The organism is Ravibacter arvi (genome assembly GCF_039540405.1).
Lineage (GTDB): Bacteria > Bacteroidota > Bacteroidia > Cytophagales > Spirosomataceae > Ravibacter > Ravibacter arvi.
Genome location: NZ_BAABEY010000020.1, coordinates 57,672 through 115,342 on the forward strand (window position 1 = coordinate 57,672; position 57,671 = coordinate 115,342).

Here is a 57,671-nt window from a genome sequence, read left to right on the forward strand (position 1 = left end):
CCCAACCGGTATTCCGGGCTATATACGCGCTGTCCCATTCTACCTGTACCTTCATTATCCCTTTTCCGTCGCTGTCTTTCTCCCAACTGACAGGACTTACAGGGCCCGAATAGCCGGCATACCGGTTATCAAAATGGTACCGCCAAAACCCCTGGTCCAGGTCGGCTCTTACGCCATTGGCAGAGCTGACGAGAACTGTTCTGGCCAGAAACAGATCAAAGGTCCTCGCGATCCCCTCCTTCTTGGTCAGCAGCGATTCGAATGCCTTTTTTCCATCTTCTCCCGCAGGCTCTACCCCCGACCGGTCTAATTCCGCCAGATCAGAAAGAACGGTCAGGTACCAAAGGTCCCGGTCCGAAAAGAAGAAACGGGAACTGGCGTCCCTGATATCGTTTGAACCCACCTGCAGTCTTTTCTCTACAGAAGTAAAATAACCGGGCGTTAGCCAACGGTTCATCTGGACGGCCATCGTATTAAAAGCCTCGGCGAGAAACGTCCGCTCTGCCGCTGTCCGCTTTCGCGGAGGAATATTCTCACTAATACTGCCCGCTAGCGCACCCACCAAACCCAGGTATTGTACGCTGCAGAGCGTCACCTCCTTCCCGAGGAAACCATAGGCGGTACATATTCTTCCGCCATTACAAATCCAGCCCTTGCTATTGTCGGCGTCCGGCACGGGTTTCAGCATAGAGAAGACAGGTGTCAGCAGGGTGACGAGCTCGGCAATTTGAGCGGTATCCCTGCACCGCCGGGTCATTTCGACAAACGACTGTAATCCACCGATCTGAATGTCATAGAGCACATATACGTCGTTGTCTTCGAATAGTCTTCTTTTGATTTCGGAAGCAAAATACTCGCGGTAATGGGTATTCCACAGACGGATTACCTGGTCATGCACTTCGCCTTTTTCTGAAAAATCAACTTTATCCCGGGCAGTTAACTGGCAATTGAATAGGAGCAGGAATGCCACCAGGGTGGAAAGGAAGGCTAGGAATTTTCTCATTTTATGTTCCGGTTTCAACTTAAAAATAGCTAATCAGCTCACGGAACTACTCACAAACCGCTGCACTTCTTTCAATCCGGAGAAAGGACATGCTTCCTGCCGGGTTAAAACTTTATTGTGGAGATCAGGCACATTTTCATGCAGGCTCCGAATTCCAGCGGGCCGGACGATCTGATTTAGGTGTACAACAAATTCTTCAAGTGTTTGATTTTGCCCTGTTTGAACATCCGAAGGCTGTGAGTTTGGGGCATAAAAAGGGTTCGACGGGCTCAGGCGCCGTCCGGATGGCATCATCCGGACGGCGCCTGAGCTCGCCGAAGGCTGATCTTTGGCCATAAATTATAAATTCAATAGAAGCCGTGCGGCGCATTATCACGCATCTGTAAGTTGGTTGTACAGAATTCACGAATAAAAATAGCCCCTTCGCGAGTTCGTGACCGTAATTTTGTCTTCTATTTCGCCACTTCCCAGCTGTCGGTTCTGAAAGGTGCTACAGGCAACCCTCCTTTGCTGAAAAGATTCCCGATACCGGTATCGCTGAAAGAAAACCTGACCGCTACCGGGTTTTTCACATCTTTGCTCGAGACCACCACATGATCGCCTTCTATTTTCACATCGGCGGGCAGGAAATTCCGGTCTTCACCGGCAATGTAAAATTCAGCAGCGCGGGCTTTTTTATCGTTGTCTTTGATCATCAGGCCTTCGGCTGCGTTCTCAAAATAAACAACGGCCTTGTCCTTCTTTATTTCCAGGCTCCGGTACTGCGGACTTTTATAAGCCGGCACCGGCTTATGATAGGTTTCCGCCAAAGCCAGGTTGGCCAGGCGCTCCCCTACCCCTTTTTTCTGGCGCGGGTGAATATCTTTTACATTTTCGGTCAGGTCGGATACAATCACCATTCCGGTTTTAGAAAGCCCCAGCGTCTGCGCCTGGGCTTCTCTAAGGAGCGGGGCGTTGGTATTGCCATACTTGTATGGAGCAATTTGTACGTAATAAAACGGAAGCTCGCGTCCCCAGGCCTTGCGCCAGCTGGTGATCATGGTACGCATCAGCTTGTCATAACCTGTCGCAGTAGGCACATTGCTTTCGCCCTGGTACCAAATCGCGCCGGCAACTGCATAGCGGGTAAACGGCGCGATCATCGCGTTGTAAGTCGATCCCGGCAGGTGAGGGCGGCCAAAATTAGGCACTTGTTTCTCTGCCGCTGCCTGGAGATCGGGGGAAGCCGCAATGAGATCGGCAGGTGTCCATGCTTCTGCCGGTGTACCGCCCCAGCTGCTATTAATCAACCCGATCGGTACGTTCAGCTCACCTGCCAGCTTACTTCCAAAAAAATAGGCTAGGGCACTGAAGCCTTTTGCCTCCTCCGGCGTACATTCCTTCCAGCTTGCCGCTACATCGTCCTGTGGATAGTCGGAAGTGATATGCGGGATCTGTAAAAACCGGATATTCGGGTTAACCGCGCCCGCCACCAGTGCAGAATCGGTTTTTACCAGCCCGTTTCTATTGCTCCATTGCATATTGGACTGGCCCGAGCAAACCCAGACTTCACCGATCATCACGTTATTAAAAGTAACGGTGTTGCCTCCTTTTACAGTAAGGGTATATGGTCCGCCCGCTGCGGGGGTATTCACCGTAAGCGCCCATCGGGCGCCTCCGTCGGCGCGGGCGGAGTCAGTGGTATTATTCCACGAATTGGTGACGTAAATCTTTTGTCCGGGCGCCGACCACCCCCAGATGGTCACTGCAGTCTCCCGCTGCAACACCATGTTGTCCGAAAAAAATGAAGGCAGTCGGAGCTGTGCCCCGGCGGTATGAAGAGAAGCTGTAGCAACCAGGCAGAACAGCACGCGCAATAGATTTGTTTTCATGTATGAGAGGTTTGAGATTTGAGTTGTGAGTTGTGAGGTATGAGGTATGAGGTGGGGGGTGTGGGGTTTTGATTCGGCTATTTATTGCTTTTCTCCCAGGTAAAAATTACTGCATCTCCGGGGTCTACTTCTGTCCGGGCGGCATATGCATCCGCACGAACCAGCGTACCGTCTTTCAGCACCCGCTTTACATTCGCCCCGGCCGCGAAAGTCAGTGGCATCGGATTTTGAAAATCCCGGTTGACAACCACCAGGAACTGCCGGTCTCCTTTCTCAAGAACGGAAACAACGGCGCCGCCATCACCCGTCTCCAATACCCGTACCGGCGCGGGAAGCCCGTCGAGGCGCCGGGTACCGGCCGGTATTTGTTTGCCGGTGTGGTGCACCGAAATCAGCCTGGACCCGATGAATACGGCCGAGACATTTTGCAGCTCCCGGTTCACCGATTTTATCCGATCATACACTTCGGTCCGCTTCCCGTCCAGCCCGATCGGCCCCTGGTGGAAATCCCAACTGGAGTTGACACCCGGCGTCCAGTAAGTAAAATACTGTAGGGTCTGCGCACCATATGCGAGGTTGCTATAGAGCTGTACTTTAATTTCGCCTACAGTAGGAACAGGATAGGGCGCATGCGCTACCGCCAGGGCGAAAGCCCAGAAAGGAAGACCGCTTTTCTGTGAGGCCGATGCTACTATTTCGAGATTTTTGTACCACCCCGGCCGAAGCGATCTGCCTAAGTTTCCTTCAATAACCGGATAATGGTCAAATGAAATAAAAGGGACAGGTACCGCCTTCAGGAAAACGTCAAGGTGCTCCGCATAGACGTCTTTTCCCAGTGGTATTTCCGTTCCTTTGGCAAACAACTGTTCGGCACTTGCGTAATTAGGAAACAGGTTGATATAACAGTAATGCGCTTTATCAACGGATTGTATCCGCTTCACCCACGCCGCCAGCTCCGGGAAGTCGGTAGCATTGGGTTCGTCTCTCAGGTGGTAACCCGCCAGCGCGGGGTGCTTCATCAGCCGCGTTACTGTTTTTTCAGGGTCTGACTTGAGCTCAGGACAATACGGAAGCAGCTTTACTCCCGTTTGCTGCGCTATCTCCAACGCTTTTTCAACTGCTCCAATATCCGAATACGAGGAGAAATTGATATTGATCCCCGCTTCTTTGAGCTCCCTGAAACGTTCAACTGTCGTTTCCGCTTCCGGCACTCCTACCCAGGCCAGGATCGGAATATCGCCTTCCGGCCGTAATTTTTCCTGTGAAAAGCCCGCAAAAACGGGTAAGATCAAAAACAGGGCAAGGGTGCAGGTCTTCACGCTATCTGAGTTTTTTTATAAATGCGGATCAATCCAATTTTCCATTCACAAAGAGGTTCATAGCTTCCGGAGCGCCATACATGGTGGCGGAGTAAACTTTCCCCAGCCCGGGCCGGGAGGTAAGCGGGTGGTCCAGCAGGTTTTTGAAACGGAAATCCCAGGCCTTTTTCAACACCCGGAGCTGCTCTTTGTCCCCGTTGATGCTGACGCTATTGACAAGCGCCATAATCGTAACGCCCGGTTGATCCACTAACCCCGAAGCCGGGCACGACGTATAGCGCCATCCGCTCAGGTGGTCATGCCACGTGGAGTTATTCAGGTTGTCAACCGCTCGTTTGAGGCTGTTCGGGATCCGTTTGTCTTGCGTTAACCGGAAATACCTGCCCAAGCCGTTCAGTCGAATGGAGGTTAGAAACCCCGCTTCCCCTACATGGGGCGTCACCCCTTTTTTACGGTCCTCCAGCGAAACACAATTACAGTGTCCCCACGGAAGCTTATACATCCAGCCGCCGGACGGTAAATTTTGCTCAACCAGCGCTTCATCCGCAATAAAACGCATCGCTTTGAGTACCCGGGGAGAGAGGTTCACCCTATAAATACCGGCAAAGGCCAGCATAGTCCAGCCGTTTACTCTTCCGGAATGGTCCGTCCCCTTGAAATTTCTGTAAAGCCCGTCTTCGGTAAGACGTACCAGGTTGTTGCTGATCCGCTCCAGTGTCTCTTTGACCCAGGGATCTCCGGTAAGCAGGTAATAGTAGGCCATACCCTCCGTCCAGATATGCCCCAGGTTATAGGGATCAAGACAGAGATAGGGATTGGGGTTGCCGGCCCCTATGTTCCTGCTGACATAGAGCTCGCGTATCTTCTCTACCGGTTGAAACCCGCCTACATGGCCGATGCTGTGCTCGTGCACCATTCCCGTATGCGACGTATATTCGGGCCTTTCCCAGCGGGAAAAGTACTTTTTCAGATCGTCATTCAAAGCATGCACCACGTCTACCTCGCTGGTGTGACGGGCTGCCTGTTCACCCACGTAAAAATACTCCGGGTCACCCGTACGGGCAAACTGGGTCAAAATGGTCAGCGGCGTGTCATATTCGTTGTTCCCCCAATTGACGCCCCGCTCCCCGAACCAGTCCCCCCAGTTCATGGCGCCGTAGTCGCGCTGTTCCCTGATGGAGTTGCAATAACCCTGAAAAAGTCCCTCCGCCCATTTGTCGTAATCGCTCATCCCCTTTGTACCGGCGGCCGCAATTACCCCCCATTCACCTGTTGCAATTGCCTGCTCCGGATTGGCCGCCGGAATCAGTTGCCGGTTTGCAGATTTGACGAGCCTCTCTCCGTCGCCCGTCAAATCACACCATATCTGCCATCTGCGGGTTTGTCCTTCTCTTACCCGGTAATGATCGTCCTCAAAAAGATACTCGTGCTTGTACCACGGTCCCATATGGGCAAAGGTTCCCGCCCGGAAAGCCGGGAATAGCCCCACTGAAGCCGTATTTCCACTTATCTGAAGGCTCTTGGGCCACTGCTGCCAGAAATCCCTCAACGCAATGGCCATGGTTCCTTTCCCATCTTTTACCTCCATCCAACCGGGAGCTTTACTCCCTTTACCGGACGTACCCTCCATTCGAAAATTCTCGTCGTCTACCTGGAACAATCTCACCGGATTGCTTCCCGACCGGATCACCGGAGTAGCGGACAAACCGCCCAGACGTGCCGACTGATAACCGGCTGCCGAGTGAAGCTCGAGACTCAGATCTTTGAAACGGGTAATCATACCGGTGTCGGCATGAGCCAGAAGCTGGGGTTCAAGATAGAACTGCTGAAGTCCGTGAAATACCGACGCCCGCAACCGGAAATCGGCAACCCGTGTCCCGTTGGGCGTGAAAAAAGACCCCTTAATGAGCAGGGTTGTGCGAAGCGCCCCACTGGTCTCCACCAGGCCCGAATCCGCAACGGCCTCGCATCTCACTCCCTTGCTGTCCACCATTGAAAATTTCAGGTCAAACCGGTCCGATACCCGTAGCAAGGCGCCGGGAGCTGTTTTTAGCGTTACCGGGCCTGAACTAACCGTCAGGCCTTTTTTCGTCGTCAGTTTTTCTGGTTTAGGCTCTACCGGCTGTATTCTTTTTCCCGGTTTCCAGCCCAGACGAAATGCTTCGGTACTTCCCGGCTGCGGATCCGCCTGGAAATCGATCAGCACCCACCTGGCGCTCCCATCCCCCCAGGTGGCCAATACTTTCGACTGCGAAGGCACTACTTTCCCGCCCGGGGTTGTCACTATAAATTCACTACCGGGCTGTGCAGCCCCTTCCGGAATCGGAATACCCCCTGTCAGCGGCCGCAGGAACCTTACGCCTGCGGTTTCCTTTACGTTAATATCTACATAGTGCGGTGACTGCGCAAGCGCAATACAGGAAAGAAAACAAACCAAAAAACCGCACAAACTTCCCATTAATCTCATAACCCTCATGATTTGGCAGTACAAAAAAAACCGGCAGGCCGGCTGAATCTTCAGCCAGCCTCCGTTAAAAAAAGAAGCGGGGCGCTACTTCTACTCACCATTTCCGCTCCGGATGTTCCCGCAGGATGCGCATCCGCGCCACTGCTTCATGCGACATTTCTCCGGTCAGAACCGGCTATTTCGTAGCAAGCGAAGTTATTTCGGCGGCTTCCAATGCCCTGCGGTAAAGCCTTACGTCCCGTAGTTTCCCCTTAAAATAATCATTGGCTCCAAAGCCTATTTTGAGCGGAACCCCGACGTTAAGATCAAACTGCATTGCGCCGGGAATTTCTTTTTCAGCTTCCAGATTACCGTTCAGATACAGCTTAAGAGAGCTACCGGTCTTGACAGCCGCAACATGCTGCCAGCCAGGTTCAAGGCTTCCGGGCAACAAAACCGCTTTTCCTGATTCGTAAGAAAAAATCTTTCCGGACGGCAATGTGCTGCAGAACACCTTACCGTTGTGTTCCGACATTGTCCAGGCACGGCGGTATTTGACGTCGGGTGTACGGTCTAGCTGATCCATGCGCGTCCATAGGGTATCGCCTTCATAGGCATAGACTTCGGCCAACGGAAGTGTGCCACCCAGCATCCGGCCATTATAGGTCATCATCGCCATCACTTCCAGCTCGTTACCCAGGCGGCCGACATCCGTCCATTTGTTGATGCCGTCAAACCGGAACACCCGGCCACTCGGCCATGTAGCCGAATACAGGTTGCCTTCATAGATGTTGAAAGCGTAGTTCTGGGTATTGTCACCTACTAACCCGCAGTCCTCCCAGCTATTTCCGTCGTAACGGTATACGTTACCATGATCCCAGCTGGTAGCGTACAGGTACCCGTTGTATACCGCCATATTGACCACCCTTTTGTTCTCCGGGTTGGTTAGCTTTGTCCATTTATTGTCGCCGTCATACCGGAAAAAGCCGCTCGGCGCATACATTGAACTGGCGTAGAGTTTGCCGTTGTACACCACCAGGCCACCAACGCAGGCCACTCCCGGGAGCTGCCCGATCTCAGTCCATTGGCCCGGAGCCTCATAGCGGAACACCCGGCCGCCTGCCGTTGTGTTCTCCGATTCGGCAAGGGAGGAGCCCGCTACCCGGTAGTGTCCCGTAGCCGCATATAGCTCCCCGTCCATTACGGCAAGTGCCGTTACACTGTTGGAAGAATCGGGTGCACCACAGTCGGTCCAGTTGTCTTTCCCGGCGTATTTAAAAACTTTCCCGGTTTCTTTGGCCCCGGGCTGGCACACACCCGCATAGAGCTCACCTTTATGCTCCGCCATTGCAAAAGCCATTAGGGCTGTACCGGGCCGTCCTTCATCGGTCCAGGCGCCTTCCTTTCCGTCGTCTATCCCGAAAGTCAGCTGCCTGTAACTGGATTGGCTGGTGGGAGAAGCGTTGCTTTTCAGGCTCAGGTGAAACCCTTTTCTCTTTGACAAGTCGTATTGGCTGATAATATCGCCCGGGAAATCGTCCATCACCGGTTCGGTATGGATCCAGGACGCTATGCTGAAATCGCCATTGCCCGGAAGCGCCTCTTGCCCGTCGGACACCTCCAGCCAGGCACTCCGGCCGTCAAATATCGCAGCTTTATCCCCGCCTCCAAAGGTCACAGAGCCATGCACCTGCGTCGGCAGCTCATTGCCCGACACGTCTTCCGCATTTTCCGTGAGGGGCCAATGCCCTGACGGAGCATCTCCCTTGCTGTCTTTTTTAACAGAACAGGAAGAAAAGGCCAGGAGAGCCGTCAACAATACAGCCTGGTGAAGAGAGTTTAGCATTAAATTCATTGAATTAAATAAGGTTAAGTGTTTATCTTTTTTTGCAAAAAGTATGAATACGGGTTCTCTCCCGACCAGGTCGTTCACGCTTACCGGGCAAGGAGCAACAGGCTTTTAGTCAGACCAGACCTTGTTGGGCCGCGCCCATTTGAGCCTGACGACGTACAGGCGATTGTCCGCGCCAAAGTTCGCCGCTGTTTTCGACATCCCTTCCGAAGTGGTCACCCAGGTCTCGTTTTCACTGACATTGACTACGCCGAAATTACCCAGTTGGGCGCCTTTGTTGGGAACTAATATTTTTTCGGTGCTCCGGATCACCACGAGGCGTTCCGGGTCTACCTGGGCAATAAACAGCGGCGCCCGGTGCCTGGGCACATTTTCGCCAAGCTCCGACCTACGGGTGTAGACCAGGAAAAGCCCATCGCTGTGTGTTACCCAGTGCTGCTGCGTATTGTAGGAACCCAGGTCTTCACCGTCGTCGAATCTCCATCTCACAGGCTCCTCAAAATGAAGCCCGTCGCGGCTGACGGCCACATAGGCTGAATCATTGTTGCGGATCGTCATGAAAAAACGCTTTCCGAAACGGGTAAGCGACGGCTCAAAATACCCCCTGCCCGTCGGGTAGGTCAGGGTATTGCCCCGTCCCACATATTTTAGCTCATTACCGTCAAACCTGCATTTCAATACGGTAACGCTGTACAGGGGGCTCGATTTCCTCTTGAAATAGGTGGGCAGCAGAATATCGCCGTTCGGCAGATCATAGCGCTGCGTACTTCCGGCCCCCTCGCTATAGAAATTTGAATCCGCAGGCATTGCCAGGGTTTTCCAGTCGCTCCATTGGTCCATGACCGGGTCGTAGACGGACCAGATGGTAGACCTGGTCGCATTTACCGCCAGGTGATTGTCCTTGTAGCGCACCGTGTGCCCGGTTCCCAGGAGCTTTCCCGATCGTTCATGCCATTTTGGTGTAAAATCCGAAACACCGACTTCCATTCCCGCCTCAGGCTCTTTCCTTCGCCCTAGTGTCTGCGTATTTTCAACCGGCGCCGTCCAGGTTTTCCCCGAATCGGCCGTGCGGATGTGAGAAAGCGGGTAAAAAACATCGCTGCGTTCGACAAGCCATTTCTGCATGGTGAGTACCATCCGGGGCGTTTTGCCCCTGACAAGGCCCGCACGCGGATGAAACCAGCACATCGACCCGTCATAACCCGAGCTCACCACATCGGCTGCTATCTCGTATGCCAAAGGTACCGGCCGGGGACCGCTGTTCCTTTTTGGTGATTCCGCCCTTTTCTGCTGGGCAAAAAGCGGGGCGGCCAGGAGTTGAACTGCTATCAGGAAAACCCCGAAAACAAACTTTTTTCTCATCTTTTATTTTCCGAAAGCCTTTTTGATCGTTTCTGCATTTTTCTGAATTTTCGCAACCGCCGAAACGATGTAGTCCATGTCGGCGCGGGAGCCAAGCAGTATATTCTGTGTGAACCATACGGCCTCCTCATTGCACAAAATATCGTTCTGGGGGCAATGATTCCGTTCCAGGTATGCTTTAAAATCCAGCTGCTGAGGCGAATACATCTTCCGGAAATTTTTCGACTGGAAGGCATTCGCCAGGAATGGCTGGTTGTTCAGCGTCACATAGCCGTTTGAGCACGGGACACCTTCCGCCGCCAGCGCGCTTAAGAATGCTGCCCGCGACAATCCTTTAAAAGCTTCCTTTTGATAACGGAAGGGGAAGAGATGGAAGGAAACCCTGGTGACTTTCTGATGGACCTTGTAAGGGATAATTCCCGGGATAGTCTCCAGCCCGGCTTTAAGATAGGCCGCATTTTCGGAACGGAGGTCCGTTTGCGCTTCCAACCGCTTCAATTGAGCCAACCCGATGGCCGCCTGGTACTCGGTGAGGCGTAATTTGGTGCCGAACATGGAAAGCCCTGAACCGTGCTTAGCCACCATACTCCCCTGCGCAATGCCGAAATTATGATACGAATAGCACCGGTCTATCAATTCCTCGTCATCGCTTACAATGGCTCCGCCCTCGCCCATAGGGATGTTCTTGGAATTCTGGAAGCTAAAGCACCCCGCATCTCCGAAGGTCCCCACTTTTTTATGATTAAACTCCGAAAGCCAGGCCTGGCAGGCATCTTCCACCACGACCAGGTTGTGCTTGCGCGCTATTTTCATGATCCCTTCAATATCGCAGGGAATACCGGCAATATGCACAGGAAGTATTGCGCGGGTACGGGGTGTAATTTTCTCCTCTATCTTGCTCACGTCCATCTGGAAGGTCTCCCGGTCGGTATCCACAAAAACCGGCATCGCCCCGGTTTGCAGGATGGCCTGCGGGGTGGCAATAAAGGTATAAGGCGGCATTATTACCTCATCGCCGCCGCCTACGTCCAGGTTGGTAAGTGCACAGATCATAGCGTTGGTGCCGTTGACGGTGGTCACGCAACGTTTGGCGCCAATGGTTTTTGCCCAGGTTTCTTCAAATTCGGTCACCACTTTGGCACGCGACCAAACACCGCTTCTCAATACATCGAGTACTGGCGGCTCATCCGCCTCTGCCTTCCACATGGGCCATTTGGGCCATCGGGGCGCTTGCGGGGCACCCGTCGAGGCAGTTGTCGCCGGAACCTGCGGGGCATGAAGGCTATTGAACCGCCGGGCCTCCGAAAAAAAAGCCGATGCAGTGTGCATACCCAGCACCGTACCGGCGCCGGTCAAAAGGTTTTGCCGGATGAATTTACGCCGGCTGTCAGGGTTGGATTTTTTCATAGGTATAAGGTTTGAGTAGTGAGTGGTGAGTAGTACGCAACCGGGCGTTGGGAGTGCCGGGTGGTGTGCGACGGTTGTTTGCCGGAGAGAGGACATTTTCTTTTCCCACTTCAGCAAAGCAGCAGGAAAGGCAGCCGTTGGCTTTCTCTATTTTAAGTACGCGTCCGCACGGCCCGGCAAACCTGCTCGTCATGATCGGTCAAACATAAATATCCATAAACTTCCGGGAAATACTCCTACCCTTGCCTTTTCCTGCTATATAGCTTCGGGTTTCGGTCCGGTCTTCACTCAGTATATTTTTAAGTAATGTGTTGGCAACCGCTTCATATCGGAACCGGTGAACCCGATATCCATTCAATACACTGCTTCGGCCAGGCTGATTGTAATAAGTGCGTATAAACTTGCGGGAAGTATTCAATGACGAACAATCCACTGGCGCGATATCCCTTATGTAGTTGTTGTAACATCATGCGTTTCTGCTGCAATGTCTTGGGTATCGGCCATGTCGATAGGTTTATCCCAAAACATGACCGGGCAAAACGATATCCGCTTCTACGATCTTATTACAGAGTGGCTCAATTGTGCCGGAATGGCAGGATCAGAATTTATAAATAATGACTCAGTTTGACCGAAATATTAAAAATTAAACACCAAAAGTGATTCAATTTGCTAAGGAATACTGACTCAGTTTAGTCCGGTATATGCATCCCAAGGGGTGTTTCAGGTTATTGTTGTTTTATATATTGTGAGATGTTTGGATGATATCTGATTAATTTTTACGTTTATTGCGCAAACGAAACCCTATCATACATGCTTCAAATAAAGACTTTTCCTAATCTAAGTGATTGCCGGGTATAAACCCATTTTAGAATTCCTGTTCTACAGGTGAGATAAATTTGATAGAATTTGTTCTATTGGTCATTAATTAGTAGATTATTTAGAGCGGTGTGCTAGAAAATTTTCAATTTTTGATAAACTTCCTTTTGAATATTAAGTGATTTATTCTGGCAGATCCCGAAAAGCCATAACAGAGTAAGGACAACTATCAATATTTAATTAAATCAGATGATAAAATCTTTTCAAAAAAAGTTCGCTGTAGCTATCTTAATCCTTTCGCTGGGGGCTATGTTTAATCATTCAATCGGACAGGCAATCACATCATACGGAACTGGCGCTGGAACAACTGGTACTAATGGGTCATATTTTGGAGAAAATGCCGGACGTATAACAACTGGCGAATCAAATACCTTTTTCGGCGAAAATACGGGTTATTCCAACACAACCGGGAGATGGAATGTATACCTTGGAGCAAGGGCCGGATATCTCAGCACTGGTGAGCGAAACGTATTTGTCGGAGCACAAGCCGGTTATAACAATACATCCGGAGGATGGAATACTTTTGTCGGTCATATTGCCGGAACCTGGAATACTACAGGAATGTATAATGTTTTTTTAGGAGGATTCTCAGGATACCAGAACGCTTCAGGCATAGCCAACATTGTTATCGGCTATCAGGCTGGCTTTAACAATGTAAATGGCTCAAAAAATATATTTATAGGTACAGCAGCTGGATATAATGAACTCGGAAGTAATCGATTATATATTTCGAATAACTCAACTAGCACACCGTTAATTTATGGTGAGTTTGATTCAAATAAATTGGTATTCAATGGACAGGTTGGTGTTGCCACTTCCAACTTTCCATCTACTCTTGGCAGCACAAATCTGAATAGCTATAAGTTGTTTGTGAAAGGAGGCATTCTTGCAGAGGAGATTAGAGTCAGAACAGGATGGGCCGACTATGTATTTGAGGAGGGGTATGTATTGAAGCCGCTTAGTGAGGTGGAATTATATATAAAAGAAAACGGGCACCTTCCGAATGTACCCTCGGCCAGGGTTGTAGAAGAAGAAGGACTGGAGCTCGGCAACATAGTAAAGATCCAACAAGAAAAGATTGAAGAACTAACACTTTATATAATTGACCAGGAAAAGCGCTTCAAAAAGGAGATAGAGGACTTGAAGGCATTGGTGGTGGGTTCCGTAGAAAGAGACAGATAACGATAAAAGGAACCGATAATTGTATAAAAATGAAATCGATCGTTTTATCCGTATTCTTATTTCTTCCTTTGCTTCGCCTAAATGCTCAAAACAAGGAGGAGATTGAAGTTATCAAGTCAAAAACAAACGTGAGAGAACTCTTGCGGTTGAGTAAAGAATCCGAAGCGAGAGAAAAAGAAAACTACGCTAAGGCACTAAAATATGCAGCCCGTAATAATTGGAAACTCAAAGAGACTACTACTGAAGGAGGCATCCGGGAACTCAGAGGGATAACTGAAGATTTACAACCTATATATTACGAAACGCTGAATTTAGGGGCAGGAATCACCACGAGAACAAATTATTTATACTCAGGAGGAGGTTTGGGGCTGAATCTACACGGCGAAAGCATGACTGTCGGCGTTTGGGATGCGGGTGCTGTCGCCACCGGTCATGAGCTGTTAGAGAATCGGGCTATACAAAAAGACTCCCCTTATAGTATAGATCCTCATTCAACCCACGTTACCGGTACGCTAATCGGATCGGATCAGTTTGACAGCGGAAATTCCAGGGGGATGGCCTTTAAAGGAAACGCACATTGCTATGATTGGGGCAATCCAATATCGGAATTAAGTACTGAAGCTATGAATGGACTTCTGATATCCAACCATTCCTGGGCAGCCACTGCAGGATCCGGAGAGTATGACAGTCAAGCTGTCTCCTATGACAATATTCAATTTTTAGCTCCCTATCACCTTGCAGTCTTCGCGTGTGGAAATTCTGGCGGGCCCATTGATAAACTGTATAATGCAACTAAAAACGGTTTGGCTGTGGCAGGTACCTTCAAGTTACCGGAATACCTGGGACCTTCGTCGGTCAAAATTATGACCCTAAATGGCATTCAATTTAGTAGTGCAGGACCGTCGGATGATGGTCGCATTAAGCCAGATATTGCTGGTGTGGGGAGGGAGGTTCGTTCTTCGTATAACACCTCAGGAACTTATAAATACCGAAATTTATATGGCACTTCAATGGCATCTCCAAACGTAGCTGGGTCACTTCTCTTACTACAACAGCATTATACCAATTTATACCCGTCAACCTTTATGAAAGCTGCGACTTTAAAGGGATTGGCTATTCATACCGCGAATGAAGCAGGTCCTCACCCCGGACCTGATATTAATTTCGGCTGGGGATTATTAAATGCCAGGGAGGCAGCAGAGACTATCTCCGAAATGGGTAATACATCTATCATAGAGGAAGATACTCTATTTAATACGCAGATATTTAGTAAAAGTGTACATAGCGGAGCCGGACCGCTGGTCGCAACAATTTGCTGGACAGATCAGCCTGGCCCCGTGACTCCCAATAATGTGAGCACCCCCACGCTTGTAAGGGATTTGGATATTCGTATTACCTCTGACGGTGTGACTTATTTTCCCTGGAAATTGGACAGTAGTAATTTCTTTGGACCGGCTATCTTGGGGGATAATATCCGTGACAATGTCGAAAAAATAGAGATACCTAACCCCGTCCAAGGTCAATCATATGAAATCACCGTAACCCATAAAGGAACGCTGCCTGCAGGAGGCCAGGATTTTTCTCTAATTGTTACAGGAGTTGAATCTACACCCATTTGTGCGCTGAATGACACTATTACAGCCCCCACGGTCGTATTGGCCGATAATAATAAGCAAGCTGTACATAACATTGTGGCGCTAAACGAGGTGGTGTCCGGATCAGAAGCTGTCTACCATGCAGGGGACGAGGTAAAAATGATCGACGGGTTCTCGGCTTTAAGTGGTTCGACATTCAGAGCTTTTATCGAGGGGTGTTCCTATCACTACCCCGCAAGAATTGCTTACAATCAGCGGCCGGTCGTTACCTATGAAACAACAACCGGGCCGGCCGAATTGCCGCTCAAAGAAGCCATAGTCTTTCCTAATCCAACTGACAGGGCTGTGACAGTGGAGACTCGCACGATAAAAGACGGCATGCTAAGGGTTAAAAGTATTACAGGGGAAGAGGTATATCGGCGCGCGATAAAAGGCCAGAAACAGGTAACAGTGGAACTTGGAGAAGTGGGTTCAGGAATCTATATTATTCATTTGGAGGATATAGACGGATCTTCATTTTCCAAAACTATTGTAAAGCAGTAAATTTAAGAGATGAGCGAACGGCTGGTCTCTCTCTTCTATATACACGATCTGATGTTTTTGATTAAGCCATCTACCCCCGCATGATCAATTTTTGATTATGTGGGGTAGATGGTTGGTATTAATATTTGATACCCGTTATTGTATACGCGGCTTCCACAATAGTTAGCGAAAACCATAGTAGAAGGCGTGTATTGCATAAGATATTTTAGTGCAAAGCTACCCGGTTGCTCCGGCGAAACCGATGCAACATTACACATTAGGGTCGGCAACAAAATACGCCGATAAGAAACCCCGGGAGAGTTTCTTATCGGCGTAACCTTAGGTTGATTGACGCCATGGCGACATCAGTCCTTCGGATTGGGGGTATACCTCAGGTAAGACTTCACCGTCCTTACTCCTTTGGGAAATTGTCCGATTGCATCCTCTGTAGAGATCGCATTTGAAATAATGACATCATCGCCCGGATTCCAATCCGCCGGAGTAGCAACCTTGTAGTTATCTACCAGCTGAATCGAATCAATGACCCGGAGGATTTCGTCGAAATTACGTCCCGTAGACGCCGGATAGGTCAGTGTAAGCCTGATTTTCTTATCGGGATCGATCACAAAAACGGATCTTACCGTCATGGTACCGGAAGCCTTCGGATGAATCATACCGTAAAGGTTGGAGACCTCCCGGCCCTTGTCGGCGATCAAGGGGAAGCCGATGCGGGTCTGATGGATCTCATTGATGTCTTTGGACCAGCCATGGTGGTCCTCCACCCCGTCCACACTCACGACCAGCACTTTCACATTGCGTTTGTCGAATTCGTTCTGAAGCTGCGACGTACGCCCGATTTCAGTGGTACACACCGGTGTAAAATCAGCGGGATGCGACAGCAGCAGCCCCCAGCTATTGCCCAGGTATTGATGAAAACCAACTGTACCCAAGGTTGTTTCAGCCTGAAAATCAGGCGCGGTATCTCCCAATTGTAAGCTCATAATACTACTTTATTTTTGTGATTGTTAACCGTCACAAGTTAGCCAACCTCCGGCAACGACTATGGCACCAATTACCCTTCTCGTTGTATTAATCACCGATCAGCCTTCACCCTGTAATAGGTGCCCTCGTTTTCAAAGCAGGCAGCTAACACCTCAAAACTGACAGCTCAAGGCTAACACCTAACGACTCACACCTCACACCTATCCAAAAAAAAGCCAGGCAAATCAGTTCCGATGTGCCTGGCAATTACAGTGTGGTATAGGATTTCTTAACGAAACGGGAGGCTATTTCCCTTCTTTCTTTCTCTTCTGTGCATCTACAATTGCGCCGGTTCCGGCGCCTACGCCGGCGCCGATCAGACTACCCACAATTGCGCCCTCAGCGCGGTTCTTGTTGATAATCGCTCCGGTAACCGCACCGGTCCCGGCACCCACTACGGCGCCTTTTGCGGTATGGTTCCATTTCCTGCGCGCCGGTTGGGAAGGAGTGTTGACAACCGCTACATCTTGTCGGTTTTCTTCCCCGTTATGCCGGTCCGGCTCCTCAATATTCCGCTGCGCCTCTCTTTCTGCCATTACGGTCCGCATAGAGTCTATTACGGCCATTTTAGCCATCTCAATCTTCATTGAGTCAATTGTAGCCTGTTTTGCGCTCAATAATTCAGCCTCTTTACCCGTGTTGCTGTGACAGGCAGCCATTACGCCGCCGGCAATACACAAAGAAACTACGATCTTCATAAGACAAATATTTGGTAAATACTGTTAGCTACTCCGCCAAAATCGTGCCAGCAAAATTCCGGTAAGACCGTTCGGTAACCGTCTTTGTACTTTCCTATGATTGTATTTTCGACCCGCCTGTGAGAGATTGACAACAATAGGTTTGGCGCCGCACCAACCGGAGGGTCATCCCGACCGCAGTGGAGGGATCTCCCGCTCCCTGCACCTAGTCCCTTTCAGAGGGCTTTTTAGTACCAACAGGAGATCCTTCAGTTCCACTGCGTTCCATTCAGGATGACCATCCGGCAGATGCGCTACCATTGACAACAACAGGTTTGAGGCCGCACCAACCGGAGGGTCATCCCGACCGCAGTGGAGGGATCTCCTGCTCCCCGCATCCAATCCCTTTCAGAGGACTTTTTATAGCAACAGGAGATCCTTCAGTTCCACTGCGTTCCATTCAGGATGACCATCCGGCAGATGCGCTACCATTGACGACAACAGGTTTGGAGCCGCTCCGACCGGACGGTCATCCCGACCGCAGTGGAGGGATCTCCCGCTCCCCGTACCCAATCCCTTTCAGAGTACTTTTTATAGCAACAGGAGATCCTTCGACTCCACTGCGTTCCATTCAGGATGACCATCCGGCAGAGGCGCTACCATAGACAACACGATGGATGGCGCCGCTCCCACCGGAGGGTCATCCCGACCAGTGGAGGGATCTCCCGGTCCCAGTACCCAATCCCTTTCAGAGGGCTTTTTTATAACAGGAGATCCTTCAGTTCCACCGCGTTCCATTCAGGATGACCATCCGGAAGATGCGCTACCATTGACAACAACAGGTTTGGAGCCGCTCCAACCGGAGGGTCATCCCGACCGCAGCGGAGGGATCTCCCGCTCCCTGCACCTAATCCCTTTCAGAGGACCTTTTTTCTTGCAACAGGAGATCCTTCAGTTCCACTGCGTTCCATTCAGGATGACCGTCCGGCAGATGCGCTACCATTGACAACAACAGGTTTGGAGCCGCACCAACCGGAGGGTCATCCCGACCGCAGTGGAGGGATCTCCCGCTCCCCGGACCCAATCCCGTTTTCAATACACTTTAACTACAGGAGATCCTTCGACTCCACTGCGTTGCGCTCTGGATGACCATCCCGCCGACACCCTCCGGTCGGAGTGCCCCCAGGCTGTTATCAATGGTAATACCCACCCCCCGCAGAACCATTAAAATTTTCGGAAATCCTTTTTTAGTTAGGATAACTAACTATATTTACAACATCATAGTATTCACTCACAATTAAACCATCAGTAAAATGGCAAAATCAGTTTTCTACCATGCGGGATGCCCCGTTTGCCTCAGTGCAGAACACGACATCGTTAACCTGGTCGGCGCAGACCAGGTAGAAGTAGTCCACATTGGCCAGGACCGAAACAGGATTGAAGAAGCCGAAAAGGCCGGAGTAAAGTCTGTCCCCGCCCTGGTGACACACAATGGGAATGTGCTGCACATCAATTTCGGCGCATCCCTTGCCGACGTCAGAGGTTAAAAAAATTTGCCCTACATAATTAGGATAACTAACATTGTGGGGCATTTTATTCTTATAACAAAAACAATAGTAAGATGCAGGTAGCAGTTTGGGACACCTATGTAGCCAGGAAGGACGGAACCGTCATGCACTTTGATATCATTGCGCCCAGGGAAGTGAAAGACCCCGGAGTAATTTACGCCTACGGAGACGAATACCTGAAAACGAAAGGGCAATCAAAACAGCCGTTAACTTCGCGGGAATGCCGGTTCTGCCATATCGAAACAGTAACCCCGCAATGGCAAAACGAGATCAGCCAAAAAGGTTATGCTATCTATGAAATGGAAAATTGCAGCTAATGTTGCATAAATTTATGCCGCATGAAACCATCTGATTTTGACCTGGCACACCAGGCGACAAGCACTGAAAGCAAAATCGTAGCTTCCCTGGAGCGGATTGCCCAGGCTTTCCGTGTTTTGCTCTGGCAGGAAAGCAAAGCTTTCGCGTTGAGTCCGATTCAGGTGCAGGTGCTGATTTTTCTGCTTTACCACAGTCGTGAAAAAAGAAAAGTCAGCTACCTGGCGGAGGAGTTCAATATGACCAAAGCCACTATCAGCGAAACTGTCAAGACCCTGGAGCAAAAAAAACTGGTTGCCAAGGAACAGGAGCAGCCGGACACCAGAAGCTATACGATTAACCTGACCGAAAAAGGAAGAGAGCTTGCTGACAAAACCTCATTTTTTACGCGGGAAATCCGCACCCCGATTGACAGACTGGCTCCCGACGACAAAGAAAACCTGCTCTTGAGCTTACTCGATATCATCAGGCATCTAAACCAATCAGAAGTAATTACCATTCAAAGAATGTGCACGACCTGCGCTTACTACCAATCATCAGGGAATGGGCAGAAGCATTTTTGCAGGCTGCTCAATGAAAACCTGCACGTGACTGCGCTACGGGTCGATTGCCCGGAACACGAAATGAAGTAATACTTGAGCGGGAAGCCTGCCCGGGGAGCGTCTCTTCAAAGCTTCAGCATTTGCTTTTTGCCGCTGGCGCAGGCCGCATAAATAGCATCCAGGATTTTCAGGTCCTTCAGCCCCTCTTCGCCGTCTACCGGCACAAGGGGTTTCTTCCCGTCGAGCAAAAGCGCAGCCATTCCATCCATCTGGAGCGTCTGGTGCGTAACATGGGGAATATCAAGCTCACCTTTGTGCGTACGTGCCTTCAGCGGACCATAGCCGGTAGAAGGCTGCATTTCCGCAAAACCTTTTTCGCCGTTCAGGAAAAAACGGTCCAGGTAACTCATGTTGTAGGTAGAGAGACAAGAGGCCACTGCGCCACCGGGAAACCCCAGCTGGAATTGTATTGTTTCGTCAACTCCCTCCTTAAAACGCTCCGGGTCGGTCTTCGTTTCCTGGGCGGTAACCCATATCGGCTCCTCGCCCACCATATAGCGCGCGCCGTTAACGGCATATATACCGATATCCATCAATGCTCCGCCGCCGGCGAGCTTTTTCTGCATGCGCCACTGGCTGGGGTCGCCGATTTTGAACCCGCTTAATCCCTGGAAAAAACGGATTCTGCCAAATTCCCCCTCCTGGCGCATCCGGATAATCGCAGTCGTTTTATTTTCGAAATGCAGCCGGTAGCCCACCAGCAACTGCACACCGGCCGCTTTGCAGGCAGCAATCATTTCCTCACCCTCCTTCGCGTTCAATGCCATCGGCTTCTCGCAAATCACATGCTTTTTGGCCCTGGCAACGCGAATCGCCTGTTCTTTGTGCAGCGCATTGGGCGTGATAATATAAACAGCGTCAATATCGGGGTTGTCCCCTACGCGGTCAAAATTCTCGTAATTGTAACGACTGTTTTCCGGCACCCCGTACAAACTCCCCCAACTTTTCAGTTTATCGGGGGTGCCGCTGATCAGGCCTGTTATTTTTACTCGTTTACAGTCTTTGATCGCTTCAGCCACACGCTTCGCATAGCCGCCAAGCCCGAGCAGCGCTACCCGCAGCACCCGCTCCTGCGAACCGGCCGCCCCATACGGCGCCCCTTCAGCGGCCGACCATACAGGAAAAGCAAATGCTGAGGCAGCGATGCTTTGTAAGAAATGACGACGGGAGTTCTTCATGATTGATCGGCTACGTGAAATAAGAATTATTATGCAATATAAAAGAATTTCACAAATTTAACCCATTCAACTGCGCTCTATTTCCAAAAACCACTTTTCATAAATGCCTCAAACCACGCCCGGCCCATTTTAGACATCGCCTTGGAGTTGGGATGCACATCGTCTACCAATTCAGTTTCATCGACCACCGAATGGATGTCAACCAGCTCAATCCGGTAGTTCAGTTTTTTCAGTGCGTCTACTACCGCCGGTATCTGCTCATTGTATCGCCTGGTCTGGACAATAAAGTCCTGTTTTACCTCGCCCGAAGCAACCCTTGCGCTGCTGACCGGCAATAAATTACCCAGCAGGATTTTCACATCCGGCTTTTTATAAAACAATGCCACCAACAGATCGCGCATATCGGTGACGATTTTCTCTGCTTTATCACCCCTGAAAACGTCATTGATCCCGGCCATTACCAGCACCACATCAGGCTCGTACCGGTCCATTACCTGGTCTGTACCTAAACTTTTCAGCCCAAGGGACTTCTCTTCCCGCCCCTCGAGGATCTGATGTACGCGCCAGCCGCCGAATCCCTCGTGTTCAGGGTCTTTCATTCCATCGGAATGCCGGGTCTGGCTTCCTACGAAGTCGTACTTTATGCCCGCGCTGTCGAGCAGCTGCTGCAGCGGCAGCCGGTAGCCTCCCGGCGGCTCCGACATGGTACCCCTGGTATTGGAGTCACCCATAGGCATTATTTTTACAGGCTGTTGGGCAAAGGCTGCAACGCAGCCGCACGCGAATAAAAAGGACAATAACATGCGGGACAAATTCTGTAACATATACAAAAGGCTGGGTGGGTGGTTTTATTTTTACAACATAGGTGATACAAGCCGGACGAGTCTTTCTGCAAAGATCTTCCACCAGGGGCGTTTCCCCCAGCTTCGCTTGTGAAGCTCGCGCGAGTTCCCGAGATCCTCAAAAAATTGCCGGGCCATTTCTTCCGCAACTTTTTCATCGTAGACAATGGCGGTGACTTCAAAATTAAGGTCAAAGCTCCGGGTATCCATATTCGCGGTTCCTACTGACGCTACCACGCGATCAATGACAAAGGTCTTTGCATGTATGAAGCCCTTCTGATAGAGATAAATCCGGACCCCTGCGCTTAGAAGCTCGTCAAAATAGGAATGCGAGGCTATACTGACCGTAAAAGAATCTCCCTTTTCCGGGACAAGCAGCTTCACTTCAACTCCGCGGAGAGCAGCAATAACGAGCGCTTCCTGGAGGCTGGCATCGGGGATATAGTAGGGCGTTACGATAAAAATTTCCTTTTCGGCCTGGTTCACAGCCTGCATAATGGAGAAGAGAATCCCGGGCAATTCCGAATCCGGCCCGCTCGCCACGATCTGCACCAGGTTTCCCCCCGAAGCACTATGTTTTTCAAGGGGGAAATACTTTTGCTCTACCCGTATATTGTTTTTTGAGCAAAAATTCCAGTCCGTCAGGAAAATCTGCTGCAGTGTAAAAGTCGACAAGCCCTTGATCATCATGTGCGTGTCGCGCCAATACAGTCCGCCCTTGTCGGTATTAATGTATTTATCGGAAACATTGATCCCGCCCACAAAGGAAGTAACCCCATCAATGACCACTATTTTCCTGTGGTTCCGGTAATTAAGACGATTGGCAAGGCCTATGATCCTGATCCGGTTGAAAGGATAGGCCTCCACACCATTCTCCCGCAGCTCCCGGACAAATGAACGCCTGATACTGAGGCTGCCGAAATCATCATAAATAAAACGTACCTCGACCCCTTCTTTCGCCTTCGCAATCATCACATCCCTGATGGTCCTGCCGATCTCGTCATCCTCAAATATGTAAAACTCGATGTGGATATGATGTTGCGCCTTTTTCATTTCCTCGATCAGGCGAGGAAACAATTCCTCTCCGTTTTGAAGAATTTTTACCTCCTGGTTTTCTGACAGCAACGATCTCCCGACACGGTCGCTTGACAACAGCCTGACCAATCCGCCATGCCGTTTCAGCAGCGGGTATTTTTTCTCCCACACCTGCTCTCCGTAGCCGGCAAACTCGCGCTGAAGCTGTGCCTTTGTGGCGTCATCCATCTTCAGCTTTTTCGTGTACATCTTGCGCTTCCGGTAGTTGACCCCGAACGAAAAATAGAAGATCGCACCCAGTATGGGCACAAATACGACCAACAGCAAATACGCCAGCGTTTTGGAAACCGATCGGGTGTCATAAATTATCCTTACGACCGCCACGATCCCTATCGCGCCATAAAGCACTTCCAGCACCAGCAACCACTTCGTATCCTGAAGCATAATTCCGGCTTTTTGATCCGAAGCGAATATACGAATTGGTAATTCAGCAATTGAACCGCCGTCAAAAATTCACGTTCACAACTACCTGTTCAATCGTCAGAATACACTGGTTTACTCCATCTCTGCCCCCAACATTATGAATTTATGTATCAGATCCATTTTTATAATTAAATATTCATAACAATAGTTGTATATATAAAAATCTTATATATATTTGTTTCAGAAACATAATCCAACATGGAGAACAACGTCAGCAACAGCGAATATTTACGCGGCACCTTGAAAACCATCGTCCTCAATCTGCTTGCAGAGAAAAGGCGTATGTACGGCTATGAGATTACACAGGCCGTAAAAGACCAGACCGAAGGTGAGATCTCGCTCACATTCGGCGCACTTTACCCGGTCCTGCATAAACTCGAACAGGAAGGAATACTGCTTACCGAATCTATGGAAGTAGACGGCAGGCTCAGAAAGTACTACTCGCTTACCGAGCAGGGCACCGAAGTTGCCAGGGAAAAGACCATTGAACTCGGAAGGTTCCTGGACGCACTGCAGCGCTTGCTGAATGTGCCCCAACCTGCCGCCACTTAAAGTGTTGTCCGATGAAACGGCTATCTGACCAGGGGATTGAATCACTCAGGCGTCTGCTTTCCGACGCCCATACAGACCTTTCACTGCTTCCTGAGCTACTGGACCATCTGGCCTGTGAAGCAGAAGAGAAAATGTGGGAAGGCGACACGGTAACCCATGCGCTGCAGGCAGTCAGCAAGGAGGTTACACCGGCTTTAGTACATGCTTTGAACCAGGAACATCAAAATCTGTTGGCCATGAATACTTCACTTGACGAAATTGTTTTTGAGGGTCGTAACAAAATGTACGGCGCCTATGCATTACGGGTCGGTTATGCGCGAAATGTGCAAAAAGGACTGGTTGCAGGCATTTTGCTTTTCTGCCTGCTCGCCTACCTCCCCAGGTTTATGTCCAGGTTTGCGCAGGAAAAGAAAGATGATATCTTCGTTGCAGGTGAATTCACTACCATCAACACAGAAACCAGGAAAGAACCGGAGATCGTGCTGCCTCCGCCGGCAGAAAAGGCGCCGGTACAGAAGCAAATCCGTTTTTTACCGCCGGAAGTCGTCACCAATCCCGTAGAGGAAAGCCCCCCGCCGGCCATCGAGGACTTGCAGAAGGCGCAGATTTCTTCCCGGGATGTCGAGGGCGAAAATCTCGAAGACGTTATTCTCCCTCCTGCAGAATTCGCCTCCAAAGGAAAAGGCGAAGCAATCGGCGCCGAAACAACGGTAGACAACCATACATTCATAGCAGCGGAGCAACAACCCGAATTTGAAGGCGGGCAGGCAGCCCTCAGTAAATTCCTGAGCAAACACATTAAATACCCGCCCGCCGCAGTCAGGGCCGGTATTCAGGGGCGCGTCTTTATGCAATTTACCGTAATGCCCGACGGCCGGATAGCGGAGGTATCCGTGGTAAAAGGGATCGGGTTCGGCTGTGACGAAGAGGCTACGCGGGTAGTAAAGCTCATGCCACCGTGGCGGGCCGGTAAACAGGCGGGAAAACCGGTAAGGGTCCGTTTTACATTGCCCGTCAATTTTGCGCTCGAACAATAGTCCCTTACCAATAAATTCTTCCTCTAAAAACAGCCACTGCATTCCGGTGGCCGTTTTTTTTTTGGAACACCGGCCAACGAGAAGGATAGGATTTTAGACCGCAAAGATTTAGACAAAACCGATTTTCTCCCTATCTTGACCGGCAAAAATTTAACCAACCCGGCTTTAATTGACATTATGACACCATCGGATCCTTTCTGGCTTTGGCAACTCCTGGGCAGACTCCACCCGCTCGTCGTTCATTTCCCGATTGGATTACTCTGCGCAGCACTTCTGCTGGAGCTGCTGGCCTTAAAAAAACGCGAAAATCCTTACCGGCCCGCTTTGAACGTTTTACTATGGGCAGGCACTTTGAGCGCTCTCCTGGCGGTAATATTCGGCTGGATGCTGGCCGGGCAGGAAGAGTCGGAGGGTCTCCGGCTCGAAATCCACCGGTGGACCGGTATCGCGACTTTCGGACTTTCAGCCGCTTCGCTATGGGGCTTTACAAAAAGGAACGTCTCGCTTTACCGGGCCCTGCTCGCACTTACAGTTGGGGGCGTGACCGTAGCCGGGCATTACGGCGCGACATTGACGCATGGCGAAGACTATATTTCCGGTGTGCTCCCCTTTAACCGGGCAAGCAACCAGGAAAATGCTGCAACCGTTCCAATTTCGCTCGCAGCATTCGGCGAAACACTGACACCGCAGCAGGTAGAGGATCTGAACCTGCAGGTAAGGACCATCCTGGCGCATAACTGCTACAACTGCCACGGCGAGGCCAAGAAAAAAGGAGGATTGCGGTTAGACAGCAAGGATGCCGTTTTCGCCGGCGGCGAAAACGGGCCCGTGGTTGTGCCCGGCAAGTCCGGAAAAAGCGAACTGATCCGGCGCATCACCCTGCCCGCCGGACACAAGGAAATCATGCCTTCCAAAGGCAAGCTGCTTTCGGGCGACGAAATTAACGTCCTGAAACTGTGGATCGACCGCGGTGCTCCCTGGCCGGAAGGAAAGGAGAAAAGTATCTACAGGGTGGCGGCGCTGGAGCCGAGACTGCCGAAGATCCCCGACGCGACCGCCGGGTTTACCACGCCTATAGACCGGTTTGTAAACGCCTATTTTAATACCCACCAGGTCAAATGGCCCGAGCTGGTAGACGACAAAACCTACATCCGGCGGGTCTACCTCGACGCTATCGGCCTCTTGCCCACCCCGGAAGCAATCGCTGAATTCGAGGCTTCGACCGCACCTGACAAACGGGAAGTACTCGTAAAAACACTCCTGAAACGGGATGATGACTACGCCCAGCATTGGCTGACGTTCTGGAATGATGTACTACGCAACGACTACTCAGGCACGGGCTACATCACCGGCGGCAGGTTCGATATCACCCGGTGGCTCTACGCCTCGCTGCGGGACAATAAGCCCTACAACTGGTTCGTGAAGGAACTGATTAGCCCGGAAAAAGCTTCGGAAGGCTTTATCAAGGGCATCAAATGGCGCGGTACCATTAATTCCAGCCAAAGCACGCAGATGCAGGCTGCTCAAAATGTGGCCCAGGTTTTCCTCGGCCTGAACCTGAAATGCGCCTCCTGCCACGACAGCTTCATCTCGGACTGGAAGCTCGAAGACGCCTACGGTTTTGCCAACATATTTGCAGACTCTACGCTCGAAATTCATCGCTGCGACCAGCCCACCGGGAAAATGGCGAAAAGCAAAATGCTGTTTTCAGAGCTGGGAGAGATCAGCGCCGATGCCCGGCCCGACCAAAGGCTTAAGGAACTTGCGGAGTTTTTGACGCAACCCAAAGACGGCCGTCTCTACCGTACCCTTGTCAACCGGATGTGGGCACAACTTATGGGAAGAGGTATTGTAGAACCCGTGGATGTTATGGACAACCTTCCCTGGAGCGAGGACCTTCTCGACTGGCTTGCTTACGATTTTGCGGAGAACGGCTACGATACCCGGCGCCTGCTTTTCCAGATCATGACTTCAAAGACCTACCAGATGCCTTCGGTTTCAATTGATGACGCCGGCAAACTGGTCGCCGAAAACTTTAAGTTCACCGGGATGGTGAGAAGGCGCCTCAGCGCCGAACAATTCGCCGATGCCATCAGCCTGACTTTCCACCCCGTTTACCCGGATTCGGCGATGGCTTTGAAGCGCCTGCCCGAAGACATCAGAAAAAAGATGCCCTTCCCGCGCGCTTCATTGGTCATCAACGACAGGTTTATGACTGCTTTGGGACGCCCCAACCGCGAAACCGTCAGCACCAGCCGTATGACCCAGGCCAACCTGCTGCAGGCCCTGGAGCTGACCAATGGCACCACGTTTTATGAAACGCTCAAAGCCGGATCGAAAGAATGGAAAAGGCGCTATCCGACCTCCGACGGGCTTATCAATGAATTGTACCTGAAAGCCTACGGTCGACTACCTGAAAAAAGGGAGCTGGAAGCTGCCGAAAAAGCACTTGGGAAAGTCCCCGATGAAGCAGGCATACAAGACCTGGTTTGGGCCATTGCCCTGTCGCCGGAATTTCAATTAATCCTGTAATTAGCTTATATTCAAGCTCAAAAGCGTGAACAAGAAAGGATGGATCGCAGAAGTTTCTTAAAAAATACAAGCGCCGCTACGCTGGCGGCACTCGCGGCAGGCGCCCCCATCCCGGCGCTCCTGACCGGTTGTAACAGGAAAGCGGGAACCAATTCGACTGCCGACACGGTCATTCTGCTGTGGATGGCCGGAGGAATGGCACATACCGAAACCTTTGACCCCAAACGCTATACGCCTTTCGAAAAGGATATGGAAGGCAACCGGGTACTCAGCACTTTCAAAGCCGTGCCGACCGTACTTGACGACATCCGGTTCTCGGAGGGGCTGGAATCGATCGGGTCGGTGATGGACAAGGGAACGCTTATCAGGTCTTATGTCGCTGCCGATATGGGGCACATCCTTCATTCGCGGCACCAGTACCACTGGCATACCTGTTACGAACCGCCGCAGACCGTGGCAGCCCCGCACCTGGGTTCATGGATTGCCAAGGAGCTGGGCCCCAAAAACCCGGTAATACCGGCATTCGTCAATATCGGCCAGCGCTTTACCGTCGGTGAAGCCGAGGAGCTGAAAGCCTTTCATACTGCAGGGTTCCTGGGCAACGAATTCGGCCCCTTCCTGATTCCGGACCCAAGCCAGGGACTGGAAAGCGTCCGACCACCGGTAGGAATGGACGCCAAACGATTTGAACGCCGTAACCAGCTATACAATGACCTGATTGCAAAAGGGCCTGCAGCAGAATACACCAGCGATTACCAGAAAGAATCGCTGCGAAGGTCAATGGAACAGGCTTATATGCTGCTCAATTCTCCTGAATCAAAGGCCTTTGACCTCAGTTCCGAGCCTAAGGCGTCTTACGACATCTATAATACGGGCCGTTTCGGGCTGGGCTGCCTGCTGGCAAAACGCCTTACCGAACAGGGAGCGCGGTTCATAAGCGTAACGACCGAATACGAACCCTTCAAGGGATGGGATACCCACGAAAACGGTCATACGCGGCTGAAAGGCATGAAAGAAATGATTGACAGGCCCGTCGCCCAGCTCATCAGGGACCTGGACCAAAGCGGACACCTGGACCGGACGCTGATCGTACTGGCCAGTGAATTCAGCCGCGATATGATGGTGGAGGGCCGGCCCGATGCCAAAGTACAGGAGCAGGTGAACCAACCCGATATTCTGACGGACATGAAATTTTACGGCATGCACCGCCATTTTACCGACGGGTGTTCCATGCTGATGTTTGGCGGCGGGATCAAACGCGGGTTTGTCTACGGTAAAACCGCAGACGAACGTCCCTGTAAAACCATAGAAAACCCGGTCAAAATTGAACAGGTACACCAAACCATCTACCACGCGCTCGGGATTCCACCCGACACCCAATACGAAGTAGAGAAAAGGCCTTTTTATACCACCCCTGACGGTAAGGGTGAACCGGTGCTCGATTTACTTTCCTGAGCCGCCCGGGTCGCCGGATCTCAGCTTTTCAAAAAAACATTGTATACACCAATTGCCGGGTGAGAAGTTCTCTCCCGGCAATCTGAGGATGTAGTTGTCGGCGTACTATTGTCGCTGGGCAATGATGTTCATTTCCACACCGTCTTCTTCCGAAGTAATATTCATCAGGTGGGTTTTGCTGATATTGCCCACCTTCTGGCTGCTTTCGTAAATGTCTACCCCGCCATCGCCGGAGTCTTTGAGGTTCAAAGGTCCGAACGTGTCTTCTGTTACCTGTCCCTCGAGCTTGATCTTGATTTTACCGGTAATCGCATCGGCTCCCGACTTGTCAACAGTAATCGTCAATTCGCTTTGCGAAGCAGCCGTCAGCGGAATATCGATTCCGCCATAGGTCAGTTTGATCGCTTTGTACGTGCCGGCAATCCTTGCGCTCAGCTCCGGGGCAGGATTGTCTTTGTCTTTCTTACAACCGGCAAGCGACATCAGGATGAGCGCTAAGAAAAGTATCTTTTTCATCGTTTTTAAGGTAATGATTTTTAAAGGATGTATTTGCCAGCAAAGCTAGCCGGCTGGCAAACGCTCATCAATCCTGTAAAAACAGGATTTTTCAACAACAAAGCCCCCCCTGTCAGCCTTCCCCTACCCCGGCTTTTTCGCCGGCAGGGAATAGATTCCGTGCCCGTACTGCTTTTACCCGAAAGAGTAGTGACCTGTTGCCCGTCTTAATGCTGCTATGAAACTCACAGGCATCCTGATTCTCTGTTTCCTGCTTTCGATTTTTTCGTCCGACCACGACTGGAAAGAGTACAACGGCGACGGTAATCGCAACCATTATTCACCGGTCAGTCAGATCAACAAAAACAACGTCAACCAATTGCAGGTGGCCTGGTCCTACGCTTCCGGTGGCGCAGATACGGCACAAAACCGGACGCAAATGCAATGCAATCCCATTGTCATAGGCGGCATACTGTACGGGGTTTCTGCAGATACCCAGGCGTTCGCGCTGGATGCTGCCACCGGCCAGGAAAAATGGAAAACCTCGCTCACCGACAATGGGGGTACTACCAGCCGCGGCCTGTCGTATTGGGCAAACGGTAACGAGGAGAGGATTTTTTTCGGTGCCGGCAAGTGGATTTATGCCCTTGACGCCAAAACTGGTCGGCTGGTAGCGGGTTTCGGAGAGCAGGGCAGAATTGACCTGAGGAAAGGACTCGAGCGGCCTGGCGCGGATCACTATGTATCCGCCAACACACCGGCCACCATTTTCAACAACCTGTTGATCACAGGTGTGCGGGTATCCGAAAACGAAACTGCCTTGCTGGGCGACATAAGGGCGTACAGCACCGAAACCGGGGCGCTGGTGTGGACTTTCAAGACAATTCCCGAGCGCGGCGATCCGGCTTACCGTTCCTGGCAACCCGGCGAACCCAGAAGCAGGCTCGGCGGCGCCAACAACTGGATGGGAATGGCGATTGACCGGAAAAGAGGAATTCTGTATGCTCCCACCGGATCCGCTGCCCACGATTTTTACGGGGTAAACAGGAAAGGCAATAACCTGTATGCCAATTGCCTGATTGCGCTGGATGCCAATACCGGGAAAAAAATCTGGCATTATCAGCTTGTACACCACGACATCTGGGACCGGGACCCGCCCGCGCCCCCCAATTTGCTGACCATTACCCGCCGGGGAAAAAAGCTGGATGTGGTGGCGCAGATTACCAAACAGGGACATACCTTCGTCTTCGAGCGTGAGAGCGGTAAACCCGTCTTCCCGATCCGCGAAACCAGCTTCCCGCAGGACGGCATTCCGGGAGAGGTTCCAAGCCCTACCCAACCCATTCCGGAACTACCCGAACCATTCACACGGCAAGCGTTTCTTGAAAAAGACTTCAATCCCTGGGTGGCCGACCGGGATTCACTTTCAAAAATGCTGCGCGAGGCCCGTACCGGCACGCCTTATATTCCCTTAAGCGAGCGTACCACCATATACTTTCCCGGTACTGACGGCGGGGCACAATGGGGTGGAGCCGGCGCAGACCCGGAAGGAATCCTGTATATCCCGGCGAAGGAAATCCCCGTTCACATGACCTTAAAAAAACGAAGCGAGGCATCAGACCGGCAAACCAGTAAACCTTATGCGCTCTATTGTTCGTCGTGCCACGGCGCCGATAAAAAAGGAAGCCACGACGGTTCTTTCCCAGGTCTGGCCGACATAGGGAAACACCGGACAAGATCAGAAATTATGCAGGTGCTTGCCACAGGGAAAGGCATGATGCCTTCTTTCTCGCATATTTCGAAAACGGAAAGAGATGCCATTGTCGATTTCCTGCTGCAAAAAGAACCCGAAAAAGACGTGGAGATTACGGCCAAAAATGTGGTCCCCTATCAGCACCTGGGCTACAACCGTTGGTATGACCGCAACGGTTACCCGGTAAGCACGCCCCCCTGGGGAACCCTGACCGCTTTGAACCTCAACAGCGGGAAAAAGAAATGGCAGGTGCCGCTGGGCGAATATCCGGAGCTTACCGCCCGAGGCATCGCTCCTACCGGTACCGACAATTATGGCGGCCCGCTGGTCACAGGCGGAGGCCTGGTGGTCATTGCCGCCAGCCGTGATGAGAAAATACGGGCGTTCGACAAGGATACGGGAAAAATCCTATGGGAGGCCCCGTTGCCTGCTGCCGGGTATGCGTCGCCCAGCACCTATGTCGTTAACAACAGGCAGTACATCGTTATTGCTTGTGGCGGTGGTAAGCTAAAAACCAGGTCAGGAGACCGCTATCTGGCATTTGCCCTTCCGGAACGCGACTTTATCCGGCGCCCATAGCGGGGTCGCTCACGCTATCCTTGCCGGTTTCGACCCTGCCCGCAAACCTGAAAGTACGCTTGCCACCCACCAAAACCGAAAAGTCGTACCAGGAACCACTTTCGGATAACGACCAGCTTTTAAGGAGCCGCTTCCCCTTTCGGATGGTTTTGTCTGAAAAACCGGTATGATGATAGGTTTCATCCACAACCGAAATCCCGATATCCTTTGTCAGCCCATTGATCAGTTCCAACCCGATTCCGCCGGTCTTTTTTTCATAGTCTACTCTGTAAGTCAAACCGGCCGTTTCCAGTTCCCCTTCATACTTTCTGAAAAAACCGTTCGGACCGAATATTTCCAGGTTGTACCGGCCTTCATCCTCGGCAGCCAGCCAGTAATCGGAAATTGATTTTCCGGCCTCCACTGTATATCGGCGCGGGATCCTGTCCAGGTGATAAAGATCGTAGACATGAAAAACTGCACCGGCTTTCCCGGTATTGACAAATGCCAGCCGCACCTTGTTTCCTTCCACGTCGAAATCCGTATTCAAAACATAAGGTAACGCCCGTGAAAAACGCACACCCCGCTCCTGGAAAAGGGGCGCCGGCGTATCCGGTGCAACGGCTTTGGGAAGCTTTTTCGAAGCCTCGTCCCGCGAGTGATAGTCCGAAGTCGGCGGCATCGGTGGAAACAAGGGGTCATTGGGATTGGTGAAATTGAAAGCGGATACCAGGTCGCCGCTCACCGCACGGTGCCAGGGACTGATAGCCGGTATGACAACACCGAAACGTTTCTCGATAAACTGACCGACGGAAGTGTGATCGGCCACTTCAGAGTTAACCCAGCCCCCTTTGCTCCACGGGGAAATAACGTACATCGGTACACGCGGCCCCATTCCCCAGGGCCGGAGCCGGCCCGAAATTGTGTCACGCGTGTCCTGGTAGATCCTGGTTCGCACGGGCTTTCCGTCCTTGTCGACCTCACCCCTGGCGAAAGGGTCGGCAAAGCGGTCGGTACCTTTGTCATTGTCAAAATACATTCCGTCCAGGTCGATTGTGGATTTACCAGCCAGCGAGCTGTCAAGGTTATATGACGGAACCGCCGGCGCCGGAATGTGATCAAAGAGGCCGTCGTTCTCGTCGAACGTGAGAAAAAATGCTGTTTTACTCCACACCTCCGGGTTGGAAACAAGTGCTTCAAGCACCTGGTGTGTAAAATCAGCACCACGGTAAGGGCTTGAAGGCGCACCGGGGTGCTCGGATTCTTCCTGTGAAGGGAGTATCCAGCTCACCACCGGCAGGGTCCCGTTGCTGACGTCATCCTGGAAATTCTTCAGCGACCAATGCCGCATCCCGTTCTCATAAACAGGCGAACCGGGCCTGGCGTCACGGAAGCTGCTGAAAGCCAGGCAACCGTGCATAGCGCCCGACCAGTTGTTATTGGGATCCTGGTAAATGCGCCAGCTTATTCCGGCGTCTTGCAAAACGTCGGGAATTGTCTTCCAGTTAAAAGCATTTCCACGGTAACGATAGCCAGGGTCAGGTAGTTGGCCATCTACCCAGCACCGCAAATTGACCGGCTCCGAATCACGGTCCGTACAATTAATCCCGGCAACCCGTTTTTGCGGATCAAAGTTGGATCCGGACCAGAAAACAATCCGGTTGGGGTCCGTCCCGGTAGCTACCGAGCAGTGGTAGGCATCGCAGATCGTAAATGATTCGGCAAGCGCGTATTGGAAAGGAATTTCTTCCCGGGTGTAATAGGCCATTGAAAATGGCGTCTTGAACAAAGGCCAGAAACCGTATTTACCCTGGTTCCATGCAGCCTGCATATCCGGGAAATCGTGGGGGGTACCGTTGATAAGCGCTGCATTGGTTTTCTTACCGTGCGCACGGTAAGGCGGGACGATCCTTTTGCCATCGGACTGATGAAATACACGTTCTCCGCTTTCCAACGGAATGGGAAAGCGGTCTCCAAACCCCCGTACTCCGCGCATGGCACCGAAATAATGATCAAATGAGCGGTTTTCCTGCATGAGGACTACGATATGCTGCACATCTCTGATAGAGCCGGTGGCCGAATTGGCCCGGACAGCCATCGCCTTTTCAATCAGGGCCGGCCAGAGCGCACCCGCTGCCGCGGCCGTTTTCAGAAAATCTCTGCGGTTAAAGTTTTGCATCTTATTGATAAACAGGAATTAACGATTATTTTTCACCGAATTGGAACGACTACTTTCCACGGCTCACGGCAAAATAGTTAACCAAATCAAATCCGACGATTATCCCGGTATTAAGGTTTCGGTTTAACGGGGTATCCACCGTACAATTTCGGTCGAATTTTCTTTAATTATCAGCGACAAGTTATATCTTTGTTTGCCAATTTACAGCTAAAACCGAAAGGTTCTCATCACTACGGCGATCTATACAAAACATTCTCTCAATCCAAATGAAGAAAATACTTCTACTTCTGTTTCTGGCGAATTTACAGTCAGTTCTCCTTGCACAAGCTCCGGATCTGACTCCCTGGACTTCCCATCCGTACGGCAATGAGTGGATTGATTATCAGAAAAGCTACGCACGTATCGGAATTAATGCCGACGGTGTTTATAAAGTCTCCTTTGCATCCCTGACGGGCAACGTCCCGGGAATTTCGGCAACCAATTTCCAGATCTGGCACCGGGGAAAGCAAGTTACACCTTTACAGGTAAGCCCTACGGAAGTTGTGTTCTGGGCGGTCAAAAATGACGGTGCTTCGGACGGTCTCCTTTTCCGCCCCGGCCCTGAAAGCAGGCTCGATCAAACCACGAGCTTCTATTCGGAAGAAAGTTCGTACTTTTTTACGACCGGTACGCCAGCGGCAATAGCCAAACTGAACGGTTCGCCGACCGTGGGTGTTACCAGCGAGTCTTATCATACGCAAACCCTCGTGCGAAACAGCTCGAAACTGGATCCAAATGGGCAAAGGCTTTTTCCCGAAGTTTACACCCAGTATGCAGCCAATAAAGCTAGTGATCCCAATACCCCTTATTTACCCAATATGTTCGTAAATTTTGGTTTTAACAGCGCCGAAAATGCAAGCGTGCCTTACAACCAGAGTTTTTTCGTGGGGGCTAATGCCTATCTCACAATTATCGCCAGTACGCCGGGCTCAGGTTTCAGAAACGCAATGGCGAGCCCGTCAGGCGTAGCTTATGACATTCCGCAGAAGTTTACGGAAACAGTAAACCTTACGGAATTATCGGCAGACCCAACCCTCCCCATCACACTTGAGTATGCGCTTCACGGAGTAAGGGACGTTTTGGGGGATCACCAGTACCAGGTATCCGTTAGTCCGACCGAGTCCGGCCTTTTCACCGGAGCCAGCTTTACGGAATCCGGAACGCTTCAAAAACTGAGCGGAAAAAAAGTGACTAATCTCGTGCTGCAGAGGAACACCCACATCTCTGCTAATGGAGCCGGATACTTCGGATTGAGAACCACTGCGGCAGATCGTGTTAGGGATGTTTTCGGATTTTCATATTATTCAATCTCCTACCCTCAGAAAATCACGCTGAACGGTGTTGCCACCAGAACTTTCTATTTCAAAAACAATGTGAGCGGAAAGAGGAAAATCAACCTGGAGAACGCGTCTTCCGCTACGCTGGTGTACGATATCACCAATCCGTATAACCCGCGGCAAATCGAAAATACGGTACTGAACGGATCAACTCTTCAATTCGACGTTGATCGCGTTGCCGGAGCGGAGCTAAGGCTTCAGGCATTCTCTTCAAACACCGGCGTAACCACCGTTGGAAGCCAGAAAATTTACCCGGTCAGCTTTGACCTGCTTGAGAGTTTCACCAATGTCTCTCCGAATTACCTGCAGGGGAAGATGATCAACCCTGCCGCCTATGATTTATTGATCGTAACCCACGATAACACTTCCAAAAATATTCTTGCCGGCGCCAGGCAGTATGCTACTTACCGCGGATTACCAGAAGGCGGGAGCCACCGGACCCTGCTCATATCTGCCCGGAATATCTACAACCAGTTTAATTATGGCGAACCCAGCCCTCTTGCAATACGCAGGTTCGTTGACTATATGATTAAAGACGAGACGCGAAACGAGCACAACCTTTTTTTGATCGGCCATTCCGTTTCTCACCCGATACGTGTCAAGTCTGAGCTTGCAACGGAAGTACCTACTATGGGCGATCCCGGATCTGACGGTTTGCTTGTCTCTCAGCTTTCAAATTCCGTATTTTCGGATCCGGATATCCCCGCAATACCGGTCGGACGTCTCGTGGCATTTAGCTCCACAGACGTTTCGAACTATCTCAACAAGGTGAAGAGTTATGAGCTTCAATCCAGTAGTTATGCGGCCGAAGCGCTGGCCTGGCGGAAAAATATCCTGGAAATTTCAGGCACCAAAGAGTATTCAGAGCTTACGAGCTTTAAAAAACATTTTACAGATGCCGAAGCCAAGATAAAGCACAACAATTCATACCCATGGCAGATCACTTTTAAAGATAATTCCAGCTACTATTCGGGTACAAATCCTCCACTAAATACCCAACCCGCTGTAAACGACCTCAAGAATTATATAAACAACGGAGTCGGTGTGCTTAGTTATTTCGGACATGGAAATGCCACCAATCCTTTTTACAATTTCAATACGCCTGACCAATACACCAATTCTTCGGGTCTTTATCCCTTTATGTACATCACTGGCTGCGGCATAGGAAATGTTTTCACCAGTCATGATGTGCTAACTCTTGCGACCAAATGGATCACAACGGCCGATAGGGGTGCTATTGCAATGGTTGCCAATTCCTACGACGCCTATGTAAGCAGCGCCCGGGATTACCTGATCAGGCTCTACGGCAAACTTTTTGTTGACTATGACAACTTGCGAAAACCATTGGGAAGGACCTGGCAGGAAATCGCCAGGAACAGGTTTGAAGGCCTGCCAGCGGCCAGGGTTATGGCGCTTGATGACCAGGCGCTTGCGCATTTTCATCAAACCAATATCTACGGCGACCCGACTTTACAGCTGCTCAAAACCAATACCGGCTCATTACCGGTTAACTTGGCAACTTTTACCGCAACGCTTACAGAAAACCTGACGGTCCGGCTACGGTGGGAGACAACCTGGGAAAAAGACAATGATCGTTTTGAAATACAACGGAGCTTAGACGGAAAGAAATTCGAAACAATAGGCAGTGTCAGTGCGAAAGGTGACGGTGAAGGGCTAACCACCTATTATTTTTCAGATAATACCCCGGCCGACGGCATCAATTACTACCGGCTCAAACAAATTGATATTGCAGCTTCGGGAGCAAGTGCTAAAGCGACCAACTCCAACATAGTCTCGGTCATGGTTGGTACTGGCAAGGAGGTAAAGCTCTATCCGAATCCGGCGAGTGAGACTGTCACCCTGAGCGGCTTTACCCAGAAAGCCACCTTAAAATGGACGTTAGTCAGTATCTCCGGTCAGAAAATACGGTCCGGAAGCGGGTTACAGGTAGAGCTGAAGGGGTTGCCTGTCGGTGTCTATGTTGTCGAAATGACTGAAGAAAACGGGTCAACAATGAGAAAACAGATCATAAAAAAATAAAATCCGTACCCGGGCGTCATATACTACACGCCCAAGACGTTTAGTATTGAGACCCGGGCGCGGCAAGTGTGTTATCAAGATATTGGTAGCGGCGACACCGCGATTATCGGCCCGCCAGGGTCTGCTTTTGTAAACCTAACTTTGTGTGATGACTGAAAGACGATTTGGGGCGCTGAACCTGTTTGCTATTCTTTTGATACTGGTGTGGTCTCCCCTTCCCTTATTGGCACAGTGGGAAGAAAGTCTTAATGGTAACGAATGGATTAATTACTCAAAAAAATACCTGAGAATAGAAGTCACTTCTCCTGGAATCCAGAGAATTAAAATCAGCGATTTACCAAAGGAATACCAATCGATCGTCAGTTCTACCTTCCAGTTGTGGCATAGAGGCAAAGAAGTTCCGTTGATTAAAGCTGATGCCCAGGAAATCCTGTTTTATGGTGTAATCAATGACGGAAGTTCGGATAGCTTGGTTTTCCGTCCCAAAACGGCCCGCAAGCATCCGTATGTCAACCTATACGCTGACCGCGGCGTCTATTTTCTCACAACGGATAGCAAACCTAAAAAGCTTCCGACAGTTGACGGAAGCAAACTTAGCGGTATAGTAGAACCTTTTCATATTCAAAAGGACGTAAAAACTTATAAGGAAGCTTTTGGCGAATCAACCAGATTCTCCAGTTTCCTTAATAACAGCTTCTATGAAGCGGGAAATGTCTGGATGAGCAAGCGGCTAGCGGGGCTGATTTCCTATCGCAGCATAGCCCCCGATACGATTTACCGCTCAGATCTGCAACTACAGCGATGGGCGAAGAGCGAGATCCGAAAGCCGTCGTTGGAGCTCTACCTGGTCGGGTCCAGTGCATATGCACATAACATATTCGCCATGGTTTCTCCCGATAAAAGCAAGTACAGGACCGTTTCCAATCACCCGTTTTCAGGCTTTGAACACCGTAGGGACACCTACGACCTGGAAAACTCGGATTTTAGTAGTTCCGGGGCAGGGACACTCAAACTGGCTTCGGTACCGGCAAGTCCGGCAGACACTATTGATTGGTTCAATATTGCCTACTACGTAATTGACTATCCGCAGAGAACAGAACTACCAGGCTCCGGGTACCAGCTCTTTTCTTTTCCGTACCGGGATACCTTTTCAAGGAGAATTGAAGTTTCGGGAACTAAGCCGGCTTCCCTGGCTTTTGATGTTACTAACCCGGATGCCCCCATCCAGATAAGCCCGGTACAAAAAAGCGGTAGTATTGAGTTTCAGGTAACAGCAATTGACAAAAAAGCGCTTAAAATCTTCGTAGCAAATCCGGAAGGCTACCAAAACATCCCGAAGACATTGATATCCGAGGTAAATTTAGGGCCGGTTTACACATTTGACGAACAGTCGAAACCTGCTATTGGCCCTATTAACAAAGCCAAATACGATTATTTTATCGTCACAAGCTCACCGCTGATTGAGGGAGCGACGGCCTATGCCGAATACCGGTCGTCTTCGAGCGGTGGAAGTCACAAAACCTTAGTCATGAACATTCGGGACATTTATGATTTGTTCAACTATGGTGAGCCCAGCCCGATCGCGATCAGGAACTTCATGAAATATGTGCTTGAAAATAAAAGTGCAGAACGTAAAGGGTTGTTTCTTATCGGCAGAAACACGAGCTATCCGTTGAGAGTCGTACCGGAGCTGGTCAATGAAGTTCCCACATTCGGAGACCCAGGATCCGATAACCTGCTCATTGCAGGTCTGGCCGGCAACCATGCAGATGTAGCAGCAATGCCCGTGGGCAGGCTGCCCGCATTTAACAACGAGCAGATTCTGGGATACCTGGAAAAGGTAAAAAGTTATGAGCACGAGCGCTTCGACATATCCTGGAGAAAAAATGCGCTCCACATGAGTGGCGGACAGAACGTTTCGGAGATTCAAACCCTGAAAGGGATCCTTACCCGAATAGACCCTATTTTATCCAATAGTTCTTATGCAGGCACAGTCTCTCACATTGTGAAGACAATTTCCAGCCCAACTGTACAACGGGTGAATATCAGTTCGCAAATCAACAATGGCATTGGGTTGGTAACTTTCTTTGGACACGGCTCTTATCTTGTTACTGATCTCGATATCGGGTATGTTTCAGACGTATCGCGGGGATATGCCAATAAAAATAAATACCCGGTTATGTACTTCAACGGCTGCGGTGTAGGAAATATTTTTTTAAGCAACTCTACTGCTATTCTCTCCGATGACTGGCTTTTGACTCCAAACAAAGGTGCTATCGCCATCATAGCAAATTCTTACGACAGCTACATTTCCTCCTCCGCAAAGCACATACAGACTTTCTACGAAACGCTTTTCAATGAGGAAAGCAACTCCGCTAGTATTGGCGAAACTCTGCTGGCAGTCTCCAGAAAAATTGCAAATGGTTCGGGATACAATGCCTACGACGCAGCGGGCCTGCACCAGATATGCCTTCAGGGCGACCCTTTGCTTAAATTATTAAAAGCCGAAGAACCAGATTATATTGTAAGCGAAGAAAGGCAAAGCATCTTTGTTTCGGCAACGGAGAAAGACAAATCAATCGGGCAATCTCAAAAAGTCAGAGCGGGTGTCGCGGTGGTGAACGGCGGAATGTACCGGAACGGTGAGAAAATAGAAGTTAAGGTTACTTTCGAATACAAAAACGGCAAACGGGAACTGGAAACCGTTACGCTTAATGATTTGAGAAATGCCGATACTTTATGGTTCGATATGGAGAACGTCAAGGATTTAGAACGGCTTGAGGTCATTCTGGATCCTCAAAAAAAATTAACAGAATTCTCTAAGTCCAACAATGCGTCTGATCTTGTTTTTGATTGGGAGAAAGCAAAAGATGTAAGACTCTATCCATCAGACCCCATAGGGGATTTAATTTCCCCCCGATTCAAAGTACTCTTCACTTCACGGGAAATCCCGAATGAATCCTCCATTCCCGTGGGGACTCAAATCGATTTTACGATCAATGACGATCGGATACTGGATCCATCCACAGTAACTCTGGATGCCTATATTCGCAATTGCTGGGACGAAAACTGCGAGACAAAACCGATCCTACTGGATCCGACCTGGTTGACGGGCAGCTCTAACCGCGAATTGGTCTACACATACAAAGGTAGTCCGTTAGCCCCCGGGGAATACCAGATTCTTTTTTCCGGAACCGACAAATCGGGTAATCGCCCCATTGACGGTGGTTATACTGTTTTTTTCCGTGTGGTCGCCGAGGAAAATACCCTTAGGGTTATTGCCTCACCTAACCCCGTCAGCGGCAACTTTGTCAAATTCTCGGTGGAGAAGTACCCGGCCGGCACCCAATCGATTACTTTCCATATTTTTAACGCGTTGGGTCAGGCTGTCTATGAGCACCGGATGAGTGATTTCGACAATAATCTTCCGAAATCGTGGTATTGGAATGTCAAAAATGCTGACTCCGGATTATACACTTACAAAGTAGTAGCAGAACCTGCTATTACAACAGGCGCAATCCGTGTAACTGGTAAGCTTGTCGTCAACAAATAGGCTATCTACCGGATGATTCGAGCAGCACTACTGTTTGGTTACCTTCAGCCATGCAGAAAGCATGATCACCTGGCCAACGGAAGTCAACAGCGAAGAGATCTTATCTAGGCTAAAAGAGCGGCTTTCAAAAAGTTGCTTGTTGTACATGAACGCATCCCTGTCAACATAGCTCCAAACCGGTGAGGATTCGTGCAAAAGGTCAGAACAGCATCGATACATGTTCTCAGTCCACTCCGTTACTTCGTCCCCTTCAGGAGAGGTTTTGTTACTCCTCAGCCTAACCGATTCGGTCAGGATTCCTTTTAACCCCTCACGCAGCTGTCCCCGTCCTACCCCATCGTAAAATTTCAAATCGGCAGGAACGGACTCACATAGTTCATACAAAGCGGGATCGCAATACGGAACTTCGATCTTTACACCGACAAAATTCCCCAGGGCATAAAACTCCTCCAGCATACGGATATTGTGGGTAATCTGAATATCCCTGAAAAGCCCTTCGTGTCCGCCTTCTTCAACTTCAGTCCTCCTGGAAGCCGGTAATGCCACCGGTTTGAACTTCTTACCCGGGCCACCGGATTTTCTAACAAGCTTTCCGGCCATTGTCACTAGGATATCAACAGGATTCAGCTTAAGGCGGAGACTTCCCCATAGCGTAAGACCGGGTATTTTATACCATTCTGACGACCTCCAGGCTGTCGACAGCTTTTTCAATAAATAAAATTTCTTTATTCTGCGAAAAACAAATGCTTTCCCCTTTTCTTTTCTGAGAGAAAAATACTTGTCTGTTTCACCCAACTTTTCCAGTGCTTCATTCACACGGCACCAGGCTCCTTGCTCCCAATAAGCATCAATACATTCCCGCCCGTACCCTACCACAGAATCTCCCAAAGCACCGCTCAGCATAACATCGCAATTCCTTTCTTTTAGCCGGAGGAGTATTTCATAGAGCCGATCAACTCCCAGCATAGCTGGAGGCTGCCCCAGCTCCCTTACCAGGTCCATAATGAGTCCCGAATCAGGCTTCGCAACCGGCAATTTAAGCAGTTCCACTCGACAATCTGTCGCTACATCCTCCAAATAACTAAAATCGTGACGCTTTAGTATTTCGGGATCAGTCGGAGTTTTACCGGTCATAAACATGCCTATAATTGTATCGTCAGCCCTTATTTTTCGCGCAATGCTAACCAGGGAAGAGGAATCAAGCCCGCCGCTTAACTGGGAAGAAATACCATTTTTATTCTTCAGCGCAGCTTCTACCGACCTAAACAGGCGTTCCCTGAAAACGTCACCGAACGCCGATAAAGTCTTTAAACCTTTATACCGGCTATCAGCCAAACGAACAATATACTCATGATGCGGGTTCCCCGTAGAAATCTGGGTCAGATAACCGGGCAACGCTGCTTTTATTTCGTTATAAAAAGTAGCGGCTTTATATCTGGCACTATAATTGCCAGGCGACAGATACCTCTGAATGGTGTCGATATCAGGAGTCACACACTCCCTTACCGCCGGGAGATTGGAGAGCGCCGAATAACTCGTCGAGAAGTAAAGCCGACCCCCTATCAGACTATAAAAGAAAGGCAGTCTCCCAAAAAAATCGCGGAAAACATAGAATCCATTGGCATCCAGCCAAATACCCAACAAATAAGGTGACTTGGGGTCACCCAGGAGCGCCCGGAAAGCCTCAAATGTCAGTGTTGATTCAGAATATTCATCGGTGGAGAACACCTGATAGGTTACCCCGCCCCTGGTACAAAAAAAAAGTACTTTTTCATCCTGAAATGAAAAGTACTCCTTCAAGTTCAAAGAATTTGTTAAGCCTTTGAGCTTTATTGATAAATGAGGACTATCCGGATCTATTTTGAAATCCGGATTAAAAACCCCGATCAATATCCCCACAACTAAAAGGAATGAATGTTAGAGGATAGAAGAAAATCTTAGAGGATAGAAGAAAATCAAGGAAGGGGATTCTCTCTATCACCGATAGTTGTGTTGTCTTCTATAGCGCTGCCCTTATTTCCTTTTGTAAGCTCCTTCACTTCTCCAAGATCTTTCAACAATGGTGCTTGATACGCTTTGCGCTCGTTCTGAGATTGCAAATCTACAATTTTCATAGTTTACGTTATTTAATTTTGACAAGTTCTATAGCCCGGCGTAAAAGTAGGTGTATTTTCCTAATTTCCAAAGATTCGTCTCAAAAAAATGGCCGTTATGAGCGCTGGGACCGCATAGTTCATGGTCCTTACCGGAATATTTCTATTTAACGGTAGTTTTCAGGGCACTTCAAATTCGATCAATTGCCTGATCGTACTTAACCCTGAAACAATTTCCCTTTTCCCCAAACACGCTTCGCTTTCCTGGCAATACTCATAGTCGGTCTGTTCGTCGAACACAAGCCCCACACCCGCAGCGTATTTGCTGTACCCATTGTTGTACGACACAACATCGTCATCCGTGCTGTACCTGCCCTGCACCTTCAAGGTCTTCCCGAAGCTCAATTCTCCTACCGTATCCTCCCGGCCTATGTATGCATAATAGCAATCTTCCCACCCTTTCGTATTGTACTTGTTAATGTCCCAGCTCTCCGTATTCCTGATCGGAAAAACCATAGGCATCGTCGTCACATCATCTATGGTTAACAAATACTTTTCCGGATACCGGGTAACGGTATACTCCTTCACTTTTTGCCATGAATCAATGGTAGAATTTCTTCGCGAGCGTGAAAAAACAAAAACGGGGAAACCGTCCAATGAAACATCTTCCCTGATTACTTCATCTTTTTCAAACCATTGTGTAATTTTCGGCTCTTTATTCCCCGCAGAATACCGGGTTTCATTAAGCTGATACACATACCTGGAGTTCAACTTCAACGGAAAATATTCATATTCACTTTCAGGGTTTTCTTCATTCCTGTCGCAGGCCGACCAGCTGAATGTCAGCATCAAAATGGCAAATACGCGACCAATATTTCTCAAGTGATTATTCATTTTTACAAAAATTGCTAGGTGTGAGGGGTGAGGTGTGAGCGGCAGACGACCTACAGGTGCTAAAACCTGAACGCTCACAACTCATGGCTATTCATATTTATCTTCTGTTCGATTCAAATGTCCTGTAACCAATCAATAAATCAGACCGGCCGGCCGGCGGGCGATGATAAATCAATACGTCATAATCATTTTCAGTAGCCGAAAAATTCCCCTCCAGGACCAGGTCGTCAACTTTCTTTAGCGCCTGATCGGCCACCACGTACTGATAATTGACTACGCCCTGTTTTAGCATAATCACGGCATGATAAGCCTGGTGATCCGGGTCGTAGGCCATCCGGTTGATTTCGTTCCGCTCCCAAAGGTTAAAAGCCCCGTCCACGTATACTTCTCCTTCGCGTAATTCCCCCATTTTCAAGGTAAAAATAACCGGTGTATAATCGGCCTGCACGCTCCCGTTCCGCGATTCGCGATGGTCGACAATGTATCGTCCGTTGAAATCATCCATCTGGAAATACGGAGAACCCGCCCTCGGTTCGTCTACCTGCAGCACCAGCTCGGTGTATTCGTCCGTTCGTTCTATCGCTGCTATCCCGAATCCCCTTCCGCCCAGCGAACGGCTGTCGAAATAACGATACTCGTTTCCCCCTGAAAAGTTGTTTTCCAATTTAAAGAACTGAAAGTCCAGAACCTGGTCGAAGGGGTTTACGCTGCTCGCCTTAAAACCTGTTTTTGACTGGTCCCACCGGAAGTTTTTCCGGATCACGACTTTCAGGTCGGTTTGGGGAGAAGCCAGCTGATAGCCTTTGTAGTCAATCTGGAAATCCAGCTGCTGCGCAGTCCGCTGCTCGCTGATCCCCGATGAAGCGGCCACGCCCCCTCCTACTCTAACCCTGGGGTCATATACCATAAACCGCCGCGACAGCACCGGCAACCGGTCGTCTCCATATACTACCAGCACGTAATTTCCGGAAAGTTTGACTTTCGGTACTGAAAAAACATAGTGGTTATAAGGCACCTTGGTACTGAAGGCCGGCCGCACGTCGGTAACCGGGTAGTCGTTGTATTCGTAAGTAAACTCTACATCGCTCAGGACAGACTTTGTCCAGTCGGCATTGCAATGAAAAAGCTTCGCTCTAAAGGGGCGGCTGCGCGGTACAAGCTCGTCAAACTCAAGTGTCAGCCCGATGTTTTGCTCAAGCGGTATCACGGGCTGCCCGAGTAGCCTCCTGGGATCATCGCCGGTGCTTCCGCCCGGGTAAAGCAACACGGTCTTAATGGTTTCGGTGTAAGTTTTGTCGTTCAGCTCTACGTCTCCGGCGGGCTGCGCAAAAAGGCGCCCCAACGCTGAAAGCATCATGAAAACGACTAAAAAGAGGGTAAAACGGTTCACAATGGTGTTTGTATACTGAACTATATAAACGCTCAAAACCACAAAAAGCATACGGATCCCTGCAAAAAACCTTTTCTCCCGTAAATCATCCGTTCCTACTGCCCGGGAACCATCGATAACATCCTGCTATGTGGTCGGCAAAACGTAGCCTAAATTTGTTGCATCAAACAAAAAACAACAGCCATGAACAACAAGAACAGATTATTCAGAAATACGGAAAACAAAATGCTGGGCGGGGTAGCTTCCGGTATCGCAGACTACCTGAGTATCGATGTCACCCTCGTACGCGTTTTGTTTGTCCTGGCAATTTTCGTCCCCCACACCTTCCCGATTGTACTCGCTTACATCGCAATGTGGATCGTAATGCCGGCAAAAAAACCGAACCAGGAACCGCTTTCGCTCCAACAGCCAACCGTTGACTAACGTCAGCGGTTGGCCCGAAAGGATTTAATTCCTCCGGCCCAGCTCGTCTCTCAACTGAGCCGCCTTTTCGTACTCTTCGTTCTGGAGGGCTTCTTCGAGCATGCTTTGTAACTTTTCCGTTGACAGCCCCCTGATCTGGTCTAAAAAGCTTCCCTTCAGATGAGGCTCCGACACCACCTCTTCACCCAGCACATCCGGCTCGGCAGGCGTGCTCACAATACCGGCTTCGTCCAATATTTTTTCAGCTACGTAAATGGGCGCATCGAACCGCAGCCCGATTGCAATGGCGTCTGAGGGGCGGGCATCTATTTCTACGTTCGTGATGTCATCACCACAAATGATTTGCGCGAAAAAGATCCCTTCCCGAAGATCGGAAATTACAATTTCTTTCACTGTAAATTTCAAAGCCGCCGCAAAAGACTTGAACAAGTCATGCGTCATGGGCCTGTTCGGCGCAATTGCCTCCATTTGAACCGCGATTGCCTGCGCCTCGAAAACGCCTATTATTATCGGAAGTCTGCGGGCACCCAACTCCTCGCCCAAAACCAGGGCAAAAGATCCTTGCTGCGACTGACTGGGTGACAATCCCAGGATTTCCAGTTTAACTTTTTTCACCTTAAAAACGATTGAATCACGCTTCCCTTTCACACTAAACCCGAATATCAAAAGCGTCTGCAAAAATAGAAAACCGTTTTTGTATTAAAAACAGTTCATCTTTTATTCTATTATTCGTTTCCGCCCTATCCTCAGCCTGTTGTTCCCGGTCTTCCGGCCACCAAATACGGCTTTCAAAAGTCCCGGTATCTATTCGGAAGTCAGGTCCGATCCCTGTCGCAGGGGGCGCATGATCACCTCCAGGTTAAACACGACAATCGAAACGATGATCAGGCCGTAGCTGACCAGCTGCATCCCGCTTACCGGTTCTTCGAAATACCAGATCGCCAGCATAAAATTAATAATGGGGTTGGCATACAGCAACATCCCCAGGTTCGACGAACTGATTCCTTTCAAGGCATACAAATTCAGTGCGAGCGGAAAAACGGTCAGTGCCACTACCAACACGAGCATATACTGGTAGAAGAAAGGTTCTGCCGGCACAGAAAACGTGGTAAAAAAAGCCAGGCAACCCAGGAAAACAAGCGCAACCAGCACGTGAAAAGTTAATATTACCAGGCTGTCAAACCCTCTGTTAGCGCGTTGGCTAACCAGGTAAGCGCCATAGGAAAAGGCGACAATGAGGCTGTACAGAACGTCTTCCCAATGCCCGAGCGACAGGAGCCAGCACCCCAGGACACTAAGTCCTACCGCTGCCCACTGCCTGTTGGCAAGTTTCTCATCCAGAAAAATACTGGCCAGGACCATTGTGACGATCGGGCAAACCAGGTAAGAAAACGATGCTGCCTTTACGCTGATATGATTTACCAGGAAAATAAAGAAAAACCAGTTGGAAGTAAGGAAAAGCCCCCCTACAAAAGTCAGCCAGACGGCCCTGATTCTTTTTTCACGTCCCAGGCTAAGGAAATGCCGGTAACTTTCCGCGGTGGCATTCCGCCTGAAGAACAACCCGATCATCACCAGAACTGCAAACGCCAGGACCACCCGGTAAAACAAAATATCAAGGGAGGCATAGGCAGCGAGCGGCTTCACTGCCAGACTGCTGAATCCCCACACTACAAACGCCCCGAGCCCGGTCAGATAGTATTTCATAAAGTCAGTAAAAACCAAATTTGCGATGACCGCATCAAAAGCCGGTTTTACGCACCGCACTACAAATTTCGGGCTTTTTTCAGACTATCCGAAACAATTGTGAAGGAACCACCAAGGATTCCGACCATTCATCCGCTCATATTCGCCATTCACACCAAACTTGATTTCAACTCCCTTTTCACGCACTAATTTTGAATCACTAAAACAAACCAATCTATTAGCCGATTCTAAAAACAAAGCCATGAAAACTCAAATTAAAACCATCGCTTGCGCGCTTCTTATCGCCACTGCACCTCTTTTCTCCGCTTTCGCTACGGAACAACAGCAACCGGCCCAGAAAGCTTCTCTGAAAACCGGGATGTACTTCTCGAAGGACGGCCGTTTGAACGTCAATATTGAGAACAGCCTGAACAAAGCGGCAAAAGTACTTATCCGCGACAAGGACAACCAGGTTGTTCTGGAGCGCAAAACCATGTCACATGCCACACTATCCACCCTGAAGATTGAAGTTGCAGATCTTCCGGACGGTGCATATACCGTAGAAGTCTCCAACGGGAGAGATCGCGTCACACAGAACGTACAGCTTGAAACACCCAAACAGGAACGCGTCCTGGTAGTGGGCAAATAAGAGTTAACTTGATCAACAAATTGCAGTGTGCTCCGTCATTCCGGGCGAAACGCAGTGAAGCCGTGGAATTTCCCGGAAAAAGGAGATCTCTCCGTTCGCTGCACTTCAGTCGGGATGACGGGGCTTTTTTATGCCCCGTCTTTATTTTTTGTCCAAATCAGCGAAGAATCCCCGTAGCTGAGAAAACGATACCCTTCCGCAAGCGCCGAGTCGTAAATAGCGCGCCAACCGCTGCCAACAAAGGCGGCAATCAAAAGAATGAGCGTAGAACCGGGCTGATGGAAATTGGTCACCAACCCGTCCAATATCCGGAAACGATAGCCCGGTGTGATAAAGATGCGGGTCTCGGCAATCAGGGTTGCGGTTTCCCTTTGCTCCATAAAGTCCAGGACTGCGTTTAGCGACTCCCGCCTCGTCGGCAGGATTCTGTCTGTATAGGGTGCGTTTTGTTGCACCACCAAAGCGGTATCGCCTTCCAAAATACCGACGCCAAGCCAGTAGAGACTTTCCAACGACCTCAATGAGGTTGTACCCACTCCTACTACTCTCCCCTGGTGCGCGGCGACTTTTGATACAAGGTCCTTGGTAAATACGAGCTGCTCGCCGTGCATGTCATGCTCCCTGACGTTTTGAGCTTTGATCGGCTGAAAGGTCCCGGCCCCCACATGAAGGGTTACAAAAGCGCGTTCTACTCCCTTCGCTGCCAGTCCTTCCAATACATCTTCAGTAAAATGCAGCCCGGCAGTAGGCGCTGCAACCGCGCCGTTCTGACGCGCATAAACAGTCTGATAAGTATCCGAATCGGCCGATTCGGCTTCCCTGCCCAGGTAAGGCGGCAGCGGGATACTACCGATTGCCACTACCACATCCACAAACGGATGATCGCCATTCCAGGAGAAAGTTACCAGATTGCGCTCACGGTCATGCCAGGAAGCGCGCACTGCTACGGTTTCCTCTCCGACGTCGCAATGCAAGACCAGCTCATCGCCCTCTTTCCAACGCTTTTTATTGCCGACCATACAGTTCCAGGTACAGGAGTGCCGGACCTGCATGGCCTCGCTGACAATGCGTGTGGGCTCCTCAGGGTGCAGCATAAGCAACTCTATTTTTGCACCGCTGGACTTCTGAAAGATTGCCCGCGCCGGGATTACTTTCGTGTCATTGAAAACCAATAGGGTATCGGCAGGAATATAATCGCTTAGCCGGTCAAAGCGACTGTGCACCATGCGGCCGGCCTCGTACACCAGCAGTTTCGACCGGTCGCGATCAGGCAGCGGATAACGCGCGATCCGGTCGTCAGGCAAATGGTATTGAAATTCTGAAAGTAGCATCTTCGACTCAGAGGGTCGGAACAGGCGGCCGGAACAAACGAAAAGGCAACACTACAAAAACCAGGACCAGCAACGCCAGCGATCCGTAGGACAGCCATTCGAAATCGAAAATATCATAGGTAAACTGCTTGCTATTGACAGTTGCCAACGCAAAAAGTCCTAACGCAAGAATTACGTTCACCGCACCGACTATGGCAAACAGCCAGGTGCCGAGAAACTCGACCAGTTCGCTTTTATGCTGCGCCCATGCTTCCTTCTTCGGGATAGGCATTATGCTGACCGGAATGCGGTGCAACTGCTTTTTCATTGCGACAATGAGCACATTGTTCAAAAGAAAAACAGCACAGGCCAGATAGAACAATTCCGATTTAGAGAGAAAAAAAGAGCCATTCCCCGCCGCGTCGTAGCTTAGCGCCACTTCTTCGGCGTTGACGGAGTAGGTCCAGATAATGGCAGCTACCGCCAGCAGCATTGAGCACCATCTCCAGGTTATGGCCGCAAAAGTTGAAATTTTCATGTGATAGACTTAACTCGTCAATTATTTTCGTGACAAAATTAGGTCTTAAAAACCAAAGAACCGGACGAAAACCACCAAACTTTAATAGGGATGAGGTTTGAGGTGTGAGGGATGAGCCCGCTCACACCTGATCCCTCACACCTCGCCCCTCAAACCTTATGAAAATCTACACCAAAACCGGCGACAAGGGAATGACTGCGCTGATCGGCGGCGTAAAAATCAGCAAGTCTGATCTCCGGATAGCCTCGTATGGCGACGTGGACGAACTTAACGCTTACATCGGATTGCTTAACGACCTGGAGGTCAATGAAAGCAGACGTGCACTTCTGAAAGAAATCCAGGACCGGCTTTTCACGATCGGGGCAAACCTCGCCCTCGCGCCCGATAAGAGCAGCCGGAAAATACCGGACCTTTCGGAAGACGACGTGTTGCTTCTGGAAAATACAATTGATGCCATGCAGGAAACCCTCCCGCCCCTCCGCCATTTTGTATTGCCGGGCGGGCATCTATCAGTTTCCTACGGGCACATCGCGCGAACCGTGTGCCGGCGGGCTGAACGTACAGTTGTACGGCTGATGGAAACCGAAACCGTCGACCCGGTCATCGTACGCTATCTCAACCGGCTATCCGACTTTTTATTCGTATTAAGCCGCATCATGGGCAGGGAGGTGGGAGCCGGGGAAATCTACTGGGTGCCGCGCCGTTGATTGTTTTGGCGACTTATCAATTCCGAAGGATTATTTTTTCTAAATTGCAACCGTCCGCCGGCGGCGATGCACCGGGACAGTAATAATCTAAGAATAGTTGTTATGGCAACGGAAACCACCACATTTGAAATCAGGAAAACAACACAGTCCCGTATTGCGGAAGTTGATTTTTCCAACCTAGTTTTTGGCAGAAGCTTTTCTGACCACATGCTCGTAGCCAAATATGAAAACGGCCAGTGGGGCAAAACCGAGATCGTCCCTTACGGGAACTTGTCGCTAAGCCCGGCTACTGCTGCGCTTCACTACGGTCAGACTATTTTTGAAGGTATGAAAGCCTACAAAAACGACGAAGGCGAGGTGCTCCTTTTCAGGCCATTTGACAACTGGAAGCGTTTTAATCTTTCTGCGCAGAGAATGTGCATGCCCACCGTCCCGGAAGAAATCTTTATCGGGGGCCTGCAGGAACTCATCCGCCTCGACAGTGACTGGGTGCCGACCGGCGCCGGGCAATCGCTGTATATCCGGCCGTACATGTTTTCTGCCGACGAATATATCGGTGTAAAGCCGTCTGACAGTTACTACCTTATCATTTTCACCTGCCCGGTAGGCAACTACTACAGCAAGCCGGTTAAAGTTCGGGTAGAAACAGAATATATCAGGGCAGCAGAGGGCGGCGTAGGTGCGGCCAAATGTGGCGGAAACTACGGCGGCTCACTTTACCCGGCCAAACTCGCACAACAGGACGGCTACGATCAACTGATCTGGACAGATGCCAAAGAGCACAAATACATCGAGGAGTCGGGAACGATGAACATCATGTTCGTCATAGACGGCAAGTTGGTAACCCCGGCAGTATCGTCCAGTATCCTTGACGGCGTAACGAGAAAAAGTATTGTGGCAGTAGCTGAATACTGGAATATCCCGGTTGAAGAGCGCCGGGTTTCTGTTGCCGAAATCATGGATGCGGTAAAGGCCGGAAAACTGGATGCGGCTTTCGGTGCCGGAACCGCGGCGGTAGTATCACCATTCTCCCATATTTCCTTTGAAGGCGTTGACTATGCACTACCCGAGCTCAACGATGCGTCTTTCCCGGTAAGGGTAAAAGAATTCCTCGAAAAACTGCGTACAGGAAAAACCGAAGATATCTTTGGCTGGACGCTCAAAGTATAAATAATACCAAGGCGCCCGGGGCTGAGGTCCCCCGGGCGCCTTCAACTAATCCTTCTTCAGTAGGATAAACGCCTCCTCATCTCCCAGCCGGTAAGGCTCTCCATCAATTGCTGAAAAGACTTCCTGAACCGTAAACCCCGCGCCCAGGGCAATCTTCCGCAACTCGGATAGCGTATATAAATGCTGTTCGATCGGGTATACAGAAGTTTCTCCTTTTTCCACATAGGTAATACGGGCATGAATTACGCCTTCCAATACGTCGTATTCATTCTGCACCAGGTAGTAGATTCGCTCCTCGCCATCCCCCACTTCCATCCAGGCGTTGTCCTGGAAAGCCGGCAGGATACTCTCGGCCAGCATAGAGGTATGCAGTACCAATCTGCCTCCGGCACTAAGGCTGTCTGCAATTCTGGTAAAAAATACCTTCATATTCTCCCGGTCGAAGAAACTCAGGCTATTGCCCATGCAGTAAGCCGCGTCCATTTTTTTCGGCGGCAATACCGCTTCCAGGAAGTCGGCGCACAGCACCTGTATCCCCAGGTTTTCTTCCCGTGAGGTAACCGTCAGCTCTTCGCAATATTCCCGGGATATATCCACACACCAAAGTTCCGCACCCTTTCCTGCCAGCTGGATCGCATGGCGGCCATAGCCGGAAAACACATCCAAAACTGCATTTCCGGTTTCCAACTCGAGCACATCCCATAGGAATTCAGCTTCAAACTCCGTCTGTTCCTCGCTTTGCCCCAATTTCCAGGCACGCTGCGGAACTCCCTCAAAAAAAGTATGGTACCAGGCCACTATCTCGTCATAATTAGTTTATACCTTCCTTAATTCCCCATCCGGTCGGACAAGAAAAAGCGAAAGTACGCAAAACTTGAGTCCCGCCGGCCTAAACAACGAGATTGCCGGTATCATTCTTTTCAACCCTGTCGCCGACTGCGGCCTTGATTACCCCGAGGTCGGCACTCAGACGTTGCTTGAAAAGCGCAATATCAAAACTGTGGACAATAATATTGGCTCCCTCGTTCACCCATTTCACCTGGCGCTCCGGTTCCAGCGAAAAATGAATCCCTATGTGCAGGCCGCGCGCCCGCGTTTTGGTGATGATCGTCCGGACGGCCGCCTCAAATTCGGGGTGGTCATATTGCTCCGGCACGCCGAGACTGACCGACAGATCGTGCGGACCGATGAATACGCCATCCAGGCCGGGCACGGACAAAAGCTCATCCAGGGCCTCAATAGCGGGCACACTCTCGATATTGGCAATAAAGAGGTTACCCCTGTTGTATTTTTTTACATAGGTTTCCAGCTCGGGAGTGAGCGGCTCCCGCCCTTCGAGGGCCGCCTCCAACTTCTTGCCCTTTAGCGGACGATACTTGGTAGCGCCTACCAGGTCACGAAACTCCGAAACCGATTCCAGGTAAGGTGCCACCACGCCTATTGCTCCTCCGTCAATTACCTGGCAAGCCAGGAAAGGATCCGGTTTGGTAATTCTTACAATTGGCGTAACGCCCAAGGCGGTATATACCTGGCAAAGCTGTGACAAGGGCGCCCGGTCCAGCGGGATATGCTCGGTGTCAATGAAAACAAAATCAACACCGGTTCCCGCTACTGCCTGCGGCCACGACGGAATAGAAGTAGTGACACAGGTTCCGTATACCCGCTCGCCGGATTCCAGCTTACTTAACAAATGATTTCTATCCATATTCTGTTTAAAGTGACATTTTTAGGGGTGAGGTATGAGGGGTGAGGTATGAGGGGTGAGGCGCGCCGGGCTAATTGGTTTTCAAAAGCCATATTTCGGCTACCTGGACACCCCGTTCCGCTGTTTCGCACGTCCAGGTGAATTCCGCTTTTCCGTCGCGGGTTACTTCGGCCGGTATGTCAAATTCGTAAACGGGCTGTTCGCCTACTTTTATCGCGTCATGAATCCGGACACCGCCGTCGCCTACCAACTTTATGTGAGACTTGAACCGCCCCGTGTAAACCACCCGCATGCGGTAGCGGGCATTTTTCTCCAGGTTATCATACCGGACCTTGAGCGGGTTATCATAAAGCACCTCAATCTGGTTGTTCCAATTTGCCGGAACCAGGGGCACCCTGGCCCCGATTTCCGGGATGGTCTTGTACCATTCAGTCCCCGGCAGGCTCAGCCCGAAACCTGTTCGGGGCGAGCGCAAACTTCCCGGGTCTTCCGCCCAGGAGGCATTGGCTACAATCCTGTGCCGGCTTTCCGGGCTCGCCAGGTGGTCGTAGAAGCCGCCGGGACCGGGATCTGTCCTTGCCGTCAGCAGCCTGATCTCTTTCAATTTTGCTTCGGCCTGGGAAAGGGCAGAAATTCTTTCAAGTTGCGCAAGCAGCCAAGGGGCGTCGTTCAACGGGAACTGGATATTATCAATAAAATTCCCTCTTCCCGGCATTGCCCCATGTTTTGAAACGGTCAGCTGAGCGCCGATGCTCCGGTAAAGAGAGTCCGCCAGATCAAAACATCTTTTTCTTAACTCCGGCCGGACCGGCGATTTCCATGCGGATTCAAGAATCGCGGCAGCTTCGGTGACCGCACGGTCGACATCACCGCGGGTGGCGCCTTCGAGCTTTTCAATGGCCCGCCGTTGCAGTTCGGTTTCATAAACCAGTCGCTCTGCGGTATAATGATCGAAATAAGCCCGGATTAACCCCATTTGGAACCTTGCCTGCGCCAATGTCCGGTTATCGGCCTCTTTCTCCATAGCCTGCCACTGCCTGAAAGTCTGTGCGACAGTTACCTTCCCGAGCAGGTTTCCACGACTGTTTTCTTCAAGGCCTTTCAAGCCTTCAGCACCTCTGTAAGCAAACTGAGGGCCGAAAAAAAGACGTGAATAATCCATAAGGGTCTCGGTTACATCCGTTTTCGGATCCCAATCCTGGTCGCTCCAGATAAATTTATTCAGGTCGTCATTAGTACCCTCCGAATAACTGATACTGCCTGTGCAATACGGTGCCACTGCATTATGGAAATGTTTTTGGTCATAAGGACGGGGATTGACCGCTTCGCGGCCCAACGTAACCGCCCATGCTTTGTCCCAGTCGGGTACCGGGTACTGGCAGGCAAGCGAATGGGTAATGTCCGGATAGTTCCTGATGGGAATACCCGGTTTGACACGCGCCCTGATTTCTTCGATAGGAACCTTCACCCAGGGACCGAATACGATTCCGCCCAACCACGGATACCCCTTATTGACATGATCAAAAAACGCATCAAACCAGGGTTTGTCGGGCCTGAACGACTGCGGCGAAATCCATATCTTCGCCTCCGGGTGATATTTCTGCAGCGCGACGGCCACCTGTCCCATCCATTTGAAAAGCTCATCCGGCTCCAAATCACCGGGATCGCCGCCGGGCGCAAAAAGTGCGTTTAATTTGGAAACCGATCTGAATACCTCTTCTCTCTCGGCCAGGCCCTTCCGGATCGTTTCGGGATCGCTGTAATTCTTTTCCAGGTTCGGGTACCACATCCAGACATCCAATCCGTACGATTGGGAAATCCTGGATTGCTCTTTCACCATTTCAAGGGCCGGCACCTTCATGTGACGGCTGGTGGCATCGTCATCGGTATTGGGCGGCAGTATCTCTATGCTGTTGGCGCCGAAAAGAGCCAGCTCCCGGATATATTGGTCAAACTGCGCGACTGTGAACGCGTCGTAAGAATTCGTTTTCGGGCGGTATCCCAACTGGTGGCCGCGAATGGGATAAGCCGGGCTTGTTGCCAGCGCGAATCCCGCATCCGGGAAAATAACCTTACCACCCGACAGCTCAGCCTTCCTGAGAAACCGTCCTACGCCGTACAGCAATCCGCGCGCGTCTTTTCCGACGATCACGACGGTCTTCAGCTCCCGGTTGGCAAATAGCTTGAAACCGTCTTTCCGGATTTCAGGCAATGCGGCATATTGCGCCTGAAACGGCTTCGGAAGTGATGATACATTCTCCTCCAACGCCAGGATGACCAGGTTGTCGCCTTTGGCTGAAACCTTACTGACCGAACGAAACGTCAGGCCCGTCCGGGCAGACACTTCCTCCACCAGCACCTGCCGGGCACGCGCCGGGAGCGGCCCTTCGGGTGCTGACAGGTATAGTTTCGCCTGGGAGAGGTCAAGCTGCGCCAGCGTGGGAACAGTCGTAAGGAGCAGGAAAAGAAATACACGTCCCGCCAGCGTGGCAAAAGATTGAAGCCGTACCATGAATACTGCAATTCGTATGGGGATTTTATTTAATTACGCCAGTTGCCGCAGGAAAAGACTAGTTCCGCCGCGGCAATTTTCGTTTTTTCTGTTTGGGAAACCCGCCCGTCTAAAAGTATACCGGGCCGCCGCCCAGATCAGGCAGCAGCTCGGTATACCAATGACCATTGAATCGGAGAAAAGACTACCAGGGCTTGGAAGTGCCCTGCAACAGCCACATTTTGGCGTAGTGGTGATCTTTGCTCTGTCCCGACGGTATAAATGATGTGCTTCCAAGCCTGGAAACCGCAGCATCATAATTGACCAGATATTTAGGGTCCAGGCTTGGAGAAGGATAAATGTAGCGTACCGGGATAGCGTCACCGTATTGGGCTACAACACCCGCTTTAAGTGCAGGATAACCGGTGCGTCTCCAATCAAACCACGATTCGACGCCAAACCAGGAAGAAATCCACTTCTGCTCCATAATCCGCTCCAGCTTATTGCCGGCAGGCGCATAGGCCACCGAAGGTTGGGCGTAGTAAGCGTCGAAGTTAAATGCGTTGCTTTCAAAAACCCCCATTTTCGTCATCGCCGCCCTGATCGCATTCTTATAGTGCAACTCCGCGTCTGTGATGCCAAAATCGCCTCTCTGCGCTGCCTCTGCCAGCAAAAACTCAACTTCCGCATAGGTCATGAGGTTCATAGGAACCAGTGGGTCCGCATTTTTCCGGTACCGTTCGTGCAGGAATGAGATGTAAGGGTTTCTTTCGTTGTGGTAGGCGGTATTGTCGCTTCCCTTGTTGTACGAAATGGCCTGTGTGATAGGTAGTCCCACGGGCAGCCCTACATAAAGCGAGGTATCGGCGCTTTTGTCATCGGCAGGAACCAGCGTGACCGAGTAATTTTCACCGAACAGGTTGGTAACCGTAACCACCGTTTCCCTGGTCACACTGCGGTCCCATTTTCTTTGTACCGGTTGAATAACCCGGTGCAGGCGCGGATCTTTGAGTGCGAGCAGCTTATCTACAAATGGCTTACCGGGCTTCAGCAGGAAATTGGGGTTCGAGCTGTTCATGGGTCCTCCTTTGGCCGAGTTATCCTTCTCGGTGCCGAGAAACGCGATCGTTGCATCGTCGCCATTGGCTGCAAAAGCCTGGTCGGCTGCTGCCTTGAATTCAGCCACTATGTCTACGCCCATTGCACTCATTTCACCTTTCTTTTCCGAAAGCCGCATGGCATACCGCAGGCGCAGCGCGTTGGTAAATTTCTTCCATTTCGCTGCATTGCCTTTGAACATCACATCGGCGGTAGGCTGTATGGCGTCTTTGGCTTCAAGGGCCGATAAAAGCGCATCCGCCTGCTTGAGGTCGGTCATTATTCCCTTGTAAACATCAGCCTGGTTGTCATACTTTGGGAAAAATGTCCCTGCCTTCGCCTGAAGTGATTCCGAATAGGGAATGTCCCCGTACAAGTCAGTCAGCAGGCCATACAGGTAGGACTTCATCACGAGCGCTACGCTCTGGAAGAATTTGTTGTTCTCACGCACACCCGCTTCATATACCAGCTGGTTGTTCCGGAGAATGTCGAAATAACCTCTCCAGTCGTCCTGGGTCCAGGCGTATTGGTTGACCACAGCAGCATTTTCATTGGTACCCACCTGCATGTATTGCATGGCTGCACCGATTTTGGAACCGTCATTCCCCAGGTTGAATACCAGCTTGCCGGTATTGGTCAACACATACGTCAGGATGAAGTTGGGCGATACCTCCGTCGGGTTGTTCGGGTTTTTATTTCTCTCTGTCAGATCTTCGCAGGACGAAAGGGTCAACCCCAGCAAAACAGTCAGTGCGAACAAAATATAACTGGATGATTTCATAATCAAGGGGTATTAAAAGTCAACGTTTAA

Annotated in this window: 45 protein-coding genes (2 of these 45 cut by a window edge); 16 read left to right on the top strand and 29 right to left on the bottom strand. The window is 50.4% G+C overall.

Features of this window, described 5'->3' with window-relative positions; all coding sequences use genetic code 11:
• The 7 genes from ABD852_RS10285 to ABD852_RS10315 form a co-directional block, all read right to left on the bottom strand.
• Positions 1-1,003: the 5' portion of a hypothetical protein gene (locus ABD852_RS10285; RefSeq protein WP_345028410.1), read on the bottom strand. 485 nt of this gene lie to the left of the window's left edge; the window shows 1,003 of its 1,488 coding nt (coding positions 1-1,003); its start codon is at positions 1,001-1,003; its stop codon lies off the left edge, out of view.
• 452 nt (positions 1,004-1,455) lie between these two features.
• On the bottom strand, positions 1,456-2,874 hold the full coding sequence (locus ABD852_RS10290) for a sialate O-acetylesterase (protein WP_345028411.1): 1,419 nt from the start codon (positions 2,872-2,874) through the stop codon (positions 1,456-1,458).
• Between the two features lie 77 nt (positions 2,875-2,951).
• The gene (locus ABD852_RS10295; protein WP_345028412.1) at positions 2,952-4,193 is read right to left on the bottom strand and encodes a beta-galactosidase; all 1,242 of its coding nucleotides are present in this window, start codon (positions 4,191-4,193) and stop codon (positions 2,952-2,954) included.
• 28 nt (positions 4,194-4,221) lie between these two features.
• Positions 4,222-6,660 carry an RIFT barrel domain-containing protein gene (locus ABD852_RS10300; protein WP_345028414.1) on the bottom strand — a complete coding sequence of 813 codons (2,439 nt, stop codon included), beginning with the start codon at positions 6,658-6,660 and terminating at the stop codon, positions 4,222-4,224.
• Positions 6,661-6,835: 175 nt separating this feature from the next.
• Complete coding sequence (locus ABD852_RS10305) at positions 6,836-8,494, bottom strand: LamG-like jellyroll fold domain-containing protein (protein ID WP_345028415.1); 1,659 nt, start codon at positions 8,492-8,494, stop codon at positions 6,836-6,838.
• Positions 8,495-8,599: 105 nt separating this feature from the next.
• A complete protein-coding gene (locus ABD852_RS10310; RefSeq protein ID WP_345028417.1) occupies positions 8,600-9,853 on the bottom strand; it encodes a sialidase family protein in 1,254 nt (417 codons plus the stop codon).
• Between the two features lie 3 nt (positions 9,854-9,856).
• Entirely contained in the window at positions 9,857-11,260 is a 1,404-nt protein-coding gene (locus ABD852_RS10315; protein WP_345028418.1) for a DegT/DnrJ/EryC1/StrS family aminotransferase, read from the bottom strand.
• A gap of 1,065 nt (positions 11,261-12,325) precedes the next feature.
• Between ABD852_RS10315 and ABD852_RS10320 the strand changes: the two genes are divergently transcribed.
• Together ABD852_RS10320 and ABD852_RS10325 are read left to right on the top strand one after the other, a co-directional pair.
• Complete coding sequence (locus ABD852_RS10320; RefSeq protein WP_345028419.1) at positions 12,326-13,318, top strand: hypothetical protein; 993 nt, start codon at positions 12,326-12,328, stop codon at positions 13,316-13,318.
• Between the two features lie 29 nt (positions 13,319-13,347).
• The gene (locus tag ABD852_RS10325) at positions 13,348-15,456 is read left to right on the top strand and encodes a S8 family serine peptidase (protein WP_345028420.1); all 2,109 of its coding nucleotides are present in this window, start codon (positions 13,348-13,350) and stop codon (positions 15,454-15,456) included.
• A 344-nt stretch (positions 15,457-15,800) separates the two neighbouring features.
• On the opposite strand, the gene ABD852_RS10330 is transcribed toward ABD852_RS10325, so the two are convergent.
• The 4 genes from ABD852_RS10330 to ABD852_RS10345 all read right to left on the bottom strand — a co-directional run bounded on the left by ABD852_RS10330 (position 15,801) and on the right by ABD852_RS10345 (position 17,951).
• Positions 15,801-16,436 (bottom strand): peroxiredoxin, encoded by a 636-nt coding sequence (locus ABD852_RS10330; RefSeq protein ID WP_345028421.1) that lies wholly within the window; start codon positions 16,434-16,436, stop codon positions 15,801-15,803.
• Between the two features lie 285 nt (positions 16,437-16,721).
• Complete coding sequence (locus tag ABD852_RS10335) at positions 16,722-17,174, bottom strand: YMGG-like glycine zipper-containing protein (protein WP_345028423.1); 453 nt, start codon at positions 17,172-17,174, stop codon at positions 16,722-16,724.
• A 165-nt stretch (positions 17,175-17,339) separates the two neighbouring features.
• Entirely contained in the window at positions 17,340-17,474 is a 135-nt protein-coding gene (locus ABD852_RS10340; protein ID WP_345028424.1) for a hypothetical protein, read from the bottom strand.
• A gap of 270 nt (positions 17,475-17,744) precedes the next feature.
• Positions 17,745-17,951: a hypothetical protein gene (locus ABD852_RS10345; protein WP_345028425.1), complete on the bottom strand. Its 207-nt coding sequence runs from the start codon at positions 17,949-17,951 to the stop codon at positions 17,745-17,747.
• A 515-nt stretch (positions 17,952-18,466) separates the two neighbouring features.
• Between ABD852_RS10345 and ABD852_RS10350 the strand changes: the two genes are divergently transcribed.
• The 3 genes from ABD852_RS10350 (at position 18,467) to ABD852_RS10360 (ending at position 19,668) form a co-directional block, all read left to right on the top strand.
• Positions 18,467-18,700, top strand: coding sequence for a thioredoxin family protein (locus ABD852_RS10350; RefSeq protein WP_345028426.1), 234 nt, complete (start codon positions 18,467-18,469; stop codon positions 18,698-18,700).
• A 74-nt stretch (positions 18,701-18,774) separates the two neighbouring features.
• Entirely contained in the window at positions 18,775-19,038 is a 264-nt protein-coding gene (locus tag ABD852_RS10355) for a DUF2024 family protein (RefSeq protein ID WP_345028427.1), read from the top strand.
• A gap of 21 nt (positions 19,039-19,059) precedes the next feature.
• Positions 19,060-19,668, top strand: coding sequence for a MarR family winged helix-turn-helix transcriptional regulator (locus ABD852_RS10360; protein ID WP_345028428.1), 609 nt, complete (start codon positions 19,060-19,062; stop codon positions 19,666-19,668).
• Positions 19,669-19,703: 35 nt separating this feature from the next.
• Here the strand turns inward: ABD852_RS10360 and ABD852_RS10365 are convergent, their stop codons facing one another.
• The 3 genes from ABD852_RS10365 to cls form a co-directional block, all read right to left on the bottom strand.
• Entirely contained in the window at positions 19,704-20,816 is a 1,113-nt protein-coding gene (locus ABD852_RS10365; RefSeq protein WP_345028429.1) for a Gfo/Idh/MocA family protein, read from the bottom strand.
• A gap of 77 nt (positions 20,817-20,893) precedes the next feature.
• Positions 20,894-21,547 carry a GDSL-type esterase/lipase family protein gene (locus ABD852_RS10370; RefSeq protein WP_345028430.1) on the bottom strand — a complete coding sequence of 218 codons (654 nt, stop codon included), beginning with the start codon at positions 21,545-21,547 and terminating at the stop codon, positions 20,894-20,896.
• Positions 21,548-21,670: 123 nt separating this feature from the next.
• A complete protein-coding gene (gene cls / locus ABD852_RS10375; RefSeq protein ID WP_345028431.1) occupies positions 21,671-23,137 on the bottom strand; it encodes a cardiolipin synthase in 1,467 nt (488 codons plus the stop codon).
• Between the two features lie 237 nt (positions 23,138-23,374).
• Between cls and ABD852_RS10380 the strand changes: the two genes are divergently transcribed.
• From ABD852_RS10380 to ABD852_RS10395, 4 genes are all read left to right on the top strand, one after another.
• Positions 23,375-23,728: a PadR family transcriptional regulator gene (locus ABD852_RS10380; RefSeq protein WP_345028432.1), complete on the top strand. Its 354-nt coding sequence runs from the start codon at positions 23,375-23,377 to the stop codon at positions 23,726-23,728.
• 11 nt (positions 23,729-23,739) lie between these two features.
• Positions 23,740-24,765, top strand: a complete 1,026-nt coding sequence (locus ABD852_RS10385; protein ID WP_345028433.1) for an energy transducer TonB — start codon at positions 23,740-23,742, stop codon at positions 24,763-24,765.
• A gap of 177 nt (positions 24,766-24,942) precedes the next feature.
• On the top strand, positions 24,943-27,297 hold the full coding sequence (locus tag ABD852_RS10390) for a DUF1549 domain-containing protein (protein WP_345028435.1): 2,355 nt from the start codon (positions 24,943-24,945) through the stop codon (positions 27,295-27,297).
• A gap of 39 nt (positions 27,298-27,336) precedes the next feature.
• Positions 27,337-28,752 (top strand): DUF1501 domain-containing protein, encoded by a 1,416-nt coding sequence (locus tag ABD852_RS10395; protein ID WP_345028436.1) that lies wholly within the window; start codon positions 27,337-27,339, stop codon positions 28,750-28,752.
• Between the two features lie 105 nt (positions 28,753-28,857).
• On the opposite strand, the gene ABD852_RS10400 is transcribed toward ABD852_RS10395, so the two are convergent.
• Positions 28,858-29,268 carry a hypothetical protein gene (locus tag ABD852_RS10400; protein WP_345028438.1) on the bottom strand — a complete coding sequence of 137 codons (411 nt, stop codon included), beginning with the start codon at positions 29,266-29,268 and terminating at the stop codon, positions 28,858-28,860.
• A gap of 217 nt (positions 29,269-29,485) precedes the next feature.
• Here ABD852_RS10400 and ABD852_RS10405 point away from each other — a divergent pair, with 217 nt between their 5' ends.
• Positions 29,486-31,579 (top strand): outer membrane protein assembly factor BamB family protein, encoded by a 2,094-nt coding sequence (locus ABD852_RS10405; RefSeq protein ID WP_345028440.1) that lies wholly within the window; start codon positions 29,486-29,488, stop codon positions 31,577-31,579.
• Here ABD852_RS10405 and ABD852_RS10410 read toward each other — a convergent pair.
• Positions 31,563-33,737, bottom strand: coding sequence for a phosphocholine-specific phospholipase C (locus ABD852_RS10410; protein ID WP_345028443.1), 2,175 nt, complete (start codon positions 33,735-33,737; stop codon positions 31,563-31,565). The two genes, ABD852_RS10405 and ABD852_RS10410, sit on opposite strands and share 17 nt — an antisense overlap.
• A 266-nt stretch (positions 33,738-34,003) precedes the next feature.
• Between ABD852_RS10410 and ABD852_RS10415 the strand changes: the two genes are divergently transcribed.
• Positions 34,004-37,153 (top strand): C25 family cysteine peptidase, encoded by a 3,150-nt coding sequence (locus tag ABD852_RS10415; RefSeq protein ID WP_345028446.1) that lies wholly within the window; start codon positions 34,004-34,006, stop codon positions 37,151-37,153.
• Positions 37,154-37,301: 148 nt separating this feature from the next.
• The gene (porU2, locus tag ABD852_RS10420; protein ID WP_345028449.1) at positions 37,302-40,706 is read left to right on the top strand and encodes a putative type IX secretion system sortase PorU2; all 3,405 of its coding nucleotides are present in this window, start codon (positions 37,302-37,304) and stop codon (positions 40,704-40,706) included.
• Between the two features lie 27 nt (positions 40,707-40,733).
• Here the strand turns inward: porU2 and ABD852_RS10425 are convergent, their stop codons facing one another.
• From ABD852_RS10425 to ABD852_RS10440, 4 genes are all read right to left on the bottom strand, one after another.
• Positions 40,734-42,506, bottom strand: coding sequence for an asparagine synthase-related protein (locus ABD852_RS10425; RefSeq protein ID WP_345028452.1), 1,773 nt, complete (start codon positions 42,504-42,506; stop codon positions 40,734-40,736).
• Between the two features lie 155 nt (positions 42,507-42,661).
• Positions 42,662-42,820 carry a lasso RiPP family leader peptide-containing protein gene (locus ABD852_RS10430; RefSeq protein ID WP_345028454.1) on the bottom strand — a complete coding sequence of 53 codons (159 nt, stop codon included), beginning with the start codon at positions 42,818-42,820 and terminating at the stop codon, positions 42,662-42,664.
• A gap of 159 nt (positions 42,821-42,979) precedes the next feature.
• Positions 42,980-43,681, bottom strand: coding sequence for a hypothetical protein (locus tag ABD852_RS10435; protein ID WP_345028455.1), 702 nt, complete (start codon positions 43,679-43,681; stop codon positions 42,980-42,982).
• Positions 43,682-43,790: 109 nt separating this feature from the next.
• Positions 43,791-45,083, bottom strand: coding sequence for a type IX secretion system plug protein (locus tag ABD852_RS10440; protein ID WP_345028456.1), 1,293 nt, complete (start codon positions 45,081-45,083; stop codon positions 43,791-43,793).
• Positions 45,084-45,266: 183 nt separating this feature from the next.
• On the opposite strand from ABD852_RS10440, the gene ABD852_RS10445 reads away from it, so the two are divergent.
• Positions 45,267-45,506, top strand: a complete 240-nt coding sequence (locus ABD852_RS10445) for a PspC domain-containing protein (RefSeq protein ID WP_345028457.1) — start codon at positions 45,267-45,269, stop codon at positions 45,504-45,506.
• A 24-nt stretch (positions 45,507-45,530) separates the two neighbouring features.
• Here ABD852_RS10445 and ABD852_RS10450 read toward each other — a convergent pair whose 3' ends face one another.
• Both ABD852_RS10450 and ABD852_RS10455 read right to left on the bottom strand, forming a co-directional pair.
• On the bottom strand, positions 45,531-46,121 hold the full coding sequence (locus ABD852_RS10450; protein ID WP_345028458.1) for a bifunctional nuclease family protein: 591 nt from the start codon (positions 46,119-46,121) through the stop codon (positions 45,531-45,533).
• Positions 46,122-46,310: 189 nt separating this feature from the next.
• The gene (locus tag ABD852_RS10455; RefSeq protein WP_345028460.1) at positions 46,311-47,213 is read right to left on the bottom strand and encodes an EamA family transporter; all 903 of its coding nucleotides are present in this window, start codon (positions 47,211-47,213) and stop codon (positions 46,311-46,313) included.
• Between the two features lie 241 nt (positions 47,214-47,454).
• On the opposite strand from ABD852_RS10455, the gene ABD852_RS10460 reads away from it, so the two are divergent.
• On the top strand, positions 47,455-47,841 hold the full coding sequence (locus tag ABD852_RS10460; RefSeq protein ID WP_345028462.1) for a DUF3244 domain-containing protein: 387 nt from the start codon (positions 47,455-47,457) through the stop codon (positions 47,839-47,841).
• A 128-nt stretch (positions 47,842-47,969) separates the two neighbouring features.
• Here ABD852_RS10460 and ABD852_RS10465 read toward each other — a convergent pair whose 3' ends face one another.
• Positions 47,970-49,172 (bottom strand): S-adenosylmethionine:tRNA ribosyltransferase-isomerase, encoded by a 1,203-nt coding sequence (locus ABD852_RS10465; RefSeq protein WP_345028463.1) that lies wholly within the window; start codon positions 49,170-49,172, stop codon positions 47,970-47,972.
• A 7-nt stretch (positions 49,173-49,179) separates the two neighbouring features.
• Complete coding sequence (locus ABD852_RS10470) at positions 49,180-49,689, bottom strand: hypothetical protein (RefSeq protein WP_345028464.1); 510 nt, start codon at positions 49,687-49,689, stop codon at positions 49,180-49,182.
• A 158-nt stretch (positions 49,690-49,847) separates the two neighbouring features.
• On the opposite strand from ABD852_RS10470, the gene ABD852_RS10475 reads away from it, so the two are divergent.
• Both ABD852_RS10475 and ABD852_RS10480 read left to right on the top strand, forming a co-directional pair.
• Positions 49,848-50,396 carry a cob(I)yrinic acid a,c-diamide adenosyltransferase gene (locus ABD852_RS10475; RefSeq protein WP_345028465.1) on the top strand — a complete coding sequence of 183 codons (549 nt, stop codon included), beginning with the start codon at positions 49,848-49,850 and terminating at the stop codon, positions 50,394-50,396.
• 102 nt (positions 50,397-50,498) lie between these two features.
• Positions 50,499-51,566 carry a branched-chain amino acid aminotransferase gene (locus tag ABD852_RS10480; protein ID WP_345028467.1) on the top strand — a complete coding sequence of 356 codons (1,068 nt, stop codon included), beginning with the start codon at positions 50,499-50,501 and terminating at the stop codon, positions 51,564-51,566.
• Positions 51,567-51,611: 45 nt separating this feature from the next.
• On the opposite strand, the gene ABD852_RS10485 is transcribed toward ABD852_RS10480, so the two are convergent.
• The 5 genes from ABD852_RS10485 to ABD852_RS10505 form a co-directional block, all read right to left on the bottom strand.
• Positions 51,612-52,364 carry a methyltransferase domain-containing protein gene (locus tag ABD852_RS10485; protein ID WP_345028469.1) on the bottom strand — a complete coding sequence of 251 codons (753 nt, stop codon included), beginning with the start codon at positions 52,362-52,364 and terminating at the stop codon, positions 51,612-51,614.
• Positions 52,365-52,455: 91 nt separating this feature from the next.
• On the bottom strand, positions 52,456-53,271 hold the full coding sequence (locus ABD852_RS10490) for an HpcH/HpaI aldolase family protein (RefSeq protein WP_345028470.1): 816 nt from the start codon (positions 53,269-53,271) through the stop codon (positions 52,456-52,458).
• A 70-nt stretch (positions 53,272-53,341) separates the two neighbouring features.
• Positions 53,342-55,783: a hypothetical protein gene (locus ABD852_RS10495; protein WP_345028471.1), complete on the bottom strand. Its 2,442-nt coding sequence runs from the start codon at positions 55,781-55,783 to the stop codon at positions 53,342-53,344.
• Positions 55,784-55,967: 184 nt separating this feature from the next.
• Positions 55,968-57,641, bottom strand: coding sequence for a SusD/RagB family nutrient-binding outer membrane lipoprotein (locus ABD852_RS10500; RefSeq protein WP_345028474.1), 1,674 nt, complete (start codon positions 57,639-57,641; stop codon positions 55,968-55,970).
• A 12-nt stretch (positions 57,642-57,653) separates the two neighbouring features.
• Positions 57,654-57,671, bottom strand: the 3' end of a protein-coding gene (locus ABD852_RS10505) for a SusC/RagA family TonB-linked outer membrane protein (RefSeq protein ID WP_345028477.1). Its footprint extends 3,678 nt past the window's final position; 18 of the gene's 3,696 nt are visible here — the last part of the coding sequence; its start codon lies beyond the right edge, outside the window; its stop codon occupies positions 57,654-57,656.

Coding starts and splice junctions, on each gene's coding strand:
- ABD852_RS10290 (WP_345028411.1), bottom strand. CDS start 2,874: ATGAAAACAAATCTATTGCGCGTGCTGTTCTGCCTGGTTGCTACAGCT.
- ABD852_RS10300 (WP_345028414.1), bottom strand. CDS start 6,660: ATGAGATTAATGGGAAGTTTGTGCGGTTTTTTGGTTTGTTTTCTTTCC.
- ABD852_RS10305 (WP_345028415.1), bottom strand. CDS start 8,494: ATGAATTTAATGCTAAACTCTCTTCACCAGGCTGTATTGTTGACGGCT.
- ABD852_RS10310 (WP_345028417.1), bottom strand. CDS start 9,853: ATGAGAAAAAAGTTTGTTTTCGGGGTTTTCCTGATAGCAGTTCAACTC.
- ABD852_RS10315 (WP_345028418.1), bottom strand. CDS start 11,260: ATGAAAAAATCCAACCCTGACAGCCGGCGTAAATTCATCCGGCAAAAC.
- ABD852_RS10320 (WP_345028419.1), top strand. CDS start 12,326: ATGATAAAATCTTTTCAAAAAAAGTTCGCTGTAGCTATCTTAATCCTT.
- ABD852_RS10325 (WP_345028420.1), top strand. CDS start 13,348: ATGAAATCGATCGTTTTATCCGTATTCTTATTTCTTCCTTTGCTTCGC.
- ABD852_RS10330 (WP_345028421.1), bottom strand. CDS start 16,436: ATGAGCTTACAATTGGGAGATACCGCGCCTGATTTTCAGGCTGAAACA.
- ABD852_RS10335 (WP_345028423.1), bottom strand. CDS start 17,174: ATGAAGATCGTAGTTTCTTTGTGTATTGCCGGCGGCGTAATGGCTGCC.
- ABD852_RS10340 (WP_345028424.1), bottom strand. CDS start 17,474: ATGGTAGCGCATCTGCCGGATGGTCATCCTGAATGGAACGCAGTGGAA.
- ABD852_RS10345 (WP_345028425.1), bottom strand. CDS start 17,951: ATGGAACGCGGTGGAACTGAAGGATCTCCTGTTATAAAAAAGCCCTCT.
- ABD852_RS10350 (WP_345028426.1), top strand. CDS start 18,467: ATGGCAAAATCAGTTTTCTACCATGCGGGATGCCCCGTTTGCCTCAGT.
- ABD852_RS10355 (WP_345028427.1), top strand. CDS start 18,775: ATGCAGGTAGCAGTTTGGGACACCTATGTAGCCAGGAAGGACGGAACC.
- ABD852_RS10360 (WP_345028428.1), top strand. CDS start 19,060: ATGAAACCATCTGATTTTGACCTGGCACACCAGGCGACAAGCACTGAA.
- ABD852_RS10365 (WP_345028429.1), bottom strand. CDS start 20,816: ATGAAGAACTCCCGTCGTCATTTCTTACAAAGCATCGCTGCCTCAGCA.
- ABD852_RS10370 (WP_345028430.1), bottom strand. CDS start 21,547: ATGGGTGACTCCAATACCAGGGGTACCATGTCGGAGCCGCCGGGAGGC.
- cls (WP_345028431.1), bottom strand. CDS start 23,137: ATGCTTCAGGATACGAAGTGGTTGCTGGTGCTGGAAGTGCTTTATGGC.
- ABD852_RS10380 (WP_345028432.1), top strand. CDS start 23,375: ATGGAGAACAACGTCAGCAACAGCGAATATTTACGCGGCACCTTGAAA.
- ABD852_RS10385 (WP_345028433.1), top strand. CDS start 23,740: ATGAAACGGCTATCTGACCAGGGGATTGAATCACTCAGGCGTCTGCTT.
- ABD852_RS10390 (WP_345028435.1), top strand. CDS start 24,943: ATGACACCATCGGATCCTTTCTGGCTTTGGCAACTCCTGGGCAGACTC.
- ABD852_RS10395 (WP_345028436.1), top strand. CDS start 27,337: ATGGATCGCAGAAGTTTCTTAAAAAATACAAGCGCCGCTACGCTGGCG.
- ABD852_RS10400 (WP_345028438.1), bottom strand. CDS start 29,268: ATGAAAAAGATACTTTTCTTAGCGCTCATCCTGATGTCGCTTGCCGGT.
- ABD852_RS10405 (WP_345028440.1), top strand. CDS start 29,486: ATGAAACTCACAGGCATCCTGATTCTCTGTTTCCTGCTTTCGATTTTT.
- ABD852_RS10410 (WP_345028443.1), bottom strand. CDS start 33,737: ATGCAAAACTTTAACCGCAGAGATTTTCTGAAAACGGCCGCGGCAGCG.
- ABD852_RS10415 (WP_345028446.1), top strand. CDS start 34,004: ATGAAGAAAATACTTCTACTTCTGTTTCTGGCGAATTTACAGTCAGTT.
- porU2 (WP_345028449.1), top strand. CDS start 37,302: ATGACTGAAAGACGATTTGGGGCGCTGAACCTGTTTGCTATTCTTTTG.
- ABD852_RS10430 (WP_345028454.1), bottom strand. CDS start 42,820: ATGAAAATTGTAGATTTGCAATCTCAGAACGAGCGCAAAGCGTATCAA.
- ABD852_RS10445 (WP_345028457.1), top strand. CDS start 45,267: ATGAACAACAAGAACAGATTATTCAGAAATACGGAAAACAAAATGCTG.
- ABD852_RS10455 (WP_345028460.1), bottom strand. CDS start 47,213: ATGAAATACTATCTGACCGGGCTCGGGGCGTTTGTAGTGTGGGGATTC.
- ABD852_RS10460 (WP_345028462.1), top strand. CDS start 47,455: ATGAAAACTCAAATTAAAACCATCGCTTGCGCGCTTCTTATCGCCACT.
- ABD852_RS10465 (WP_345028463.1), bottom strand. CDS start 49,172: ATGCTACTTTCAGAATTTCAATACCATTTGCCTGACGACCGGATCGCG.
- ABD852_RS10470 (WP_345028464.1), bottom strand. CDS start 49,689: ATGAAAATTTCAACTTTTGCGGCCATAACCTGGAGATGGTGCTCAATG.
- ABD852_RS10475 (WP_345028465.1), top strand. CDS start 49,848: ATGAAAATCTACACCAAAACCGGCGACAAGGGAATGACTGCGCTGATC.
- ABD852_RS10480 (WP_345028467.1), top strand. CDS start 50,499: ATGGCAACGGAAACCACCACATTTGAAATCAGGAAAACAACACAGTCC.
- ABD852_RS10490 (WP_345028470.1), bottom strand. CDS start 53,271: ATGGATAGAAATCATTTGTTAAGTAAGCTGGAATCCGGCGAGCGGGTA.
- ABD852_RS10495 (WP_345028471.1), bottom strand. CDS start 55,783: ATGGTACGGCTTCAATCTTTTGCCACGCTGGCGGGACGTGTATTTCTT.
- ABD852_RS10500 (WP_345028474.1), bottom strand. CDS start 57,641: ATGAAATCATCCAGTTATATTTTGTTCGCACTGACTGTTTTGCTGGGG.